Source organism: Paracoccus aeridis (genome assembly GCF_004923205.2).
GTDB lineage: Bacteria > Pseudomonadota > Alphaproteobacteria > Rhodobacterales > Rhodobacteraceae > Paracoccus > Paracoccus aeridis.
Genome location: NZ_SELD02000036.1, coordinates 1 through 44,162, shown reverse-complemented (window position 1 = coordinate 44,162; position 44,162 = coordinate 1). Strand labels below are relative to the sequence as shown.

The 44,162-nt window shown below is 68.0% G+C and carries 39 protein-coding genes and 1 pseudogene; 21 read left to right on the top strand and 19 right to left on the bottom strand.

Annotation, left to right across the window (positions count from 1 at the left end; all coding sequences use genetic code 11):
* Nucleotides 1-232: 232 nt before the first annotated feature.
* Nucleotides 233-931: a metal ABC transporter permease gene (locus ELI80_RS11315; RefSeq protein ID WP_236641464.1), complete on the top strand. Its 699-nt coding sequence runs from the start codon at nt 233-235 to the stop codon at nt 929-931.
* Between the two features lie 43 nt (nt 932-974).
* On the opposite strand, the gene ELI80_RS11310 is transcribed toward ELI80_RS11315, so the two are convergent.
* On the bottom strand, nt 975-2,189 hold the full coding sequence (locus ELI80_RS11310; RefSeq protein ID WP_136652027.1) for an IS256 family transposase: 1,215 nt from the start codon (nt 2,187-2,189) through the stop codon (nt 975-977).
* Nucleotides 2,190-2,212: 23 nt separating this feature from the next.
* Between ELI80_RS11310 and ELI80_RS11305 the strand changes: the two genes are divergently transcribed.
* The 10 genes from ELI80_RS11305 to ELI80_RS11260 all read left to right on the top strand — a co-directional run bounded on the left by ELI80_RS11305 (nt 2,213) and on the right by ELI80_RS11260 (nt 15,338).
* A complete protein-coding gene (locus ELI80_RS11305) occupies nt 2,213-2,662 on the top strand; it encodes a hypothetical protein (protein WP_136652026.1) in 450 nt (149 codons plus the stop codon).
* A gap of 346 nt (nt 2,663-3,008) precedes the next feature.
* Nucleotides 3,009-5,006, top strand: coding sequence for a TonB-dependent receptor domain-containing protein (locus tag ELI80_RS11300; RefSeq protein ID WP_236641463.1), 1,998 nt, complete (start codon nt 3,009-3,011; stop codon nt 5,004-5,006).
* Nucleotides 5,007-5,207: 201 nt separating this feature from the next.
* Nucleotides 5,208-6,833, top strand: coding sequence for an amidohydrolase (locus ELI80_RS11295; protein WP_136652024.1), 1,626 nt, complete (start codon nt 5,208-5,210; stop codon nt 6,831-6,833).
* Nucleotides 6,830-7,771, top strand: a complete 942-nt coding sequence (locus tag ELI80_RS11290) for an ABC transporter permease (RefSeq protein ID WP_136652023.1) — start codon at nt 6,830-6,832, stop codon at nt 7,769-7,771. The genes ELI80_RS11295 and ELI80_RS11290 overlap by 4 nt, the downstream gene beginning before the upstream one ends.
* Nucleotides 7,768-8,658, top strand: coding sequence for an ABC transporter permease (locus ELI80_RS11285; protein WP_136652022.1), 891 nt, complete (start codon nt 7,768-7,770; stop codon nt 8,656-8,658). The genes ELI80_RS11290 and ELI80_RS11285 overlap by 4 nt, the downstream gene beginning before the upstream one ends.
* A gap of 25 nt (nt 8,659-8,683) precedes the next feature.
* Nucleotides 8,684-10,264 (top strand): ABC transporter substrate-binding protein, encoded by a 1,581-nt coding sequence (locus tag ELI80_RS11280; RefSeq protein WP_136652021.1) that lies wholly within the window; start codon nt 8,684-8,686, stop codon nt 10,262-10,264.
* A 55-nt stretch (nt 10,265-10,319) separates the two neighbouring features.
* Nucleotides 10,320-11,762, top strand: coding sequence for an amidohydrolase family protein (locus ELI80_RS11275; RefSeq protein WP_136652020.1), 1,443 nt, complete (start codon nt 10,320-10,322; stop codon nt 11,760-11,762).
* Nucleotides 11,759-12,745 (top strand): ABC transporter ATP-binding protein, encoded by a 987-nt coding sequence (locus tag ELI80_RS11270; RefSeq protein ID WP_136652019.1) that lies wholly within the window; start codon nt 11,759-11,761, stop codon nt 12,743-12,745. Before ELI80_RS11275 ends, ELI80_RS11270 begins: the two co-directional genes overlap by 4 nt.
* Entirely contained in the window at nt 12,742-13,803 is a 1,062-nt protein-coding gene (locus ELI80_RS11265) for an ABC transporter ATP-binding protein (RefSeq protein ID WP_136652018.1), read from the top strand. The genes ELI80_RS11270 and ELI80_RS11265 overlap by 4 nt, the downstream gene beginning before the upstream one ends.
* Nucleotides 13,800-15,338, top strand: a complete 1,539-nt coding sequence (locus tag ELI80_RS11260) for an acetolactate synthase large subunit (RefSeq protein ID WP_136652017.1) — start codon at nt 13,800-13,802, stop codon at nt 15,336-15,338. Before ELI80_RS11265 ends, ELI80_RS11260 begins: the two co-directional genes overlap by 4 nt.
* Before the next feature lie 8 nt (nt 15,339-15,346).
* On the opposite strand, the gene ELI80_RS11255 is transcribed toward ELI80_RS11260, so the two are convergent.
* From ELI80_RS11255 to ELI80_RS11240, 4 genes are all read right to left on the bottom strand, one after another.
* A complete protein-coding gene (locus ELI80_RS11255; RefSeq protein WP_136652016.1) occupies nt 15,347-16,252 on the bottom strand; it encodes a LysR family transcriptional regulator in 906 nt (301 codons plus the stop codon).
* Between the two features lie 146 nt (nt 16,253-16,398).
* A complete protein-coding gene (locus tag ELI80_RS11250) occupies nt 16,399-17,895 on the bottom strand; it encodes a tripartite tricarboxylate transporter permease (RefSeq protein WP_136652015.1) in 1,497 nt (498 codons plus the stop codon).
* On the bottom strand, nt 17,895-18,341 hold the full coding sequence (locus ELI80_RS11245) for a tripartite tricarboxylate transporter TctB family protein (protein WP_136652014.1): 447 nt from the start codon (nt 18,339-18,341) through the stop codon (nt 17,895-17,897). The genes ELI80_RS11250 and ELI80_RS11245 overlap by 1 nt, the downstream gene beginning before the upstream one ends.
* A gap of 40 nt (nt 18,342-18,381) precedes the next feature.
* Complete coding sequence (locus ELI80_RS11240) at nt 18,382-19,356, bottom strand: Bug family tripartite tricarboxylate transporter substrate binding protein (RefSeq protein WP_136652013.1); 975 nt, start codon at nt 19,354-19,356, stop codon at nt 18,382-18,384.
* Nucleotides 19,357-20,163: 807 nt separating this feature from the next.
* Here ELI80_RS11240 and ELI80_RS11235 point away from each other — a divergent pair.
* On the top strand, nt 20,164-20,892 hold the full coding sequence (locus ELI80_RS11235) for a cytochrome c oxidase assembly protein (RefSeq protein ID WP_136652012.1): 729 nt from the start codon (nt 20,164-20,166) through the stop codon (nt 20,890-20,892).
* A complete protein-coding gene (locus ELI80_RS11230; protein ID WP_136652011.1) occupies nt 20,889-21,401 on the top strand; it encodes a CopD family protein in 513 nt (170 codons plus the stop codon). Before ELI80_RS11235 ends, ELI80_RS11230 begins: the two co-directional genes overlap by 4 nt.
* Here ELI80_RS11230 and ELI80_RS11225 read toward each other — a convergent pair.
* Nucleotides 21,371-21,832 (bottom strand): DUF2231 domain-containing protein, encoded by a 462-nt coding sequence (locus tag ELI80_RS11225; RefSeq protein ID WP_136652033.1) that lies wholly within the window; start codon nt 21,830-21,832, stop codon nt 21,371-21,373. The two genes, ELI80_RS11230 and ELI80_RS11225, sit on opposite strands and share 31 nt — an antisense overlap.
* A gap of 249 nt (nt 21,833-22,081) precedes the next feature.
* Between ELI80_RS11225 and ELI80_RS11220 the strand changes: the two genes are divergently transcribed.
* The 6 genes from ELI80_RS11220 (at nt 22,082) to ELI80_RS11195 (ending at nt 29,574) form a co-directional block, all read left to right on the top strand.
* Nucleotides 22,082-22,735: a cytochrome c oxidase subunit II gene (locus tag ELI80_RS11220; RefSeq protein WP_236641462.1), complete on the top strand. Its 654-nt coding sequence runs from the start codon at nt 22,082-22,084 to the stop codon at nt 22,733-22,735.
* Between the two features lie 14 nt (nt 22,736-22,749).
* A complete protein-coding gene (locus ELI80_RS11215) occupies nt 22,750-25,230 on the top strand; it encodes a cbb3-type cytochrome c oxidase subunit I (RefSeq protein WP_136652032.1) in 2,481 nt (826 codons plus the stop codon).
* Nucleotides 25,227-25,547, top strand: a complete 321-nt coding sequence (locus ELI80_RS11210) for a hypothetical protein (protein WP_136652009.1) — start codon at nt 25,227-25,229, stop codon at nt 25,545-25,547. The genes ELI80_RS11215 and ELI80_RS11210 overlap by 4 nt, the downstream gene beginning before the upstream one ends.
* 971 nt (nt 25,548-26,518) lie before the next feature.
* Entirely contained in the window at nt 26,519-27,388 is an 870-nt protein-coding gene (locus ELI80_RS11205; RefSeq protein ID WP_136652008.1) for a putative selenate ABC transporter substrate-binding protein, read from the top strand.
* 7 nt (nt 27,389-27,395) lie between these two features.
* Complete coding sequence (locus ELI80_RS11200; RefSeq protein WP_136652007.1) at nt 27,396-28,055, top strand: ATP-binding cassette domain-containing protein; 660 nt, start codon at nt 27,396-27,398, stop codon at nt 28,053-28,055.
* A complete protein-coding gene (locus ELI80_RS11195; protein ID WP_236641461.1) occupies nt 28,036-29,574 on the top strand; it encodes a PhnE/PtxC family ABC transporter permease in 1,539 nt (512 codons plus the stop codon). The genes ELI80_RS11200 and ELI80_RS11195 overlap by 20 nt, the downstream gene beginning before the upstream one ends.
* A 48-nt stretch (nt 29,575-29,622) precedes the next feature.
* Here ELI80_RS11195 and ELI80_RS11190 read toward each other — a convergent pair whose 3' ends face one another.
* The 12 genes from ELI80_RS11190 to ELI80_RS11135 all read right to left on the bottom strand — a co-directional run bounded on the left by ELI80_RS11190 (nt 29,623) and on the right by ELI80_RS11135 (nt 41,786).
* Nucleotides 29,623-30,303, bottom strand: a complete 681-nt coding sequence (locus tag ELI80_RS11190; protein WP_136652006.1) for a FadR/GntR family transcriptional regulator — start codon at nt 30,301-30,303, stop codon at nt 29,623-29,625.
* Nucleotides 30,284-31,114, bottom strand: a complete 831-nt coding sequence (locus ELI80_RS11185) for a sulfite exporter TauE/SafE family protein (protein WP_136652030.1) — start codon at nt 31,112-31,114, stop codon at nt 30,284-30,286. The genes ELI80_RS11190 and ELI80_RS11185 overlap by 20 nt, the downstream gene beginning before the upstream one ends.
* A gap of 41 nt (nt 31,115-31,155) precedes the next feature.
* A complete protein-coding gene (locus tag ELI80_RS11180; RefSeq protein WP_136652005.1) occupies nt 31,156-32,943 on the bottom strand; it encodes a gamma-glutamyltransferase family protein in 1,788 nt (595 codons plus the stop codon).
* Nucleotides 32,944-32,964: 21 nt separating this feature from the next.
* Nucleotides 32,965-33,846, bottom strand: a complete 882-nt coding sequence (locus ELI80_RS11175) for an ABC transporter permease (RefSeq protein ID WP_136652004.1) — start codon at nt 33,844-33,846, stop codon at nt 32,965-32,967.
* Nucleotides 33,846-34,790 carry an ABC transporter permease gene (locus ELI80_RS11170; RefSeq protein WP_136652003.1) on the bottom strand — a complete coding sequence of 315 codons (945 nt, stop codon included), beginning with the start codon at nt 34,788-34,790 and terminating at the stop codon, nt 33,846-33,848. Before ELI80_RS11170 ends, ELI80_RS11175 begins: the two co-directional genes overlap by 1 nt.
* Nucleotides 34,791-34,858: 68 nt before the next feature.
* A complete protein-coding gene (locus ELI80_RS11165; RefSeq protein WP_136652002.1) occupies nt 34,859-36,364 on the bottom strand; it encodes an ABC transporter substrate-binding protein in 1,506 nt (501 codons plus the stop codon).
* 4 nt (nt 36,365-36,368) lie between these two features.
* Nucleotides 36,369-37,475 (bottom strand): ABC transporter ATP-binding protein, encoded by a 1,107-nt coding sequence (locus ELI80_RS11160; RefSeq protein ID WP_136652001.1) that lies wholly within the window; start codon nt 37,473-37,475, stop codon nt 36,369-36,371.
* Entirely contained in the window at nt 37,472-38,440 is a 969-nt protein-coding gene (locus ELI80_RS11155) for an ABC transporter ATP-binding protein (protein WP_136652000.1), read from the bottom strand. Before ELI80_RS11155 ends, ELI80_RS11160 begins: the two co-directional genes overlap by 4 nt.
* A gap of 242 nt (nt 38,441-38,682) precedes the next feature.
* Nucleotides 38,683-39,573, bottom strand: coding sequence for a 2-hydroxyacid dehydrogenase (locus tag ELI80_RS11150; protein ID WP_136651999.1), 891 nt, complete (start codon nt 39,571-39,573; stop codon nt 38,683-38,685).
* A gap of 2 nt (nt 39,574-39,575) precedes the next feature.
* Nucleotides 39,576-40,310, bottom strand: a complete 735-nt coding sequence (locus ELI80_RS11145) for an amino acid ABC transporter ATP-binding protein (RefSeq protein ID WP_136651998.1) — start codon at nt 40,308-40,310, stop codon at nt 39,576-39,578.
* Nucleotides 40,307-40,957 carry an amino acid ABC transporter permease gene (locus ELI80_RS11140; protein WP_136651997.1) on the bottom strand — a complete coding sequence of 217 codons (651 nt, stop codon included), beginning with the start codon at nt 40,955-40,957 and terminating at the stop codon, nt 40,307-40,309. Before ELI80_RS11140 ends, ELI80_RS11145 begins: the two co-directional genes overlap by 4 nt.
* A 67-nt stretch (nt 40,958-41,024) precedes the next feature.
* On the bottom strand, nt 41,025-41,786 hold the full coding sequence (locus ELI80_RS11135) for an ABC transporter substrate-binding protein (RefSeq protein ID WP_136651996.1): 762 nt from the start codon (nt 41,784-41,786) through the stop codon (nt 41,025-41,027).
* A gap of 114 nt (nt 41,787-41,900) precedes the next feature.
* On the opposite strand from ELI80_RS11135, the gene ELI80_RS11130 reads away from it, so the two are divergent.
* Both ELI80_RS11130 and ELI80_RS11125 read left to right on the top strand, forming a co-directional pair.
* Nucleotides 41,901-42,488, top strand: coding sequence for a helix-turn-helix domain-containing protein (locus ELI80_RS11130; RefSeq protein ID WP_236641460.1), 588 nt, complete (start codon nt 41,901-41,903; stop codon nt 42,486-42,488).
* Nucleotides 42,489-42,502: 14 nt separating this feature from the next.
* The gene (locus ELI80_RS11125) at nt 42,503-43,795 is read left to right on the top strand and encodes an NAD(P)/FAD-dependent oxidoreductase (RefSeq protein ID WP_136651995.1); all 1,293 of its coding nucleotides are present in this window, start codon (nt 42,503-42,505) and stop codon (nt 43,793-43,795) included.
* A 127-nt stretch (nt 43,796-43,922) separates the two neighbouring features.
* On the opposite strand, the pseudogene ELI80_RS11120 reads toward ELI80_RS11125, so the two are convergent.
* Nucleotides 43,923-44,093: pseudogene (locus ELI80_RS11120) on the bottom strand (IS5/IS1182 family transposase); the annotation flags it as partial.
* Nucleotides 44,094-44,162 lie beyond the last annotated feature (69 nt).

Sequence of the window (44,162 nt, the reverse complement as noted above, 5' to 3'; positions counted from 1 at the left end):
TCATGCACTAAGATTACAAACGGACCACCTCAGGGGGGCAGGCCACCTAGTGATTGGTCGACTTTCGATCTTAGTGCATGAGGGATCGGCCTGGAGCGGCAAACCCGGCGTCTCTAAGACCTTGCGGGTGGGAGGCAATAGGCTGAACGCGGGCGCCTGGTCCTGTATGAAAAGCTGGGCCGACACTAACGATCCTTGCATCGGCGAAACTGTAGAAGTTACAGAGCAGTTCGTGCCGCAGCTTCGTGCCGAAGCTGGCGCAGTATCCGTGCGCGGCAATTCCATGCTGTCCGACGCGATCAGCCATTCGATCATCCTGGGCATCGTCGTCGTCTGGCTGCTGACGGGCGACACTGCCGGGCCGGTGCAGATCCTCGGCGCCGCGCTTACCGGCGTGCTGACGGTCTTCCTGACCGAGCTTCTGTTCAGCACCGGGCGGGTGAAATACGACGCCGCAATCGGGCTGGTCTTTCCGGTCCTGTTCTCGGTCGGCGTGCTTCTGCTGAACCTCTACGCCCGCGACGTCCATATCGACCAGCACAGCGTGCTTTTGGGCGAGATCGGCTTCGTGTGGCTGGATACGATGTCCGTCGGAGGCCAGGACGTGCCCGAGGCTCTGGTCTTCATGAGCCTTGTCACCGTGGTGAACCTTCTGTTCGTGACGCTTTTCTACAAGGAACTGAAGATCACGACCTTCGATCCCGGCCTTGCCGCCGCTCTCGGTTTCGTTCCCGGCATCATGTTCTACGCGCTCCTCCTTCTCGTCAGCGCGACCGGCGTCGCGGCCTTCGATGCCGTGGGCGCGGTGCTCTTCATTGCCTTCGTGATCGTGCCGCCCTCTGCCGCGTATCTTCTGACCGACAGGCTCTGGCTCATGCTCGTTTACGGAGCGGTGATCTCGATCGGATCGAGCGTTCTGGGGAGTGTCTGAAGCTCTGTGTATCTGACCGGGCCCATGCGGTTTACAGATACGGTCAGGCGTCGAAGCGCCCTGCGAACATTATGGCCAGCTGATTGCGGGCGGCAACCCACTCCCGGACAGCGCGGCCGCCCTTCTCGAAGTTGCGGATGGCCAGGAAGATCAGCTTGGTTGCAGCCTCCTCGGTGGGGAATGAGGCCTTGGTTTTCAGGGTTTTCCGCAGCACCCGGTTGAGCGACTCCACGGCATTTGTGGTGTAGATGATCTTCCGGATCGCGGCGCTGAAGGCAAAGAACGGGATCACCTCGGCCCAGGCCCGTCGCCAGGCTGGGGCGATGGACGGGTATTTCCCGGCCCATGTCCCCTCGAAGTCATCGAGCCGGCGGGCGGCCTCCTCGGCAGTCGGGGCCTCGTAGATCGGGCGCAGGTCGGCGGCCACAGCCTTGCGGTCTTTCCAGCTGCAGAAGTTCATGGAGTGCCGGATCAGGTGAACGATGCAGGTCTGGACCGTGGTGTCCGGGAAGGCGGCGGTGATCGCCTCGGGAAAGCCCTTCAGCCCATCCACGACCGCGATCAGGATGTCTTGGACGCCGCGGTTGCGCAGCTCGTTCATCACCGACAGCCAGAACTTGGCACCTTCGTTGTCGGCGATCCAGAGCCCAAGAACCTCGCGCTCGCCCTCCCGCGTGACGCCCAGGGCGATGTAGACCGCCTTGTTCCTGACCATCCGGCTGTCGGCATCGCGGATCTTCACTCGCAGAGCGTCAAAGATGACGATCGGATACATCCGGTCCAGCGCCCGGTGTTGCCAGTCCCGGACCTCCTCCAGCACGGCATCGGTGACGCGGCTGATCAGGTCCGGCGACACCCGTAGTCCGTAAAGCTCCTCGAGATGGGCCTGGATGTCGCGCACCGACAAGCCGGCCGCATAGAGCCCCACAATCTTGTCGTCGATCCCGTCGATCCGGGTCTGGCCCTTCCTGACCAGCTCGGGCTCGAAGCTGCCGTCCCGGTCGCGCGGCACCGCCAGCGGCACCTCGCCATCCGAGCCCTTCACCCGCTTCGTCGCGGTGCCATTGCGGCGGTTGGCCTGGTCGGGCGGCGGCTCGGCCCCGGCCTCATAGCCCAGATGCGCGGTCAGTTCGGCCCCAAGCATCCGCTCCATCAGCCGGACCTTCAGCTCCTTCATCAGCCCGGCATCGCCGAGCAAATCCTCGGGCCGCTTGCAGCCCTTCAGCAACTCGTCCAGCAGCTCGTTGGAAATCGTCATCGTCCTTGCTCCTCTCAGGAAGCATGGACCGGGTCAGTCGTACACAGAAGACCGGACACTCTCGCGTTCTGGGGTACTTCATTGCCGTGGCGCTCGACGTGTCGATCGGCGGAATGATGGCGGTCATGACCGGCGTCTTCCTGACGCTCGCCTTCCTCTTTGGGCCACGCCACGGGATCATCGCGCGGGCCTGTCGTCGCCGGGGACAGCGGCAGGAAAACCAGCTGCGCACCGTCGCCGTCCACCTCTACGCGCACGAGGACACGGCGGAACGGACCGAAGAGAACGTGGCCACGGCCTTGCGGACCCATCTTGGCTGGAGCCGGGAGACGGCGCACCGGGTCATGGCGGCAGGCATTTCCGAGGATCTGTTCGTCAGGCAGGGCGACATGCTGACGCTGACGCCCAAGGGCAGGGCAACCGCGCGGTCGATACTCGAGCCATGGCGGACCGAAGGGCTCGGCACGCCGTGAATGGGACAGCGCCGCGGGCGGAACGTATCAAAGCCAAACGAACCAGTAGAGGTTCGGGCGCAAGGCGACGACCCTGCCGTCTGTCGCTCGCAAGCCACACGCGGTCCCGCATCCGGCCCACGGCATTGCCCAAGTAAAATAATCAGAATACAACCCTGCGATCACCCAGGTCGTGGCGCTCCCTTTCGCTCTCTCAACCAAGGCAACCCATGTCGTTCATTCACGCGAGTTGCCGATGCCCTCTCTCCTGCAATCCTCCCTTGTCCGTCGTCGCGGCCGCAGTCTCCGCACCGTTCTCCTGTCGCTGACGGCGCTTTCTGCTCCCGCGCTGGCCGCAGCGCAGGAAATGGGCTCCGATACCGTCGTTCTCGATACCGTCGTCATCACCGCCTCGGGCTTCGAGCAGACACTCGCGGAAGCGCCCGCCAGCGTCTCGGTCATCACCTCCGAGGAACTGCAGAAAGGCAATTTCACCAACCTGACCGACGCGCTCAAGGAGGTGCAGGGCGTCGTCACCACCGGCATCGCCAATGAATCCGACATCTACATCCGCGGCCTGCCGGGCCAGTACACGCTGATCCTCGTGGACGGAAAGCGGCAGAACACGCGCGATTCCCGGACCAACGGCAGCGCCGGCTACGAGCAGAGCTTCATTCCCCCGATCGCGGCCATCGACCGCATCGAGGTCGTTCGCGGACCGATGTCCTCGCTGTACGGCTCGGATGCGATGGGCGGCGTGATCAACGTCATCACCAAGCCGGTGTCCGACAGCTGGACCGGATCGGTCACCGCCGAGGGCGTCTTCCAGGACGAGGGAGGGTTTGAAAACAGCCAGCAGACCTCGTTCTACGCCGCCGGCCCGCTGGTCGCCGACAGGCTGGGGCTGCAGCTCTGGGGTCGCAAGTTCGACCAGGATGCCTCCTCGATCCCGGGTGGGCTGGATGCCTCGGACGACTTCGATCTGGGCGGCCGCCTGACCTGGCGGATCGATCCCGACCAGCAGCTGCTACTGGAAGCCGGCCGCACCCGGATCACCAGCGAGGATTACAGCGACCTCAGCTACCGCGACCACGACCGCAAGCACTGGTCGCTGACCCACAAGGGTCAGTTCGGCGACATGGAGACCGAGCTCAGCTTCGCGCAGGAAACCGGCGAGCGCACCAGCTTCAGCCGCGAGGCGCTGGACACCACGTATGAGGAGAACCTGCGCTCGCCGCTGGTCCGCAACACGGTCGTGGATGCCAAGGCCGGCATGCCGCTGGACTGGAACGGCGAGCACCGGCTGACCTTCGGCGGACAGGTCCTGCGTACCCTTGTCGAGGACCAGAACCCCGGCGCGCAGGCGCATCTGCCCCCCGAGCAGCGCTATGACGAAAAGCTGTCGCTGGACGAATGGGCCGTCTTCGCCGAGGACGAATGGCGGATGCGCGAGGACTTCGCCCTGACCCTCGGCCTGCGCTTCAGCGATCACGAGATCTACGGCAGCCACGTCACCCCGCGCATCTATGGCGTCTGGAACGCGACGCCCGCGCTGACCGTCAAGGGCGGGATCTCGACCGGCTACCGCGCGCCCGACATCCGGACGATCACGCCGGGCTATGCCTACACGACGGGCGGAAGCGGCTGTTCCGGCAACACGCCTCCGTCCTGCGGGGTGATCCTGGGCAACCCCGATCTCGATCCCGAGGAGACCACCAACGTCGAACTGGGCGCGATCTACGAGGGCGGCAGCTTCACGGTCGGTGCCACCGCGTTCCATACCAGGTTCAGGAACAAGCTGCAGCAGATCCGCACCGACGAGGTGTGGACGGACGGGCCGCGCTACACCGGCGCGGACGGCGAACTCTACTACTACAGCATCTACCGCAACTTCAACGTCGACGAGGCCGAGATCACCGGGCTGGAGCTGACCGGCGACTGGGAGATCACCTCAACCCTGTCCACGCGGGCGTCCTATACCTACACGAAGTCCGAGCAGAAGACGGGCGACTTCGCCGGCTTCCCCGTGGCCCGCACGCCCGAACACATGGCCAGCCTGCGCTTCGACTGGGTTACGCCGGTCGAGGGGCTGGATAGCTGGCTTAGCGCCAACTACCACGGCTCGGAAATCGCCTCGGGGCTGCGGATCGGCACCAACGGCCGCCCCATCGAGATCAACGGACAGACCGGGCGCAAGTATGCCGCTTACACGACCGTGGATGCAGGGGCGAACTACAATCTGACCGAGACGGCGACCCTGAACGCGGCGGTCTACAACGTGCTCAACGAGGAAATCCGCGAGAGCGAGTTCAACACCGTCCTGGAGGGCCGGCGTCTCTGGCTGGGCCTGACGGCGAACTTCTGAGCGATGCCTTCCACGCAGCATCGTGGGGTGGTCCAGTCAGGGGACGGTACGGGCGGAGGGTTCTGACCATTGTCCACGGCAAAGGAAGGCGCTACTTATCGCCCCATAAGCTCCGACGATGCCAATGGCAGTCCTCTCGTGTTGACAGGTCGGGAATCGAAAACGTCCACTGACCACGCAGGAACACGAAGGGAGTGGACGGTGGAAGCAGCGGATGTGGTGCTGACCGGGGGCGTGGTCTGGTGCGGGTTGGGCTTGCCCAGGGCAGAGGCGGTGGCGATCAAGGACGGGCGCGTGGCGGCGACCGGCACGACGGCCGAGATCGACGCCATGGCCGGTCCGCAGACCCGGCGAATTGACCTCAAGGGTCGCTTCGCGATGCCCGGGATCAACGACGCGCACATGCATCTGCTGCCGCTCGGCATGGACATGAGCCGGGTCGATCTGCGGCCCCAGATCACCCCCACGCTCGAATCGCTGCTGGACGCGCTGCGGGCGCGCGCCGCCGACACGCCCGCGGGCGAGTGGGTGCTGGGGCGCGGGTTCAACCATTTCCTGCTGGACGTCGGCCGGTTCCCGCACCGGGACGAACTCGACCGCGCGTGCCCCGATCACCCCTGCTACATCGTGCGCACGGACGGGCATTCGGCCGTGGCCAACAGCCGCGCGCTGGAACTGGCTGGCATCGACGAAAGCACGCCGCAGCCCGAAGGCGGGCTGATCGAGATGCGCGACGGCCGCCTGACCGGCATGGTCGCGGAAACGGGACGCGAGCCGTTCGAGGCGGTCCTGCCCCATACCTCCGTCGACGACATGGTCGAGGCGATCGAGCGCGCCGGGCACGTCATGCTGGGCCACGGCATCACCTCGGTTATGGAGGCCGCGATCGGCCTGCATGACGGCTGGGACGAGATGGTCGCCTATCGCCGCGCGCGGGACGAAGGCCGCCTGCCCGTCCGCGTCTATGGCTGCGTGATGGCCGACAAGACGCGCTCGATCCTGCCGCAGGCGATGGCCGAGGGGCTGACGACCGGCGCAGGGGACGAGATGTTCCGCATCGGCCCGGTCAAGATATTTACCGACGGCAGCGCCGGGTCCAAGACCGCCGCGATGACGCGGGACTACATGGGCGATCCCGGCAACAAGGGGCTGCTCTGCATTCCCGACCAGGCGGAGCTGGACGCGATGGTGCGCGAGGCGCATGACGCGGGCTGGCAGACGGGCATCCACGCCATCGGCGACGCCGCCATCGAGCAGGTGCTGAACGCTATCGAGGCGGCGCAGGCCGCGAACCCGGCGCACGGCCGCCGCCACCGGATCGAGCATTGCGGCTGGCTGCGCCCCGACCAGATGGACCGGCTGGAGCGGCTGCACGTCCTGCCGGTGGCGCAGGCCTCGTTCCTCTACTGGTTCGGCGACAACTACGACACGGTGCTGGAAAAGGACCGCATCGCCGCCTCGCATCCCTTCCGGACTTGGACCCTGCGCGGGCTGAACCCATCGGCCTCGACCGACTGCCCGGTGACGGACATCGACCCGCGGGCGGTGATCTACAACATGGTCACCCGCAAGACGCGCACGGGCAAGGTCTTCGGGCCCGAACAGCGCCTGAGCATCGACGAGGCGCTGCACGCCTATACCTTCGGCTCGGCCTATGCCTCGCACGAGGAAGGGCTGAAGGGGCGGCTGGAACCGGGGCAGCTGGCCGACATTGCCGTCTTCGACCGCGACCTGACGTCCGTCGACCCCGAGGCGCTGCTGGACGCGGTCTGCGAGATGACCCTGCGGAGCGGCGAGATCGTCCATGAACGGTCCGGACCGGCATGATCAGCGCGCTGGTCAACCGCCTGCTGCTGTCGATCCCGGTGCTGATCGGCGTCGTGATCTTCGGTTTCCTGCTGATCAAGATGGCGCCGGGCGACCCCGCGCAGATCATGGCCGGCCCCACCGCCACGCCCGAGGTCGTCGCGCAGATCCGCCAGCAGATGGGGCTGGACCAGCCGCTGATCGTGCAGCTCGGCCGCTATGCGGAACGGCTGATGCAGGGCGACCTGGGCCGGTCGCTCATCTCGAACCGGCCCGTCCTCAGCGAGCTTGCCGCCGCTGTCGGACCGACGGTCGAGCTAATGATCGCCTCTCTGATCTGGGCCGTGCCGCTGGGGATCGCGATGGGCACCATCGCGGCCGTGCGGCGGGGAAGCTGGCTGGACCGGGGGATCATGGCGGTCTCGGTCGCGGGGGTGTCGCTGCCGATCTTCTTCATCGCGCTGGTGCTGATGCAGTTCCTGGGCGTGACCCTGCAGATCCTGCCCTTCATGGGGCGCGGCGGCCCCTTGTGGACCATCGAGGGGCTGCGCCATCTGGTCATCCCCGCGCTGTCGCTGGGGCTGATCTTCGTCGGCCCCGTCGCCCGGATGACGCGGTCGAGCGTCCTCGAGGTGCTGCGGCTGGACCATGTGCGGACCGCCCGCGCCAAGGGCCTGACCGAGCGCCGGGTGATCCTGCGCCACGCGCTGCGCAATGCGCTGATCCCCGTCGTCACCCTGATCGGGCTGCAGGCGGGCTATCTGCTGGGCGGCGCGGTCGTGACCGAGACGATCTTCTCCTACCCCGGCATCGGCCGGCTAGCGGTCGGCGCGATCCTGTCCTCGGATTTCCCGCTGGCGCAGGGCACGATCCTCGTCCTCGCGCTGGGATTCATCATCATCAACATGATCGTGGACATGCTTTACGCCGTCCTTGATCCGCGGGCCCAGAAGTCATGAGCGTGACCGACACCATCGCCCCCGCCGCCGACGAGGCCCCCGCCCGCCGCCACTGGCTCGCCGCCCTGATGCGCGACCCCGCCGCGGCGCTGGCGATCACGGTGTTCCTGCTGATCGCGCTTGCGGCGATCCTGGCCCCGTGGCTCGCCCCGCACGACCCGGCCGAAAGCACCCGCAACATGATGCTGCCGCCCGCCTGGGCCGAGCGCGGCAGCGCCGAGTTCCCGCTTGGGACGGACGGACAGGGCCGGGACATCCTGTCGCGCCTGCTGCACGGGACTCGGCTCACGCTGCTGATCGGGTTGGTGGCGGTCGTCCTGGGGGGCGGCATCGGATCGCTGCTGGGGCTGCTCGCGGCCTTCTACAGCCGGCTCGACCCCTGGATCATGCGGACGGCGGACGTGATGCTGTCCTTTCCCGCGATCCTGCTGGGCCTCGCGCTGGTGGCGGTGATGGGGGCCGGCGTGACGCCGGTGATCCTTGCGCTGGCGGTGGCGACCATCCCCGACAGCGCCCGGATCGCGCGGTCCGTCGCCGTCGGCGTGATGAAGCAGGAGTTCGTCGAGGCCGGGCGCGCCCTTGGCCTGCCCGACCGGATGCTGTTCACCCGCTACCTGCTGCGCAACTGCATCTCGTCCATCATGATCTTCATGTCGCTGCGGTTCGGGCAGGTAATCCTGCTGGGCTCGGCGCTGAGCTTCCTGGGCCTGGGTGCGCGGCCGCCCGCCTCGGAGCTGGGGATGATGGCATCGCAGGGGCGCGACTTCATGCTGTTCGCGCCGCATATCGCGATCATCCCGTCGCTGGCGATCTTCGTGATCGTGCTGACGGCCAACGTGGCGGGCGACGCGCTGCGCGACGTGCTCGACCCCAGGATGAGAAGCTGAACGACAACAAGCAGGGAGGAAGACCATGACGACCCGCAAGACTCTGGGCCTCGCGACGGCGGCCAGCATCCTGGCGCTGTCAGGCGCCTGGGCGAACGAGATCAACATCGCCCGCGAAATGGACGCCAACAACTACGACCCCCACAAGACCACGGCGCTGGCCGCGGCCGAGATCCTGTTCATGCTGGGCGACACGCTGGTGTCGATCGAGCCGGACATGCAGACCCTGTCCCCGGCCCTCGCCACGAGCTGGGAGGTGTCCGCGGACGGCCTGACCTACACCTTCAAGCTGCGCGACGACGTCAAGTTCTGCGACGGCCGGCCGATGACGGCCGAGGACGTGGTCTACAGCTTCAACCGCTGGCTCGACCCGGCCACCGCCTCGCCGGTGAAATGGCGCGCGGGCGAGGTGGAATCGATCACCGCCCCGGACGCGACCACGGTCGTCTACAAGCTGAAGGCGCCCTTCTCGGAACTGCTCTACCAGCTCACGCAGAGCTTCGCGACGGTCATCGACCGCAACCAGGTCGAGGCGCTGGGCCAGGACTTCGGCATCCAAGGGATGAACGGCACGGGCCCCTATTGCTGGGAAAGCTGGAACCCGCGCGACCGGCTGACGATGACGAAGCATGCGGGCTACGCCTGGGGTCCGGCCTTCTACGAAAACAAGGGCGAGGCGCAGATCGACCGGCTGGTCTGGCAGGTGGTCCCCGAGGAGAACACCCGCACCATCGCCCTGATGACCGACCAGACGCAGATCACGCAGTACATCCCCTATATCGCGCTCGAACAGATGAAGGTCGCGCCGAACCTGAACGTGGTGCAGTCCGACAGCGCGTTCTGGACCTATTTCATCGGCTTCAAGATCGACCACCCCTCGGTCGCGGACCCGGCCGTGCGGCGGGCGATCAACATGGCCATCGACCAGGACGCGCTGGCCCGCGACCAGTTCTTCGGCGGCGTGCAGGGCGCCCGCAGCTACATCAGCTTCGAGACGAAGGACTGGGACCCGAGCGTCGAGGCAGAGCTGCCCAAGTACGACCCCGCCGCGGCAAACGCGCTGCTGGACGAGGCGGGCTGGGTTGCCGGTCCCGACGGCATCCGCGTCAAGGACGGGGTGAGGCTTGCGCCGATCGGCTATTTCTTCACCGGCTCGACCTGGCAGAAGCTGTCGGAATACACCCAGGCGGAACTGCGCAAGATCGGGGTCGATCTGCAGGTCGAGATCTTCGACGCCACCGTCGCCTGGGGCAAGATGGCCACGCAGGAATTCGACGCCTTCGGGATGAGCTATCCCTATGTCTCGGCAGGCGACGCGCTGAACCTGTATTTCCCCTCGACCAACATCCCCACGCCCAACCGCATGAACTGGAAGGACCCCGAGACCGACCAGTGGCTGTCGGAAGGCAAGGCGGCGCTGGACGATGCGACCCGCGCCGGGGCCTACAGCAAGGTGCTGCACAAGGTGCATGACGCCAATGTCTGGCTGCCCCTGATCCACGAGCCGCGCACGATCGTGTCGTCCAAGCGGCTCGCGCCCATCGTGCCGCACAGCAACTATGGCGCCGCGCTCTACAAGGGGCTGGACCTCAAGCTGGTCGAGTGACCGGACGGGCGGGGCCGTCCGCGGCCCCGCCGATTTCCTTGCGGAGGGGGAGAGCATGGAACCGAAGAACGCCACCGTCATCCGCGATTGCCCGTGGATCGTCGCCTGGGACGAGACCGCAGCCGGCCACCGCTTCACCTCGGGCGATGTCGCCTTTGCGGGCGACCGGCTGGTGCATGTGGGCGGGCGCTACGACGGCCCCGCCGCGCGCAAGATCGACGGCAGCCGCAGCCTGGTATCGCCGGGGCTGGTGAACATCCATTCGCATCCGCTGTCCGAGCCGTTGAACAAGGGCTTCCTGGACGAACTCGGCAGCCCGGCGCTGTACATGAGCTCGCTCTACGAATACATGCCGCTTTTCGGCACCAGCGGAGAAGGGACGCAGGCCTGCACCCAGGTCGCCTATTCGGAACTGTTGCAATCCGGGGTGACGACGCTGGTGGACCTGTCGGTCGTCTATGACGGCTGGCTGGACCTGCTGGCGCAGTCGGGGCTGCGGGGGATCGTGGCGCCGATGTACCGCTCGGCCAGCTGGGGGACCACCGATGGCCATGTCGTCCATTACGACTGGAAGCCCCAGGACGGCGAGCGCGCCATGGCCGACGCGATGGGCTTCATCGACCGCGCCACCGCGCATGAGAGCGGCCGCATCACGGGGATGGTCGCGCCCTCGCAGATCGACACCTGCACGCCCGAGCTGATCCGCGACAGCCACGCCGAGGCGCGTCGGCGCGGCGTGCCCATGCAGATCCATGCCGCGCAGTCGGTCGTCGAATTCCACGAGATCACCCGCCGCCACGGCCGCACCCCGGTCGAGTGGCTCGACGAGCTGGGCGTGCTGGGGGCGGGCACGATCATCGGACACGGCATCTTCCTGAACGATCACCCCTGGGTGCATTGGCCGCATGACCGCGACCTGGACCGGCTGTCGGCCAGCGGCACCGCGGTCGCGCATTGCCCGACCGTGTTCCAGCGCCGCGGCATCGCGCTGCGCAGCTTCGGCCGCTATCGCCGCGCGGGCGTGGCCCTGGGGATAGGGACCGACACCTACCCCCACAACATGATCGAGGAGATGCGGCACGTCCTGATCAATTCGCGCTTGATGTCGGGGGACGTGTTCGACCTGCGGACCTCGGACGTGTTCGACGCCGCGACCGTCGGCGGGGCCACGATCCTCGGCCGGGACGACATCGGGCGGCTGGCGCCCGGGGCCAAGGCGGACCTGTTCATGGCCGATCTGGACCATCCGGCAATGCGCCCGGTGCGCGACCCGCTGCGGTCCCTGATCTATGTCGCGGGCGAGCGTCCGGTCCGGCAGGTCTTCGTCGATGGCCGGCAGGTGGTCGAGGACGGGCGCGCGCTGGCTTTCGACCTTCCCGCCGCGCTGGACCGGCTGGAGGCCGCGCAGCGGCAGGCCGAAATCGACTTCGCCGCCCGCGACTTCGCCGGGCGCAGCCACGACGAGGCCTCGCCCTTCGTCTATGGACGGATGCCATGAGCGGACCGTTGCTTTCCATCGAGAACCTGGTGATCGAGTTCGGCGCCCCCCGGCACCGCTTTCCCGCCGTCAACGGCATCGACCTGACTTTGGAGAAAGGCCGGACGCTGGGACTGGTGGGCGAATCCGGCTGCGGCAAGTCGGTGACCTCGCTGGCCGTCATGCGCCTGGTGCCCCAGCCGCCCGGGCACTACGCCGGCGGGCGGATCATGTTCGAGGGGCGCGACCTGCTGGCCCTGCCGGAATCCGAGATGCGCAAGCTGCGCGGCGGCCGCATCGGCATGGTCTTTCAGGAGCCGATGACCTCGCTCAACCCCGTCTACACGCTGGGGGTGCAGTTGCGCGAGATGCTGCAGGCCCATTCCGACCTGCCCGACCGCGCCGCCCGCGACCGGGCCGTCGAGCTTCTGGACATGGTCGGCCTGCCCTCGCCCGCCAAGCGGATCGACGACTACCCGCACCAGCTTTCGGGCGGCCAGCGCCAGCGGGTGATGATCGCGATGGCGCTGGCGAACGACCCCGTGCTGCTGATCGCCGACGAACCCACGACGGCGCTGGACGTGACGATCCAGGCGCAGATCCTGGAACTGCTGCAGAACCTGCAGGAACGCACCGGCACGGCCATCCTGCTCATCACGCACGATCTGGGCGTCGTGGCCGAGACATGCGACGAGGTGGCGGTGATGTATGGCGGGCTTGTCGTCGAACGCGCGCCGACCAGGGCGCTGTTCGCCGACCCGCAGCATCCCTATACCATCGGGCTGATGGCGGCGGTCCCGCGCCTGGACGCGCCCGCCGACCGCCTTGCCACCATCCCCGGTTCGGTCCCGCCGCCCTGGGCCAACCGGCAGGGCTGCCGCTTCGCCTCGCGCTGCCCGCTGGCGATAGACGTCTGCCGCGCCCGGCAGCCGCCGCTGGCCCCCCTCGGGCCGGACCACAGCGTCGCCTGCTGGCGCGCGCCCATCGAGGAGGCCGCGGCATGAGCGCGCCCCTTCTGTCCGTCGAGAACGTGACCAAGCACTTTCCCGTCCGCCGCGGCCTCATGCGCCGGGTGACCGGCGCGGTGCAGGCCGTCACCGACGTCAGCTTCACGCTGGGCGCGGGCGAGACGCTGGCCATCGTGGGCGAATCCGGCTGCGGAAAATCCACGGCCGGGCGCACCATCCTGCGGCTGCACGAGCCGACGTCCGGCAGGGTGCTGCTGAACGGGCGCGACGTCTTCTCGCTTTCCCCGGCCGAGCTTCGGGCCGCGCGGCGCGAGATGCAGATGATCTTCCAGGACCCCTTCGGCTCGCTCAACCCGCGCATGACCGTGCGCGAGGTCATCGCCGAGCCGCTGCGCCTGCATGGCATGGCGGGCGGGGCGGGGCTGGACCGCCGGATCGACGAGGTGCTGGGAATGGCCGGGCTGTCGTCCTGGCACGCGGGCCGCTATCCGCACGAGTTTTCCGGCGGGCAGCGCCAGCGCGTCGGCATCGCGCGGGCGCTGGCGACCAACCCCCGGCTGATCGTCTGCGACGAGCCGGTCAGCGCGCTGGACGTGTCCGTCCAGGCGCAGATCGTGAACCTGCTGCAGGATCTGCAGGCCGAGACGGGCGTGGCCTATGTCTTCATCAGCCATGACCTTGCGGTGGTGCGCCACATCGCCACCCGCGTCGCGGTCATGTATCTGGGCCGCATCGTCGAACAGGCCGATGCCGCGCGGCTGTTTGCCGATCCGCGCCACCCCTATACCCGGTCGCTGATCGCGGCGGCCCCCCGCCCGGTGCCGTCGGACCGCGTCGCGCACGTGCCGCTCAAGGGGGAAACGGCCAGCGCGATGGCGCCGCCGCCCGGCTGCGCCTTCCACCCGCGCTGCCCTTTCGCGCAGGACCGCTGCCGCGTGGACCGGCCCGAACTGCGGCCGGTCGGCGGCGATCTCGTCGCCTGCCACTTCGCCGAAACCCTGCCGCCGATGCGGAAGGAAGCCGCCGGCACCGACAGCCCGGCACTCGCAAGGCGGCTTCAGGTGCTTGCCAATGCCCGGAAGGACGCCGCATGAACGGGGCGGAAAGCGTCGTCCGCAGCCTGCACGCCGCGGGAACAGAGGTGTGCTTCGCCAATCCCGGCACGTCCGAGATGCAGTTCGTGGATGCGCTGGACCGCACCCGGCTGATGCGCTGCGTGCTGGGGCTGTTCGAGGGCGTCGTGACCGGGGCCGCCGACGGCTACGCGCGCATGGCGGGCAAGCCCGCCGCCACGCTGCTGCATCTCGCGCCCGGCTTCGCCAATGGCGCGGCAAACCTGCACAACGCCCGCAAGGGCCGGGTGCCGGTGCTGAACCTGGTGGGCGAACACGCCGTCCGGCACCTCGGCTACGACGCGCCGCTGTCCGCCGATCTGGCGGGCACGGTCGCGCCGTTCTCCGACTGGGTCAAGACCGGCACCTCGGCCGCGACGCTCGCCCGCGACGCGATGGAGGGGCTGGCGGCGGCGTCCTCTCACCCCGGCAGGGTGGCGACGCTGATCCTGCCCGCCGACCTGGGATGGGACGAGGGCGGCGTGATCGCCCCGCCCCTGCCCGTCGCCCCGCCCGCCGCAGTGCCCAACGAGGCGGTCAGCCGCGCGGCAGAGGCGCTCGGCCCCGGCGCGGTGCTGCTGATCGGCGGCACGGTGCTTGAGGACCTGGCGGCGATGGCCTTGGCCGCCGGCATCGCCGAAAAGACCGGAGCCACGCTGATGGCTCCCGGCGCGAACCGGCGGGTCGAGCTGGGCGCGGGCCGGCCGGTCATTCCGCGCATCCCCTACCCCATCGACATGGCGCTGGAAGCGCTCTCGCGGTTCGACCGCGCCGTGCTGGTCGAGACGGTCGAGCCTGTCGCCTTCTTCGCCTATCCCGACCGGCCAAGCGTCCTGCTGCCCCAAGACTGCCGCGTGGTGACGCTGGCCGACCGGGGTGAGGACGGCCGCGCCGCGCTGGCAGGGCTGGCCGCACGGGTCGGCGCCAAGCCGTGGCAGGGCACCGACGCGCCCCGCCCCGAGGCCCCGCGCGCCGGGCCGCTGAACGATCTCGCGCTGTCGCAGGCGATCGCCTCGGCCCTGCCGGACGGGGCGATCGTCATCGACGAGGGCATCACCCGCGGCCGCGACGTGGGCCGGCTGGCCGCGGGCGCGCCGCCCCTGTCCTGGCTGTCCATCACCGGCGGCTCGATCGGGATCGGCGTGCCGCTGGCCACGGGGGCCGCGGTCGCCTGCCCCGACCGGCCGGTCGTGGCGCTGCAGGCCGACGGCTCCGCCATGTACACGCTGCAGGGCCTGTGGACGCAGGCGCGCGAGGGGCTGAACGTCACCACCATCATCTTCGCCAACCGCAGCTACGAGATCCTGAAGGGAGAGCTTCTGCGCGTCGGCGCCAACCCCGGTCCCACGGCGCTGGACATGCTGGACCTGCGCCGGCCGGATCTGGATTTCTGCGCGCTGGCCCGCGGCATGGGCGTGCCGTCGCAGCGGGTCGAGGACGCGGCGGAACTGCACCGCGCCATCGCCGCCTCGGTCCGCGAACCCGGCCCGATGCTGATCGAGGCGATGCTGTGCTGACCCTGAGGTCAGCGGCGCGGGGATGAAATGAGCGGCAGCAGTTCCTCGATCACGTCGGCGAACTGCGTCTCGGCCAGGGTGCAGGCGCGGGGGTGACGGACCAGGTAGATATGCGTGCCCAGCCATTCGCCCGTGGTGCGGACCGGCCAGAGCAGCCCGGCCTCGACCTCGGCGCGGGCCGATGACCAGGGCAGCAGGCCAAGCCCCACGCCCGAGACGATCATCCGCCGCACCTCCTCGACATGCGCGCTGATGCCGCTGGTGCTTTGGCCAAGGCCCAGGCGGATGCTCAAGGGGCCCATGGGTTCCAGCCCGGCGCCGTCACGGGCGCAGGCAAAGGCCACGAACGGCTCCGTCCGCAATTCTTCCAGCGTGATCTCTTCGCGCCCGAACAGCGGATGCTCGACGCCGCAGAAGACGGACCATTCGTCCCGGAACAGGAAGCGGCAATCGAGTTCCGGCACCGGATCGCTCAGCAGGCAGATGCCGACGCCGTGCGCCTGCTCGCGCAGGCTCGCCACGATGTCGTGGCTGTTGCGGACATCGACCCGCAGCAGGGTTTCCGGGTGGCGCTGGTGGAACAGGCGGATGGCCTCGTCCAGCAGCGGAGAGATCAGGTTCGAGACGACCATCACCCGCAGTTCGGGCCGGTGCTGGCCCACGCGCAGGCCGATGCGCTCGGCCGCCGTCTGCATCGCCTGCGCGTCGGCCAGAACCGCCTCGCCCATCGGCGTCAGGCTGAAGCCGCGCCCCTCGCGCCGGACCAGCGTGCGGTCCATCGCCGTTTCCAGCCGCAGCAGGGTCTGGCTGACGGCCGACTGGCTCATTCCCAAGGCCTGCGCGGCGCGGGTGACGCCCCCGTTCTCGGCGATGGCCGCGAAGACGCGCAGGTGGTTCCAGTTCAGTGTCGCCATGACAGCCTGGGCAAAATGAGGAGGAGCCGCAATCCTTCCGCCATCCCGGCTCTCGCGCAATCGCTTTCTCGATCCCTGACCGCTGCCGAGATCGACGTCGCGCAGCCGGCTTGGCGTCGCGCAGGCGTCGCAGGACCCGCTTAGCCTTAAGCAGCCCGCCTGCCCCGGCGGCGGAAGGACTGCGCCGCCGACAGCAACAGCAGAGCCACCGAGGCGCAGACGAAGAACGCGGCGATCGGGCGTTCCAGAAACACCATCGGATCCCCGCGCGAGATCAGCAGCGCCCGCCGCAGGTTCGTCTCGATCAGCGGTCCCAGCACGAAGCCCAGAAGCAGCAGCGCCGGGCTGAACGATGCCAGGATCAGCGCATATCCCGCCGCCCCGATCACCGCCACCGCGAGAATGTCGAAGGTGCTGCCCCGAACCGAATACACGCCCAGGCAGACAAAGACGATGATCGCGGGGTAGAGCCAGCGGAACGGGATGCGCAGGATCGACACCCAGATCCCGATCAGCGGCAGGTTCAGGATCAGCAGCAGCAGGTTGCCGATGCCGAAGCTGACGACGAGCCCCCAGAACATCTCGGGCCGGGCCTCGATCATCATGGGGCCGGGCTGGACGCCGTGGATGACCAGCGCCCCCAGCATCAACGCCATGATCGGGTCGCCCGGTATCCCCAGCGTCAGCGTGGGGACAAAGGCGGTGATCGCCGCCGCGTTGTTGGCGGCCTCGGGACCGGCCACGCCCTCGATCGCACCCTTGCCGAAGCGTTCCGGGCGCCTCGCGATCCGGCGTTCCAGCGCATAGGACAGGAAGGACGAGATCGTGGACCCCGTCCCGGGCAGCGCGCCGAAGAAACTGCCCACGCCCGTGCCCCGCAGGGTCGGTCCCACCATCCGCCGGGCGTCGTCGCGGCCCGGCATCATCTGCGCGAAGGAAACCCGTTCGGGCACGCCGTGCCGCTCGGCTCCGCGGATGCCGCCGATCACCTCGGCCACGCCGAAGAGCCCCATCGCAAGCGCCACGAGATTGATCCCGTCCATCAGCTGGGTGGATCCGAAGTTCAGCCGCTGCACGCCCGAGTTCACGTCGGTGCCGACGCAACCCAGGATCAGCCCCAGCACGACCATGGCCAGCGCCTTGGCCGGCGCCGCCGCGCCGATGGTCGATGCCGCGACCAGACCCAGCACCATCATCGCCGCATAGTCGGCGGCGCCGAAGCTGGTGGCCACCGCCGACAGCCACGACGCCAGCAGCACCAGCACCACGATGCCCAGGATCGAGCCTGCGAAGGACGACACCATCGACGCGAACAGCGCCACGCCAGCGCGTCCCTGCTGGGTCATCGGATAGCCGTCCAGCGCCGTCACCACCGATTGCGGCGTGCCCGGCAGGCGCAGCAGGATCGACGCGACCGCGCCGCCGTATTGCGAGCCGTAATAGACGCCCGCGAGCATCACCAGCGCGGCCTCGGGCGGGATATAGTAGGTGATCGGCAGCAGCAACGAGATCGCTGCCATCGCCCCGATGCCCGGCAGCACGCCGATGAGCGTGCCCAGCACCACGCCGATCAGGCAGTACAGCATGATCGTGGGCTGCAGCGCCACGCCCAGGCCGAAGATCAGACCTTCCGCCGCGGACATCAGCGGCTCCAGGGCCAGACGGGGATGGTCATCTGCAGCCCGACGCTGAAGACCAGCCAGACCAGCAGCGCGAGCGCCCCCGCCAGCACCACGCGCCAGCGCCAGCCGCGCCGTTCCGAAGGCAGCGTCGCGATCATCGCCGTCAGGGCAGTCGCGGCGACCAGCCCCAGCCAGTCCAGCGTCAGCCCGAACAGCACGATCGACCCCAGGACCGCGGCCGCCTCTGGCAGGGCCACCGGCGCGGCCTGTCCCTGCCGGCGCCATGCCGGCACCGCCACGATCATGCCCAGCACGGCCAGCGTTGCCCCCAGCAGGGTCGGGAAGAACCCCGGCCCCATCTGCCGCAGCGTGCCGAAGTCGTAGGAAACGGCCGAATGGACCGCCACCGCCAGCCCCAGCAGGGCGAGAACCGCCCCGCCCCACAGGTCATGCAGATCGCGCTGCATCAGCGGCGCGGGGCCGGGCGCCGATCCCGCCGCGGGCAGGTCATTCCTGCGCCTCGATCCGGTCGATGACCGCGCCCCACAGCTCGGTGTCCGCAGCGATGCGATCGGCCAGCTCTGCCGGCGTGCCGGGCTGCGCCTGCCACCCCATCGCGAGCAGCTGCGCGGTCACCGCCGGGTCAGCGAGGATGGCGTTGATCTCGGTGTTCAGCCGCTCGATGATCGCCGGATCGGTGCCGGCGGGGGCGATGAAGGCGTTCCACAGCTCGGCCCGGAAGTCCGCGGGCAGACCGGCCTGCCCGGCCATCACGGGCAGGTCGGGCGCCAGCGCCGAGGGTTCGGCCGAGGTGATGCCCAGCACCTTCATCGTCCCAGCCTCGACATGAGGCAGCGCGGCGGAGTGGGCCATGAAGCCCGCGTCGATCTCTCCGCCCAGGATCGAGGTCGTGACCTCGGCATAGCTGGTGAACGGAATGTGCAGCATCTCGATCCCGGTCGCGCCCGAGAACAGCTCGGCGGTCAGGTGCGCGCCCGAGCCCTGCCCGACCGAGCCGTAGGTCAGGTCGCCCGGCCGCGACTTCGCCAGCTCGACGAAGCCCGCGAGGTCATCGACCTCCATCCCGGCGCCGACGCCCAGCACCAGCGGACTGGTGGCGATCAGCGCGACCGGGGCGATATCGGTGGCGGTGTCGTAGCCCAGGTCGTCGACCATGCGCTGCGACGTGGTCAGCGGGCCGTTGATGGTGACGCCGAAGGTGTGGTCGTTGCCGGCCACCAGCATCTGCTGGACCCCGATTGCCCCGCCGGCACCCGGCTTGTTGTCCACGATCACCGGCTGGCCCAGCCGCTGCGTCAGCGGCTGCGTGATCAGCCGCGCCAGCGTGTCGGGGGAAGACCCGGCGGGAAAGCCCACGACGACGCGGACCGGCCCGGTCGGCCAATCCTGCGCCGCGGCTGCTCCGGCGGACAGGGCGACGAGGGCAACGGCCATCAGGCTGCGGAAGGGGGAAACAGTCATCTCGACGTCCTTTCGGCGCGGGCTTGCTGCCGACCGTTTAGACGCGCGCGACGCGAAAGGTCAATGCGCGCGGGCTGGCGCGGCTAACGGGGTCCGGACCGGCGGGTTGCGCGGCCCGGGCAGATGGAGAAGCGGTGCGACTGACCGGGTCACGAGCGGCCATCCCCCGAGAACCACCTCCGGCCGGGTCAAGCACCGCAGGCAGGTCGCGACGCAGACCGAGCGCGCGGCCAATGCCCTGCGGCGTCCCAAGCACGCCGGCCAGCACGGGGCGCCCGGCGATCAGGTCGGATCACGAGCCGCCGGCGTGACCAGCCATATGCGGCCGCCACCACGCCAGCAGGCAGCACGACCGCCGGGCCGGATCATGACCGCCAAGGGCAGTCGGGTGGGGCCGCACATCGGCCGCTGTCGCGCGGCGGTGCGGGGAGCGGGGCCGATGCCGGATTGATCGCCGGGTCGGACGTGGGCCATGATCTCTCTCCGGTCGGGAATCAGATTCGAACCGGGCGCGAGAGATCCTTCCTCCTGCAGCTTTCTCCGGGAAGGCACAGCGGCCACGGGTAACCCGCCGCCCTGCCCGCCCGGGAACCCACCGGCTCACGCCAGGGTTGCCACTGCAGAGGGGCTTCGCGCGAGCGCGTCGGCTGACAGAGGAGGAAACAGTGTGCGAGGACGCCTCCAAGGATGTCGGGACGCCGGTTCGAGCGCCAGGGTGGTCTGCCGGACTCGTGCGCGGCAGCCCCAGGCCTGCAAGCGCGATCCAGTCGGCCTCGGCCCCGGCGCGGCTGACGCGGGGAGCGCGGCATGATTGCTGATACATTCATTGCCGGGGGCCTTGCCGGGCTCTACTGCGGGCCTGCCCCCGATCCGGCGGCGATCTGGTGGCGCTGGAACCTCGACCCGCTGCTGCTCGTGGCGCTGGTCGCGCTTGCGCTGGCGCTCGGCCGGTCGCGCACGGGACTGGCGGCGGTTGCGGTGCTGGCCGTGGCCTTCGTCTCGCCGCTCTGCGCGCTGTCGGCCGCGCTGTTTTCCGCGCGGGTGGTGCATCACGTGCTGCTGGTCGCGGTCGCGGCGCCGCTGATCGCGCTGGCCTTGCCCGCGCGCAGCCCCCGCGCGGCGTCGCCCCTGTTCCTGATTTCGACCGCAGTGCTGTGGGCCTGGCACCTGCCGCAGGCGTATGACTCGGCGATGGCGAACATGGGCCTCTACTGGGTGATGCAGGCAACGCTGCTGGGGGCGGCCGCGGCCTTCTGGCGCGCGGTGCTCGCGCCCGGCCAGCCGACCGGCCAGGCGGGACTGGCGATCCTGGGCGCCTACATGCAGATGGGGCTCCTGGGGGCGCTTCTGACCTTTGCGCCCGAGCCGCTCTATGCCATCCACCAGTGGGCGCCGCTCGAGTGGGAGCTGACGCCGCTTTCGGACCAGCAGCTCGGCGGGATCATCATGTGGGTTCCGGCGGGGATTCCCTATGCCGCCTTCGGCGCGCTGGTGGCGCTGAAGGGGTGGCGGCGGTTGAAGGCGCAGCCGACATGATCGGCTGGCTGGAACCGGTCATCCCCCATCTGAAGGCCCTGCACGTGATCGCGCTGGCGGTGTGGGTCGGCGGCCTTTTCGGCCTGCCGGTCATGCTGGCGCGCCACGACGCGGCGATCGGGCAGGCCGACTACAGCCGGATCCGGCTGGCCTCGCACATCAGCTATGTCTGGATCATCACGCCTGCGGCGGTGACGGCCATCGTCGCGGGCACCTGGCTGATCTTCCTGCGCGAGGTGTTCGTCCCGTGGATGTTCGCCAAGCTGGTCTTCGTGGCGCTGCTGATCGGCTTTCATGCCTGGATGGGCCACCACATCGTCAAGCTGGGGGAAACCGACGGCCGGCATGACCCGCCCGAGCCGGGCATCCCGCTGCTCCTTCTTCTCGTGCCCGTCCTGGTGATCCTGATGCTCGTCCTCTGGAAGCCCGACCTGGGCGACATTACCCTGCCCGGCTGGCTGACAGAGCCACACGGCCGTCAGTTGCCGGTTTCGGACGTGCCGAGATGATAGTCGAAGACGAGCTTGCCGCCATGCCACCCCGTCGCGCCGACCATGAAGACGCTGAAGGCGGAAAGCAGGATGCCATAGGGCAGCACCGCCTGTTCGTAGCCGTAGAGCCGATAGCCCCAGTTCGCGCCCAGGATCGACAGCAGCACGACCGCGATCGCGGCATGGGTCCAGGCCGCGGCGCGCGCACGGATGCCCGGCACGAACAGCAGTTCGAGCGTGCCCGTGAAGGCCGCCGCGACGCCGATCAGGAAGGCCATGCCTGCGGCCCACAGCGCGGCCCGCGCCCAGAAGCTGTCGCCCGTCCACCAGTAGAACACGTCGGCGCCGAAGGTGCAGAAGGTCAGCGCGATGGGAAAGGCCACGCTCATCGCATGCAGCGGGTGGCCCGCGATCGCGATGGCGGAGGAGGTCTGATGGAAGCCGGGCAGATTGGAAACGGGGTCGTCGTAAAGACCCTCCTCCTCCTCGCCCCCGGCTTCTCCGCCCCCGGATTCCCTGCCGCCGGATTCCTTTCCTCCGTCCTGCGCACCCTTGCGCGCGTCGCCGGTTTCGCTGCTGCGCTGCTGGCCGTCCTTGCCATCCGGCTGCGCGCCGCCCTGGCGTTCGTCGGTCGTTTCGTTCCGGTCCTCGGCCATCGGCGGCTTCCCCTCAGGATGATCATCGGGGGATCAACGCCCGTGGTGCTGGCTGGTTGCGAGGAGCGGCTGTCCACCGTCCATCCCGCCGGTCCGGCAGCCGACACCATCGCCACCCTGTGGTGGGTCATGCTGGCGGGGGCGGCGGCGATCTTCCTGCTGGTCATGGTCCTGCTGGTGCTGGCCTTCCGCAAGGGCGAGGGACCGTCGGGCGACGACGCGGACAAGCGGCGCGAGACGCTCTGGATCAAGGGCCTGGGGCTTGGCTTCACGATGACCGTACTTGCCGCCCTGACCGCCTGGGGGCTGTCGATCGGCGAAAGGCTGCTGCCGCGCCCGGGACCCGACGTGGTCGCGGTCGGGGCCGAGGGGCGGCAGTGGGCATGGCGCTTTTCCTATCCCGACCTGCCCGGCCGCACGACCGAGAACGTGCTGCACATCCCCGCCCGCCGGCCGGTCGATGTCCGGATCACCAGCGCCGACGTGATCCACAGCTTCTGGGTGCCGCGGCTCGCGGGCAAGCTCGACGCGATCCCGGGCCACGTGAATGTCCTGCGTCTCGAAGCGTGGGAGCCGGGCGAATACGCAGGCGTCAGCGCCGAGTTCAGCGGCGCCGGTTACCGAACCCACCGCTTCACCGTGGTCGCGCATGACGCCGCCGCGTGGAATGCCTTTCTGACTGGGGAGTTGCCGTGACCGACAAGCCACGCATGACCGCTCTGCGCCTGCACAAGGCGCTGTATCCGATCTGGCGGAACGATCCCGGCTGGAAGGGCGTGCTCACGACGGTCAACAACAACACCATCGGCAACATGTTCATCATCGGTGCCACCGGCATGTTCCTGGCCGGTGGCATCCTCGCCATGCTGATCAGGGCGCAGCTCGCCTCGCCCCGCTCGGCCTTCATGGGTCCCGAGATCTACAACCAGATCTTCACGATGCACGGGACCATCATGATGTTCCTGTTCGCCATCCCCTTCTTCGAGGCGCTGACCGTCTTCCTGCTGCCCGGGATGCTGGGGACGCGCGACCTGGCCTTTCCGCGGCTCAGTTCCTACGGCTTCTGGTGCTACATGATCGGCAGCACGATCATGATCGTCGCCCTGCTGGCGGGGGTCGCCCCCGACGGGGGCTGGTTCATGTATCCGCCGCTGAGCTCCACCGCCTTTTCATCCGGCATCAACGCCGACATCTGGCTGCTCGGGATCAGCTTCATCGAGATCTCGGCCATCGGCGCCGCGATTGAGGTCGTCGTCACCGTCCTGCGCTATCGCGCGGTCGGCATGTCGCTGGACAAGCTGCCGATCTTCGCGTGGTACATGCTGGTGGTGGCGGTGATGATCCTGACCGCTTTCCCGCCGATGATCCTCGGCTCGCTGATCCTGGAACTGGAGCGGGCCTTCGACATGCCCTTCTTCCAGGCCGAGCATGGCGGCGACAGCCTGCTGTGGCAGCACCTCTTCTGGCTGTTCGGCCACCCCGAGGTGTACATCATCTTCCTGCCCGCCGCGGGAGTCATCTCGATGGTCCTGCCGGTCATGGCGCGCACCACGCTCCTGGGCTACGGCTGGGTGGTGGCGGCGGCGATCTCGCTGGCGGTCCTCAGCTTCGGGCTGTGGGTTCACCACATGTTCACCACCGGCATCCCGCACATGGGGCTGGCCTTCTTCTCGGCCGTCTCGACCCTCGTGGCCGTGCCCACGGGGGTGCAGATCTTCGCCTGGATCGGCACCCTGTGGAAGGGCCGCCCCGAGATGCACCTGCCGATGCTGTGGATCCTCGGCTTCTTCGTCACCTTCGTGATGGGCGGTCTGACCGGGGTCATGGTCGCGATGGTCCCCTTCGACTGGCAGGCGCACGACAGCTACTTCATCGTGGCGCACCTGCATTACGTCCTGATCGGCGGCTACGTCTTCCCGATGATCGCGGGGATCTACTACTGGCTGCCGGTCCTGACCGGGCGCAAGCGCTTCTTCAGGATGGGCGAAGTGGCCTTCTGGCTGGTCATGGCAGGATTCCACGGCACCTTCCTGCTGCTGCACTGGGCGGGCCTGCTGGGGATGCGGCGGCGGATCGACGTCGTCGAGGCCGGCTCGGGGTGGGAACTCATCAACCTTCTCGCCTCGATCAGCGGCTTCGTCCTGGCGATCGGCTTCGGGCTGGTGATCCTCGACGTGGCGGTGAACGCCTTCGTCGCCGTGCGCGGCCGGCGCAACCCCTGGAACGCCGGGACGCTGGAATGGGCCACCCCGATCCCGGGTCCCGCCTACAACGTGGCCTCGATCCCGGTGGTGAACAGCCGGTATCCCCTGCACGACAACCCCGACCTGCCCGTCCAGATCGCGAGGGGCGAGGGGTTCCTGGGCGAGCCGGTCCGGAACCGGCGCGAAACGCTGGCCGTCAGCGTGGCGCGGGGCGAGCCCGAGTTCATCTCGGTCTTTCCGAACAACACGATCGTGCCGTTCGTGATGGCCGTCGTCACCAGCGTCATGTTCATGGCGCCGGTGTTCAAGTGGTACTCGCTCATGTTCATCGCGGCCGGGGGTGTCACCGTCCTGGCGCTGGTCTGGGCCTGGGCGAACGGCTCGCGCCGGGACGAGGGGCTGCTGGACGCTGGCCGGGGCGTGTTCCTTCCTCCCCACACCGAGGTGGCCTATCCGCCCGGCTGGTGGGGGTCGCTGTTCCTGCTGCTGGCGGATTCGGTGCTGTTCGGGTCGCTGCTGTTCGGCTATGCCTTCCTGTGGACGGTCGCCCCGAACTGGCCGCCGCCCCGGATCCTGCAGACCGGCATTCCGGGGCCGGTCCTGGCGCTTGCCGGAGCGGCGTTGGCCAGCGGCGGCATCCGGCTCGCCGACCGCGCCATCCGCGCGCAGGGCCAGCCCTGGCCGGGCCTGCTGGCCAGCCTTGCGGGGCTCGCCGCGTTGGTGGCCGCTGCCGGGACGGTGTTCGCGGGAACCACCTACAACGCCCATGCCTATGACGCGACGCTGTGGGTGATCGCGGGCTATGTCGTCTTCCATGCCGGGATCGCGGGGTTGATGGTGCTGTTCCTGCTGGGCCGCATCGGCGCGGGCTACATCTCGTCCCGGCGCTTCGGTGACGCGCGGGTCGTCCGGCTGTGGATCGACTATGCCGTGCTGGCCGCGCTGATCGGTCTCGGCGGCGCCTGGCTGCCAGGAGTGTTGTCATGACCGACATGCTGCGCATCTCGATCCCCCTCACCGTCTGGATCGCGGCCTTCAGCGCAGTCTACGGGCTCCAAGGCATCATCTGCTCGGACCTGTGGCGCACAGCCGGGCTGACGACCGGGCAAGGGCGCATCGCGCTGATCGTATTGGGGGTCGCCGCCGTTGCGCTGCAGGTCGCCATGCAGGTCCTCCTGCGCAGGCCCCGCTTCGCCTCGCCCCTGCCCTGGGTCCAGCGGGTCGCGACCATCCTGGCGTACGTGGCGCTGGTCGCAACCCTGTGGAGCTTCCTGCCGGTGGTAAGCACCTCGCTCTGCCTGTGAGGGATCGGGCGAACGGCACTCTCGGGTGAAGTCGGCTCGCCCGCGCGGGAATGAGCGCCCTCCCTTGCGGCAGGAGGTGACGAGTCCTTGCCGGCAGGCAGGACCCGCATCCGGCGTCATCCGCCCTCGCGGTGATGCTGTATGTTGCCTTCTCCAGGACTTGCTTTGACTTCCCGCGGGAAGCGTATGCTCCGGCAGGGGTCAATTGCGATGCTGGGAGCGCAAGGCCAGGCAGTAAAACGGTGACCGCGAGACCAAAAACTACACGTGGTGGAGCGGATTTTAACCCGCTTTCACGAGCGAGCAGTTAAGCTTTTCACCGGGTTGCGCGTCAGAGTGGCACAAGCCGTGCCACCTCGATCTAGCCGACTGCGTCTGCAACGCTGGGAGGGGGGCTGACTGCCGCCAGCTGCTGCTTCTCCAACCAACCGGCAGATGCGCGCCATGCGGCCGAGACCGCGGCGCTGAAGGAAAAGATCGCCCCCGCTTCGGACAGAGCGCGAGCACGTGAAGATTGAGGCAGCTTCTTCCGCACACGAGGCAAGTAGTCGCTTCATGACTGAAGCGCGAGAACGATGTCCCCGAGGAACGTACGTTTTTCAGATGCGACGAGACCAACACGAAGATGCACTTCGAGCGAATGTTTGCCGTGAACGCGACCGGCGTCCTCAACTGCCGCAATGCCGCCTTTCACGCTGTGGCGAGGGAGAACGAGTCGGTCGTCAACATCGCATCTCCAACGGAGCTTCTTCGAACTTCAGCAGGTCCGCCCGTCGTTGCTCCCACCCGAAGACCGGCAATCTTGCCACGGCAGGCGCCCGGCGTTAGCGTTCAATCAAGCTCTGGAATAGGCCCTCGATGCGCCGTGTGCGCTCACGTCTCAGGACGTATGATGGTCGAACCTGCCGACAGCCCGGTGTGGTTTTCGGCGCCGTTCAGGTGCAGGCCCAGCTTCATCACGGAGAATCGACATGCATAGCCTGATTGGCGGCGTGGCCGCAGCCCTCGGCCTTGTGCTCGGCGGCGTTGCGGCAAGCGCGCAGGCCACGACCCTCTACTTCTCGGCCATTCCCGACGACGACGAGACGCGCCTTCTGGAGCGGTTCGGCAAGGTCGCCGACTACCTGTCGGACGAACTCGGCGTCGACGTGCAGTACGTGCCCGTGAAAAGCTACGCGGCGTCCGTCACGGCCTTCCGCAACGACCAGATCCAGCTTGCCTGGTTCGGCGGCTTGTCGGGCGTTCAGGCGCGGCTGGCGGTGCCCGGCTCGCAGGCCCTCGCCCAGGGGGTCGAGGACGGGACGTTCGTGTCCTACTTCATCGCCCACGAAAGCACGGGGCTTCAGCCGTCGGACGACTTTCCTCTGGCAGCGGAGGGGATGAGCTTCACCTTCGGCGCCCAGACCTCGACCTCGGGCCGGCTGATGCCGGAGTTCCATATCCGCGAGGAAACGGGCAAGGTACCGGAGGAGTTCTTTTCTCAGGTCGGCTTCTCGGGCGATCACGGGCAGACGCTGCGGCTCGTCTCGACCGGCGCCTACCAGCTGGGCGCGCTGAACTACACGGTCTATGACACCGCCGTGGCCGAGGGCGCCCCCGAAGTCGCGACCACCCGCGTCATCTGGAAGACGCCGCCCTATCCCGACTACAACTGGACCATCCGCGGCGACGTCGACGCACGCTTCGGCGACGGGTTCACCGAACGGGTCAGGCAGGCGTTGATCGGCATGGACGACCCGGACCTGCTCGCCTCGTTCCCGCGCAAGGGCTTCGTCGAGGCCACGAACGACGACTATGCGCCGATCGAGGAAACGGCACGGGCGATCGACATCCTTGACTGACCCGGCCATGCTGACCTTCACCGGCGAGGCGCTGTCCTACGGCCGCACCACCGTTCTGTCCGACGTGGACTTCACGCTGCGGGCGGGGGAACGGGTCGTCCTGCTGGGCCGCAGCGGCGCCGGGAAAAGCACGCTGCTGAACGCCGGCTATGCGCGGCTGGCCCGCACGTTTCCCGACGTCGCGCTGGTTCCGCAGGAACACGGGCTGGTTCCGCAGCTGTCGGTCTTTCACAACGTCTACATGGGCCGGCTCGACGCGCATGGGGCGGGCTACAACCTTGCCAACCTGATCTGGCCCTTCCCGGCCGAGCGCCGCGCCATCGACCCGGTGCTGGAAACGGTCGGACTGGACGGCTTCGCCCGCCGGACGGTGGAGACTCTGTCGGGCGGTCAGAAGCAGCGCACGGCGCTGGCCCGCGCGATCCATCGGGGCGGGCGCGTGCTGATCGGGGACGAGCCGGTGTCGGCGGTGGACGAGCGGCAGGCGGGCGTGCTCATCGACGAGCTGGGGCGGCGGTTCGGGACGATCCTGCTGGCCCTCCACGACGTGGCGCTGGCGCGGCGGATCGCGACCCGCCTCGTCGGCATCCGCGCGGGCCGCATCTTCTTCGACCGCGCGACTGCCGATGTTCCGGACGACGACATCCATGACCTCTACCGAGCCTGAGCGCCCCCACCGGCTCGGGCGGTTCGGGCGGGTCGGGACGGCGCTCGTCTTCGTCGGGCTGGCGGCGATGCTTTTGCCCTTCGCCGACCTCGGCCTGGGCCGGCACGATCCCTGGGCCGAGCTGGGACGAATGGCGACGGGGTTCCTGTCGCCGGATTTCACGTCGATCGAGGCGCTGCGCTGGACGGCGGTGCTGACCGCAGCCTTCGCGATCTGCGGGGTCGCGCTCGGCGCGTCGGCAGGGTTCGTGCTGGCGCCGTTCTACCGGCACGGGATGGTCCGGAACCTCTGCATCGCGATCCGGTCGATCCACGAGCTGTTCTGGGCGATCCTGCTGGTGCAGGTCACCGGCCTGTCGGCAACCACGGGAGTTCTGGCGATCGCCATTCCCTATGCGGGCATCTTCGCCAAGGTCTTTGCCGAGTATCTGGACGAAGCCGACGCGAGGCCCGCCGCCGCCATGCCGCCACGCGCGGACCTGATCTCGGTCCACTTCTACGCCCGCCTGCCGCTCGCCTGGCGCGAGTTCCAGACCTACCTGCTGTACCGGCTCGAATGCGGGCTGCGGTCCAGCGCGGTGCTGGGCTTCGTGGGCCTGCCGACGCTGGGCTTTTCGCTCGACACCTTCTTCAGGCAGGGCATGTATGGCGCGGTCGCCGCCGTGCTCATCATCTACTACGTGCTGATCGGAACGATGCGGCTCTGGATGCACCGGCCGTTGGTGCCGTTCTATCTGCTGGCGGCAATCGCGGTCATGGCATCCATCGCCAGCCCGCCGATGGCGCCCGGTGCGCTTGCCCGTTTCCTGACCCACGACATCGTGCCCGCCCCGCTGCGAAGCGGGGATCTTGGCGATTTCGCGACATGGGCGCGCTTCGGGGACTGGCTGGCGGCGCTGCTTGCCGGGCAGGCGCTGCCGGGGCTCGCCGCGACGCTGGTCGTGGCGCAGCTTGCGCTGGTGGTCGCCGGACTTGTCGCGCTGATCGGGTTTCCGACGACCGTCCGTCCGGTCGCGGGAAGGCTCGGCGCGGCGTTCGGCCACGTGGCGCTGGTCATCACCCGCTCCACCCCCGAATACATGCTGGCCTACATCGCCCTGCAGGTCTTCGGCCCGTCGATGCTGCCCGCCGTCCTGGCGCTGGGGCTGCATAACGGCGCGATCATCGCCCATCTGCTGGGCCGGCAATCGGCCCATCTGCATGAGAGCCTGCGCCCCGACGCCCCGCGCGGCATCGTGCTATACGCCTACGAGCTGCTGCCGCGGATCTATGGCTCGTTCCTCGCGCTGTGCCTGTACCGGTGGGAGATCATCGTCCGGGAATCCGCGATCATCGGCCTTCTGGGCATCCCGACGCTGGGCTTTCATGTCGACCGCGCGATCCAGGAAATCCGGGTGGACCGCGCGATCGTGCTGCTGATCGTAACGATGCTGGCGACGATGGCGATCGACTGGGTGTCGCGCAGGACGCGCGCGTCGATCCTGCCCGGACGCCTTGGACGGAACGCTGCTGCTGAATGAGGGCGACAGCGCCGAAGTCCGCTGCGCTTCCCCCTTCGTCCATCTTCGCTAACGGCGGCGGCGCATCCCGTGGGCGATGCTCAGCAGGTGCCGCTCCATCATCTGGGCGGCGCCGGCGCTGTCGTGGGCGGATATGCGGTCCACCAGCGCCTCGTGCTGGTGGGCAAGTTCCTGGATGCGCGCCGCGTCCATGCGGTCGGCGCGCCAGGCGGCCCAGTCGGATTGCTCGCGGACCGAGCGGATCTGTTCGTAGACGCGCAGGAACAACGGATTGCGCGCGAGTTCGGCGATGCGGAAGTGAAAGATCGCGTCGGCGATCTCATAGCATTCCGGGGTCTGCGCGGTCAGGGTTCCGCCCATGAGTTCGCGAAGGGCGCGGACGTCTTCGGGGGTGGCGCGTTCGGCGGCGAGGGCGGCCAGCGCGGGCTCCACCTCCATCCGCACCTCCATCACGTCGGCCGGGGTGACGCTGCGAGCCAGGCTTTTCAGGCCGTTGCCCGGCACGGGCGGCGGCATGGTGAACGTTCCCTGCCCGTGGCGCCGGAACAGCAGCCCGTCGAGTTCCAGCGCGGCCAGAGCCCGGCGCAGCCGCGTGCGGCCGACGCCGAAGCGGGCGGCCAGTTCCCGTTCCGCCGGCAGGCGACCGTCGGGATCGGCGATGCGGGCCAGTTCGGCCCGCAGTCTGTCCTCGAGATCGAGGGTGTCGGCTTCAGGCGGTGAGAAGGTCAATCCACATCCTCAGCGAGGTGAGCATCAGGAAAATGCCGAATGCCATTCTCAGCTTGCGGCGGTCAATGCTGTGGGCCAGCCGGACGCCGTAGCCCGCCAGCCACGTGGAAAGAGGGATGATGACGGCGGCAAGGTACAGGTTGACGTAGCCCAGGGACAGCGGAGGCAGCCCTTCCCGCCCGAGGCCGGTCAGCATGTAGATGATCGCCCCCGGCAGGCCGATGACGAAGCCGATGGCGGCCGAGGTGCCGACCGCCCGGCGGATGTCATAGCCGAGAAAGTTCAGCAGCGGCACGCAGACGGTGCCGCCGCCGATCCCCATCATCGCGGACACGGCCCCGGCGAAGACGCCGAAGCCGGCCCAGGCGCCGGGCGGGAAGGACCGCGGCTCGACGCCGTCACGCGGCTTCCGGAAGATCATGTCGATCGCCACCAGCAGCGCGATGGTGGCGAAGACCGCAACCAGCACCCACCCCGAGACATAGCCGCCCACGACCGAGCCGAACACCACGCCGACAATGATCCAGGGGACCCAGCGCCGCAGCAATGCCGTGTCGATCGCGCCGCGGCGGTGGTGCCCGATGCCCGAGGACAGCGAGGTGAAGACGATGGTGGATAGCGAGGTGCCCACGGCCACCTGCATCGTCAGCGCCGGATCCATGCCCGTCAGCGACAGCGCGAAGTAGAGCGCCGGGACGATCACGATCCCGCCGCCGACGCCCAGCAGGCCTGCGATGACCCCGCCGAAGGCGCCCGCGGCAAGGGCGATCAGCGTCAGTTCGACCAGCGCCTGCGTCGTCATGCCCAGCATCATGCCCTCCACCGGCGGGAGCCGTTTGCCTTTGCCATGCCTCAGCGACCCACCGCATAGGCCTGCATGAGCCGGGGGGTCGCCGCCCCGCGCAGGAGACCGTCGGGTTCGCGCAGGGCCGCGGTCAGGCGGCCGATGGCCCACGGCTCGGTTACCTCGACGATGTGGCCGCGGCTGCGAAGGTCCTCGATCACTGCGTCGCCGAAGGCCGGCTCCGCGAGCATCCGCGCCGGTTCTGCCTTGCGCGGATAGAACGAGCCCTGGAAATGCAGCGTATGGAACAGGGGCCGGTCCATGTTGGCCTGAAGGTTCGCGGCGTGATGGACGAAGCGGAGGAACCAGATCAGCTGCCATTGGTCCTGCTGGTCACCGCCGGGCGTGCCGAAGCAGAGCCAGCGGTCGCCGTTCCGCGCCATCGACGGCGTCAGCGTCGTGCGCGGACGCGAGCCGGGGCGCAGGCTCAGGGGCACGTCCTCCTCCAGCCAGAACATCTGCGCGCGGCTGTTCAGCGGGAAGCCGAGACCGGGCACCACCGGAGAGCTTTGCAGCCACCCGCCCGACGGCGTGGCCGAAACCATGTTCCCCCAGCGGTCGATCACGTCGAGATGGACGGTGTCGCCGCGCTTTTCGGTCAGGTGCGCCATCGTCGGCTCGACGCTGACGGCGCGGCCCACGCCGAAGTCGCGCGCGGCGCGGGCGATTGCAGCGTCGGCCAGATGCTCGAAGCCGGGCACCCGCCCGGGGCGCTGCTCGGTCGAGGCTTCGCGGCCGATCAGCTTGCGGCGCCCGGCGGCGTAATCCTCGGAAAGCAGCACCTCCATGGGGATGTCCGAGAAGTCGGGATCGCCGTAATAGGCTTCGCGGTCGGCATAGGCGAGCTTCATCGCCTCGACGACGGTATGGACGAACTCGGCCCCGCTGGGGTCCATCGCGGCAAGGTCGATGCCGCGCAGGATGGCCAGCGCCTGCAGCAGCGCCGGCCCCTGTCCCCACGGCCCGGTCTTGTACACGGTCCAGCCGTGGTAGTCGATCGAGAGAGGCTGTTCGCCCTGCGCGCGCCAGCCGGCAAGATCCTCGCGCGCCAGCAATGCGCGGTTCCGGCCGCCGGTCACGTCCGCGACCTCGGCGGTTTCCACGAAGTCGGAAATGGCGTCGGCAACGAAGCCGTCCGACCAGATGGCGCGGGCCGCCTCGATCTGGCCCAGCCGGTCGTCCGAGGCGGCCTCGGCCTCGTCCACGATCCGCTGGTAGGTGGCGGCGAGATCGGGATTGCGGAACAGGCTGTCCGGCGCGGGGGCTTCGCCGTCCGGCATGAACACGGCGGCCGAGCTGGGCCATTCGTCGCGCAGGAAGCCATCGATGCCCTTGATCGTGGCCGCCACCCGCGCCAGCAGCGGATGCCCGTCGCGCGCATGGAAGATCGCGGGCTCCATGACCTCGCGCAGCGTCAGGCTGCCGCCCTCGGCCAGAAGCTTCATCCAGCCGTCGAACGCCCCCGGCACCACAGTCGCAAGCAGGCCCGATCCGGGGATCAGCGTCAAGCCCAGATCGCGCATCGCCTCGATCGTCGCGGCCTTCGGCGCCGGTCCCTGCGCGCAGATCACCTGCGGCTCGCCGCCATGCTTGCGCCAGATCAGCGGCAGGTCGCCGCCGGGGCCGTTCAGATGCGGCTCGACCACCTGCAGCACCAGGCCCGTCGTCACCGCCGCATCGAAGGCGTTGCCGCCGCGTTCGAGGACGCCCATGCCCGCGGCCGACGCGATCCAGTGCGTCGAGGCAACCATGCCGAAGGTGCCCCGGATCTCGGGCCGGGTGGTGAAATCGCTCATCGTCAGTCCCTCAGTTTGCTGTCATTCGCGGGGGTCGAGCGCGTCGCGCAGCCCGTCGCCCAGAAGGTTGAAGCCCAGCACGACCAGGAAGATCGCGAGGCCCGGCCACAACGCCAGCCAGGGCGCCTGCGACATGAAGTTCTTGGCCGTGTTCAGCATCGACCCCCACGAGGGCGCCGGCGGCTGCTGCCCCAGTCCCAGGAAGGACAGCGATGCCTCGGCGATGATCGCGGCGGCGACCGTCAACGTCGCCTGCACGAGGATCGGCGGCATCGCGTTCGGAAAGATGTAGCGGGCGAGGATGCGCGGGGTGGACAGGCCTATGGCATGGGCGCCCTCGACGAAGTCCTCGGCGCGGACGTTGATGACCTGTCCCCGCGTGAGGCGCACGAAGATCGGCATGGCCGAGATCCCGATGGCGATCATGGCGTTGGTGAGGCTGGGCCCCAGGAAGGCCGCGAGCGCGATCGCGAGGATCAGGAAGGGGACGGCCAGCAGCGCCTCGGTGCAGCGCGAGATGACGATGTCGGTCCAGCCGCCGAAGTACCCCGCGAGGATGCCCAGCGGCACGCCCAGCAGGATCGCGATCCCGACCGAGACGATGCCGGCGAGGACCGACGCCCGCGCGCCCCAGATCATCCGGGCCAGCACGTCGCGGCCGATCTCGTCCGTTCCCAGCGGATGCGCGGCACCCGGCGCCTGCCTCACGGCGGCCCAGTCGGTCGCGGCGGGGTCCGCGATCGGCAGCACCGGCGCGAGCAGCGCGACCAGCAGGAACGCCCCCACGATCAGCGCGCCGAGGATCGCGCTCCGGTGGGTGCGGAACTTGCGCCAGCTGCGCCGCGCAGGCGTGTCGATCACGGCGGGGCGGACGGTGCGCGCGGCGATTGCCTCGTTCGCCATCACGCGGACCTCAGGCGGGGGTTGAGCAGGATATAGAGCATGTCAGCCACCAGGTTCATCAGGATGAAGCCCACCGCCGTCACCATCACCACGCCCTGCACAACGGCGTAGTCGCGGGTGAAGACGGCATCGACCACCAGCTTGCCGAAGCCGGGAATGGTGAAGATCTGCTCCGTCAGGACGGCTCCGGCGATCAGTTCGCCGAAGAGGAGCGCGGTCAGGGTGACGATGGGCGTCAGGGCGTTGCGGAATGCGTGCTTCAGCACGACGCGGCGTTCCGGCACGCCCTTCGCACGGGCGGTGCGGACGTAGTCCTGCTTGAGCACCCCCAGCATGGACGAGCGCGTGTGCCGCATCAGCGCGCCGGCAAGCCCGGTCCCGAGCACGAAGGCCGGCATGATCATGGTCCGCATCGACTGCACGAAGTCCTGCGTCGGCGGCACGTATCCCGAGGCAGGCAGCAGCTGCCAGCGGACCGAGACGAGCATGATCAGCATGATGCCGAGCCAGAAGTTCGGGATCGACATCCCCGACAGCGCCACCATGTTCGCCGCGTAGTCGGTGACGGTCCCCTTGCGCACGGCCGAGATGATGCCCGCGGGGATGCCGATCACCAGCGCGATCAGCAGCGCCATGACGCCAAGCTGCAGCGTGACGGGCAGCTTCTGGACGATCAGCTGCGTCACCGGCTGACCGGTCCTGAGCGACGTCCCGAGATCTCCCTGCAGGGCCCCGGCGAGCCAGCGGAAGTACTGGACCGGCAACGGGTCGTTCAGGCCAAGCTGCTCGCGGATCGCGGCCAGGGCGACGGGATCGCGTTCCTCGCCCGCCATCGCCAGCACGGGATCGCCCGGCAGCAGCTTCTGCAGCGCGAAGACGAAGACCGAGATGAGCAGGATGGTGGGGATGGCGACGAGCACGCGCCGCAGGAAGAGGTTGAGCATGGTCGCTCCGGCAACGGGGGATGGGGAGGCGGCCCGACCGGGCCGGCCTCCGGGTCACGCGGGCGGGATCAGTCCGCGTCGGTGACGTTCTGCAGCCGGATCATCCCGTCGGGATAGGGCTTGAACCCCTCGACACCGGCATCGACGCCATAGAGCCATGCCTGGTAGTAAAGGTAGCTGATTGGCAGGTCCTGCTGCAGGATCGCCTGCGCCGCGTCATAGCGTTCCTTGCGCTGCGCCGGGTCGATGATCGTGCGCGCCTCGTTCAGCAGGCGGTCGACCTCGGGGTTGGAATAGTGGCTGTCGTTGAAGCCCGCGCCCGTCGTGACGAACTGGTGCAGGTTGCCGTCGGGGTCGATCCGGCCCGACCACCCCTGGGCGCTGGTCTGGAAGCTGCCTTCCGCCGCGTCCGACACCAGCGTCGCGTACTCCTTGGCGACGATGTTGACGTTGAAGCCCGCCTCGGCGGCCATCGCCTGAACCATCTGGGCGACCTGCTGGCTCTCGGGGCGCGTGGCGACCTGCAGATCGACGTTGACGGGGGTGGCGACGCCGGCTTCGGCCAGCAGCGCCTTGGCCTTTTCCACGTCGCGTTCGGGCGCGGCGAAGGCCTCGTTGTAGTAGTAGCTGCTTGGCGGGAACGGCTGGCCGGCAGGCGTGAAGGCGCCCTGGAAGACGACCTGGCTGATCGCGTTGCGATCGATCGCAAGGTTCAGCGCCTGCCGGACGCGGGCGTCCTGTCCCAGCGGGTTCTCGGACTGCGGGCCGTTGTCGATGTTGAAGTAGATGCCCTGGTAGCCCAGGCCCGTGACCTGCTCGACCCGCAGGTTGGCGTTGCCCTGCACGGCCGGGATGTCGGTTGCCGCCAGCTGGTTGATCATGTCGAGGTCGCCGGACTGCAGGTTCGCAAGCCGCACGGTCGTGTCGGTGATCGGCAGGTACACCACGCGGTCCAGCTTGATCGCGTCGGCGTTCCAGTAGTCGGCAAAGCGTTCCAGCGTGATCCGGTCCTGCGCCACGCGGCTGACGAACTTGAAGGGGCCGGAACAGGCCGGCGCGCTGGAAAAGTCCTTGCCCTCGGCGAAGGCCGCGGGCGACATCATCATGCCCGCCCGGTCGCTCAGCTGCGCGATCACCGTGGAATCCGGCGCGGACAGGTTCAGGCGCACCTCGGTGGGCGAGATCACGTCGACCGACTCGACCGATGCCAGTTCCGACTTGCGGACGCTGTCCTCGAGGGTCTTCGACCGCTCGATGTTGGCCTTGACGGCCTCTGCGTCGAAGGCGGTGCCGTCGTGGAACTTGACGCCCTCGCGCAGGGTGAAGGTGATCGACCGTCCGTCCTCGGCCTGTGTCCAGTCCGTGGCGAGCTGCGGGACGATCTCGAGCTTCTCGTTCACGTCCACCAGCTTGTCGCAGAGCGCGGTGAAGACGATCCGGCCCACGAACAGGCGCGAGCGGTCGGGGTCCAGCGTGTCGGGGTCGTTCTCAAGCCCGATCCGCAGTTCGGCCGCACCGGCGGCGGTGGCGGTGGACAGCAGAAGCGCGGCGATCAGCGAAAGTCTGGCGGTCATGTTCTTACTTCCCTGTTGTCGTTGTTGCGATGGGCTCCGCCCGCGCGACGGCGTGGCGGTAAAGGGCGACGCGCTCGGCAGCGGGGCCATGCCCCTGCCGCTCGACGGGCGGCGCGAAGGGGTGCCGCGCCGCGATCTCGCGCCAGAAATGGCACGCGACGGGATGGCCGTCGCCGGCGTCGTCGATAAGCTCCGGCACGTCCACCCGGCACCGCTCCTGCACGTAGGTGCAGCGGGTGTGGAACCGGCAACCCGGCGGGGGCGCCGCGGGCGACGGGATTTCGCCGCCGATCGCCTCGGCCGGGCGCGACACGCCCGGCGCGGGCTCCGGGATCGCGGCGAGCAGCGCGCGGGTGTAGGGGTGGCGCGGCTCGGCGAACAGCGTGTCTGTCTCGCCGACCTCAACCAGCGTGCCGAGATACATCACCGCCACGCGGTTCGACATGTGCCGGATCACCGCGAGGTCGTGGGCGATCACGATCATCGTCAGCCCAAGGGCCTCGCGCAGGTCCGCGAGCAGGTTCACCACCTGCGCCTGCACCGACACGTCGAGCGCGCTGACCGGCTCGTCCCCGATCACCAGCGTCGGACGCGAGGCGAGCGCCCGCGCGATGCCGATCCGCTGGCGCTGCCCGCCCGAGAACTCGTGCGGATAGCGGCCCATGTGTTCGGGACGCAGGCCGACCTGTCGCAGCAGCTCGGCCACGCGCTCGCGCCGTTCGGCAGCGGTCATCTTCGGGAAATGGGTTTCCAGCGGCTCGCCGATGAGCCTGCCCACGCTGGCGCGCGGGTTCAGCGACGAAAACGGATCCTGGAAGATGAACTGCACGTCCCGGCGCAGGTCCCTCAGCGCCGCGCCCGAGAGGTTCGCGATCTCCTTGCCCTCGAAGGTGACGCTGCCGGCCGTCGGCTCCAGCAGGCGGGCGAGAAGCCGCGCCAGCGTGGACTTGCCGGAACCGGACTCGCCCACGATGGCGAAGGTCTCGCCCCGCCGGATATCCAGCGACACGCCATCCACGGCACGGACCGGCGCAGGCTTGCGGAACAGCGCGCCAGAACCCTGGAAGTGCCGTTTCAGGCCGCGCGCCGACATGATGACGTCCGCGCTCATGCGGCGGCCCCGAAGTTCAGTTCCAGCGGCGCGAAGTGACAGGCGGCGCGGTGACCCGCCGCGATCTCTCGCAGCAGGGGCTGCTGGGCGCATTTCGGCTGGGCGAAGGGGCAGCGCGTCGAGAAGCGGCAGCCCTGCGGCATCTCGGCCGGCGACGGCACCGATCCGGGCACCGTCGTCAGCCGCGTGCGAGGCCCGGTGAGCGACGGGATCGAGCCGAGAAGCCCGATGGTATAGGGATGCTGCGGGTCGTCGAACACCTGCGCGACGGACCCGGTCTCGGCGATCCGGCCGGCATACATGACCGCAACCCTGTGCGCGACCTGGGCCACGACGCCAAGGTCGTGGGTGATGAAGACGACCGCCATCCCCCGGTCCCGCTGCAACCGCGAGATCAGGTCGAGGATCTGCGCCTGGATCGTCACGTCCAGCGCGGTGGTCGGCTCGTCCGCGATCAGGAGCTGCGGCTCGTTCACCAGTGCCATCGCGATCATGACCCGCTGGCGCATCCCGCCCGAAAGCTCGTGCGGATACTGCCGCATGCGGCGTTCCGGCGCCGAGATCCCGACCTTGCGCATGATGTCGAGCGCGCGTCCCTTCGCTTCCACCTCGGACACGCTGCGGTGGCACAGCACGGCCTCGGCGATCTGATCGCCGATGCGGAAGGCGGGGTTCAGCGACGTCATCGGCTCCTGGAAGATCATCGCGATCTGGTCGCCCCGAAGCTTGGCCGTGCCGCCGGGGCGCGTCAGGTCGAGCGGCTGTCCGTCGAACTCGGCCCTGCCCGCGATCCGCACGCCCTTCGCGCCGAGAAGGCCCATGACGGCAAGCGAGGTCACGCTTTTCCCGCTGCCGGATTCACCGACGATGGCCAGCGTCTCACCCGCGGCAACCGCAAGATCGACACCCGAGATCACCTGCGTGGCGCCGAAAGCGACCTGGAGGTCTTCCACCCTCAGAAGCATGTCGTCCCTCGTCCCCGTCGCGCTCGCCTGCTGAACCACGGCGTCAAACCAAATCAACATTGGTTCGACTATGGGAACGGTGTTTGTGTGGTGTCAACGCTTTTCTTGAGGACGTGCAGTTCGGCGAGGAGCGTCGTTAGGCACCGACCCCGCCAACACGGAGCAGGACTTCCAGACGCCCGAACCGCACATTCCGCCTCACGCTGCACGGCTTGCAGCATGGAAGCGCATGCTTGCAGCTGTCATTGCGTCCGCGCCAAGGCCTCCAGAAGCAGTCGGCGCAGAGCGGCATCTGTCTTGAACCCAGCATGTGCCGTAACGGTGACGTTGGGCAGGGACAGCAGGGGATGATCAAGCCGCAACGGCTCTTCGTCGAAGACATCCAAGGCCGCGTGGCTGAGCGGGTTTGCCTCTAGGGCTGCGACCAGCGCCTTGGTGTCGATGATCCCAGCCCTGGCAGTGTTGACAAGCACGGCAATCGACCGCATCCGGCTCAGCGCAGTGGCATCAATCATCTTTGCAGTTTCCGGGGTCAACGCCAGATGCAGGCTGATCACGTCAGCCGATTCCAGCAGAGCATCGAGCGACACAAGTGGACATGGTGCATCGCTCAAGGGCGAACGGTTCCACCCGATCACCCGGAACCCCAGGGCTGCGGCGAGCCCAGTTGTCGCACGCCCGATCCCGCCCATGCCCACGACGCCGAATGTCAGATCCTCGAACTCGCGGCCGGCGAGCGGCTCCCAATGGCCAGCGCGGACGCTGCGGTCCATCAGGGTGACCTGGCGCAGCGCACTCAGTGCCAAGGTGATGGCATGCTGACCAACGGCCTGGTCGCCATAGCCCCGGATCGTCTCGACAGTGATGCCACGTGCCTCGGCCGCGGGCATGTCGATATAAGATGAGGCGCCCGTGCCCAGGAAAACGATCCGCCGCAGCGACGGGGCGGCGTCAAGGTCGTCGGCGGTCATGTAGGTATGCCCGTTCCAGACGATCTCGGCATCGCCGATCAGGTCACGCAACTGCGCGGGATCCGGGTCGCCTTCATGGATGACCATGCCCTTTGGGTAGTCGAGATCCTGGAGCAGCCGAACGCTGTGCGGCGTCGCGTCCACATAGACGAGCCTGCCCATGATCACTCCATGGGATGAATGACGCGATGCAGGAAGTCCTGGGTGCGGGGATGCTGCGGATTGCGCAGCACCTCCTGCGGGGAACCCTGCTCGACGATCGCACCACCTTCGAGGAAGAGGACGCGGTCGGCCACTGCCCGGGCGAACTCCATCTCGTGCGTGACGACGACCATCGTCATGCCAGCGGCCGCGATGTCACGCATTACCGCGAGCACCTCGCCCACCAGCTCCGGGTCTAGCGCCGATGTGGGCTCATCGAAAAGGATCGCCTTGGGCTTCATCGCCAGTGCACGCGCAATCGCGACACGTTGCTGCTGCCCGCCCGAGAGCTTAGCCGGATAGGTGTCCAGCTTGGCTCCTAGGCCGACCTTGTCCAGCAGAGCTACCGCCTCGTCCCGCGCCGGGGCGCGATTCATCTTCTTGACGAAGACCGGGCCTTCCATGACGTTTTCCAGCGCTGTTCGATGCGGGAACAAGTTGAAGCGCTGGAACACCATCGACACCTGCGTCCGGATGTCGGTGATCGCGCGGCTGGCAGGATCGACCTTTGCGCCCTCGATCAGGATCGAGCCGCGCTGATAAGTCTCCAGCCCGTTGATGCACCGTAGGATCGTCGACTTGCCCGAGCCGGAAGGGCCGATAATGCAGACCACCTCACCCTTCTTGACGTCAAACGATACGCCCTTGATGACCTGCAGCGTGCCGAATGATTTATGGATATCCTGAACCTGGATCATGCCTGCGAATACCTCTTTTCCAGGTGCCGGGTGAGGAAGGTCAGTGGCAGGCTGAGTGCGAGATAGATCAGCGCCACCAGCGTGAAGACCGTCATGTTGTCGAAGGTCGAGGCCGCGATGAGCTGTCCCTGCCGCGTCAGTTCGGCCACGGTAATGGTCGAGACGAGCGACGAGTCTTTCAGGATCATGATGATCGTGTTGCCAAAGGGCGGCAGCACGATGCGGATCGCCTGCGGCAGGATCACGCGCCGCATGACGAGCTGGTCGGTCATGCCGATCGAATGGGCGGCCTCGATCTGGCCCTTGTCGATGGCCTCGATCCCGGCGCGGAAGTTTTCAGCCTGATAGGCCGAGTAGGCGATGCCCAGACCGATGATCCCGGCCTGCATGGCAGTCAGGTTGATCCCGATTTCGGGCATCACGAAGTAGATGTAGAAGAGCTGCACGATGATCGGAATACCGCGGATGATCGTGACGAACCCGCGGCTCAGCGCGACCAGCACAGGGATGCGCGTCCAGGCCATTACCGCCCAGACAAAGCCCAGAAACGTGCTGAGGATGACAGAGAAGAAGGTGACGACCAGCGTCAGCCACACCCCCTCCATCAGCAGCGGCAAATAGTCGGTCGCCCGTTCCCAGAAACTCATCAGCGAATGTCCCGTTCTATGCGCGGTCAGACGGGACGGCGGCAATCAACCGCCGCCCCGGCAGGTCTTACTCGATGCCCCACTCGGCGATGATCTCGTCCAGCTTGCCGGACTCCTTGATCTTTGCGAGGCCCGAGTTCATCCGGGTCAGCAACTCGGGTTCGTTCTGGCGCACGGCAATCGCCACGTCGCCGACAATCGTGCTTTCATATTCTGGCACGAGCCGCACGTCGGAGGCACCCTGCGACAGCTGATAGGCGACGATCGGGCGGTCACCAAAGCCCGCATCGATCCGGCCTAACGACACGTCGCGCATGATGTCGGCGATGGTGTCATAGACCCTCACCTCCTTCAGCTTGTCGTTGGCCTGCAGCGGCGCGACATAGGCGGTGCCCACCTGGGCACCGACCACCTTGCCTTCTAGGTCGTCGAGCGAGGCGTAGGGCGTGGTGTCATCCTTGGCGACGAACAGCCCCTCGCCATAGGAATAAACCGGCTCAGTGAAGGCGACGACCTTGGCGCGCTCCTCGGTCGCATACATTGCAGCGGCGATCACGTCGATCTTTCCCGAGGTCAGCGACGGGATCAGCGCGCTCCACTGCGTGGCCTCGACATCCGGCGTGAAGCCTTCAGCTTCTCCGATGGCGTTGACGATATCGACCATCACGCCGTCGATCTTATTGGTCGTCACGTCGAGGAAGGTGAACGGAACGCCGGACGGCGTTGAGCCGACCTTGAGGGTATCCTGCGCCAGGACTTGCCCTGACAGCGCGACACTGGCCGTGAGCGCCAGCATCGCACCACGCATCACCTTGGTCACCTTGTTCATGCTTAGCCTCCCGTACCCCTGATGGATTCACCGGCATTGAAACTTCTGCCGGATTGTTACAGTTTGGCGAAACGAACATCGGGTTGTCAACGCATGTCCTCGCCTCCGAACTCCTTGGTCATCGAGCCGTCTGCTGATGCGGCAGAGCGGGACAGCCTCGGCGCGCGACTGCGGCGCAGGCGCAAGGTCCGTGGCCTTTCGCTGAAGGAGGTTGCGCGGCGCGCTGAAGTTTCGACAGGGCTGATCAGCCAGGTCGAGCGGGGCCTGACCATGCCCTCCGTCCGGTCGCTGGGAGCGATCTGCGGCGCGTTGGAAATGCCCGTGGGTTGGCTGTTCGACACGTCCGATGCGGATGACACCGACGGTCTGGTGGTGCGGCGGCCTCAGCGGCGGGTACTGGACCTTGGCGCCAAGGGAATGATCAAGGAACTGATGACGCCCGACAGCTGCACCGGCATCCAGATGATGCGGCTGGTGATCCGTCCGGGCGGCTCGTCCGGCGAGACACCCTACAACCATCCGAGCGGCGCGAAATGCGGCACCGTGCTGTGCGGTCAGCTGATGCTTGAGGTCGATGGCGACACGCGCCGGCTGAACACCGGAGACAGCTTTGCCTTTGAAGCGACACGCATGATCCGCTTCTGGTGCGAGGACAGCGAGGCGGCCGAGGTTCTGTGGATCGTGACGCCGGCCGTCTATTGAAAGGAGCGCAAGGTATGATCGAGAACGAAGAAGACGTGATCGCCAACTCGCTGTGGACCGCGACTGCAAACCCCGCCCCGAACTGCCCTCCACTGCGCGGGAAAGCGGAATGCGACGTGGCGGTGATCGGAGCGGGCTTCACCGGGCTTTCCGCTGCCCTCCACCTGGCTGAGCGGGGAAAACGCGTCATCGTGCTGGAAACCCACGCTCCTGGCTGGGGCGCCTCGGGGCGCAATGGCGGCCAGGTCAATCCCGGGCTGAAGGAAGACCCTGACACGATCGAGGCGCAATTCGGACCCAAGGTGGGCGGCCGCATGGTCGCCACGTCGGGCGGAGCAGGGCAGTTCGTGTTTGATCTTGTTGCACGCCTCGGAATCAACTGCGACGCGCGGCAGACGGGCTGGATCCAGCCGGTCCACAACGACACTGCGGATGCGGTGGTCCGGAGGCGGGTCGAGCAATGGACCCGTCGCGGCGCCCCGCTGCGGATGCTGGACCGGGATACGACCGTGGCCCTGTTGGGCACCGAGCTTTATCGCGGGGCGATGATTGATGAACGCGGCGGCAACCTGCATCCCCTGAACTATGCGTTGGGCCTAGCCGATGCAGCAATCCGGGCCGGTGCGGTCATCCACGGAGGAAGCCGCGTCACGGCGCACGAAACGCGTGGTTCTGATCACCTGCTGCGCACCGAGGGCGGCGAGGTCCTGGCCCGCAAGGTGCTGGTCTGCACGAACGGCTACACGTCCTCCGTCGTGCCTCCGATGGACCGAGCCGTGGTGCCGATCCGTTCGGTCCAGGTCGCCACCGATATCCTGCCGCCGGAGATCGCCGGGCGGATCCTCCCCCAGGGTCACTCGGCCTCGGACAGCCGCCGGCTGCTGGTCTATTTCCGCAAGGACCCAGCGGGACGGTTCATCATGGGCGGGCGCGGCAACTACTCGGCCGGGGCCACCCGCCGCCAGATGCAGGTGCTGCGCGAAGCGTCGGTCAAGCTCTACCCCGAACTTCGAGAGATCCCGTGGTGTTATGCTTGGGGCGGCTTCGTCGCCATGACGGCGGACCATTATCCTCACCTGAGCCTTGTTGCGCCTGGCGTGATCGCCGCAATGGGTTACAATGGGCGTGGCGTCGCACTCGCCTCGGCCATGGGAAAGGTTCTTGCGGACTGGGCGACCGGCACACCGGAAGACGAGCTGGACTATCCCGTGACCCCGCCGCGCCCCATTCCCTTCCACTTCATGCGGAAGCCTGCCGTGATTGCCACCGTGGCGTGGTCGCGACTGCAGGATCGCCTCGGGCGATAGGTGGTGCTGGCACACCGCCCCGACCAACTTTTGCTGAAACATGCGTCACTGTCCGCCACCGTCAGGGGTCGAGTCTGCAGCAAACGGTGTTGGACCTGAGTGAGTAGGTAATTCAGCTTGTAGAAGAGCGCTCGACGAGGTTACGAAGTTGGTAGAGGGCGCGACCCACCGCCACGCGCAGCTTGCGGGATTTCCGCATAGGGATCACCCGCAGCACATCACGCGCTTCCTTGGTTTCGCGAACATCATCAGAATCGTAGCCGTCACTGGCCAGCAGGATGGAAGGCTCCGGCAGGTTGCCGTGAGCGCCGACTGAAACTTAGTAAGCGTCCGGCCTGACTGCCCTGCCGGGTTCAGGGAGTGATCG

Coding starts and splice junctions, on each gene's coding strand:
- ELI80_RS11235 (WP_136652012.1), top strand. CDS start 20,164: ATGATTGCTGATACATTCATTGCCGGGGGCCTTGCCGGGCTCTACTGC.
- ELI80_RS11150 (WP_136651999.1), bottom strand. CDS start 39,573: ATGGGCAGGCTCGTCTATGTGGACGCGACGCCGCACAGCGTTCGGCTG.
- ELI80_RS11265 (WP_136652018.1), top strand. CDS start 12,742: ATGAGCGCGCCCCTTCTGTCCGTCGAGAACGTGACCAAGCACTTTCCC.
- ELI80_RS11195 (WP_236641461.1), top strand. CDS start 28,036: ATGACCTCTACCGAGCCTGAGCGCCCCCACCGGCTCGGGCGGTTCGGG.
- ELI80_RS11165 (WP_136652002.1), bottom strand. CDS start 36,364: ATGACCGCCAGACTTTCGCTGATCGCCGCGCTTCTGCTGTCCACCGCC.
- ELI80_RS11270 (WP_136652019.1), top strand. CDS start 11,759: ATGAGCGGACCGTTGCTTTCCATCGAGAACCTGGTGATCGAGTTCGGC.
- ELI80_RS11135 (WP_136651996.1), bottom strand. CDS start 41,786: ATGAACAAGGTGACCAAGGTGATGCGTGGTGCGATGCTGGCGCTCACG.
- ELI80_RS11255 (WP_136652016.1), bottom strand. CDS start 16,252: ATGGCGACACTGAACTGGAACCACCTGCGCGTCTTCGCGGCCATCGCC.
- ELI80_RS11160 (WP_136652001.1), bottom strand. CDS start 37,475: ATGAGCGCGGACGTCATCATGTCGGCGCGCGGCCTGAAACGGCACTTC.
- ELI80_RS11200 (WP_136652007.1), top strand. CDS start 27,396: ATGCTGACCTTCACCGGCGAGGCGCTGTCCTACGGCCGCACCACCGTT.
- ELI80_RS11285 (WP_136652022.1), top strand. CDS start 7,768: ATGAGCGTGACCGACACCATCGCCCCCGCCGCCGACGAGGCCCCCGCC.
- ELI80_RS11260 (WP_136652017.1), top strand. CDS start 13,800: ATGAACGGGGCGGAAAGCGTCGTCCGCAGCCTGCACGCCGCGGGAACA.
- ELI80_RS11280 (WP_136652021.1), top strand. CDS start 8,684: ATGACGACCCGCAAGACTCTGGGCCTCGCGACGGCGGCCAGCATCCTG.
- ELI80_RS11175 (WP_136652004.1), bottom strand. CDS start 33,846: ATGGCGAACGAGGCAATCGCCGCGCGCACCGTCCGCCCCGCCGTGATC.
- ELI80_RS11215 (WP_136652032.1), top strand. CDS start 22,750: ATGACCGCTCTGCGCCTGCACAAGGCGCTGTATCCGATCTGGCGGAAC.
- ELI80_RS11245 (WP_136652014.1), bottom strand. CDS start 18,341: ATGCAGCGCGATCTGCATGACCTGTGGGGCGGGGCGGTTCTCGCCCTG.
- ELI80_RS11300 (WP_236641463.1), top strand. CDS start 3,009: ATGGGCTCCGATACCGTCGTTCTCGATACCGTCGTCATCACCGCCTCG.
- ELI80_RS11310 (WP_136652027.1), bottom strand. CDS start 2,189: ATGACGATTTCCAACGAGCTGCTGGACGAGTTGCTGAAGGGCTGCAAG.
- ELI80_RS11240 (WP_136652013.1), bottom strand. CDS start 19,356: ATGACTGTTTCCCCCTTCCGCAGCCTGATGGCCGTTGCCCTCGTCGCC.
- ELI80_RS11180 (WP_136652005.1), bottom strand. CDS start 32,943: ATGAGCGATTTCACCACCCGGCCCGAGATCCGGGGCACCTTCGGCATG.
- ELI80_RS11170 (WP_136652003.1), bottom strand. CDS start 34,790: ATGCTCAACCTCTTCCTGCGGCGCGTGCTCGTCGCCATCCCCACCATC.
- ELI80_RS11185 (WP_136652030.1), bottom strand. CDS start 31,114: ATGCTGGGCATGACGACGCAGGCGCTGGTCGAACTGACGCTGATCGCC.
- ELI80_RS11290 (WP_136652023.1), top strand. CDS start 6,830: ATGATCAGCGCGCTGGTCAACCGCCTGCTGCTGTCGATCCCGGTGCTG.
- ELI80_RS11125 (WP_136651995.1), top strand. CDS start 42,503: ATGATCGAGAACGAAGAAGACGTGATCGCCAACTCGCTGTGGACCGCG.
- ELI80_RS11305 (WP_136652026.1), top strand. CDS start 2,213: ATGGACCGGGTCAGTCGTACACAGAAGACCGGACACTCTCGCGTTCTG.
- ELI80_RS11210 (WP_136652009.1), top strand. CDS start 25,227: ATGACCGACATGCTGCGCATCTCGATCCCCCTCACCGTCTGGATCGCG.
- ELI80_RS11140 (WP_136651997.1), bottom strand. CDS start 40,957: ATGAGTTTCTGGGAACGGGCGACCGACTATTTGCCGCTGCTGATGGAG.
- ELI80_RS11155 (WP_136652000.1), bottom strand. CDS start 38,440: ATGCTTCTGAGGGTGGAAGACCTCCAGGTCGCTTTCGGCGCCACGCAG.
- ELI80_RS11230 (WP_136652011.1), top strand. CDS start 20,889: ATGATCGGCTGGCTGGAACCGGTCATCCCCCATCTGAAGGCCCTGCAC.
- ELI80_RS11250 (WP_136652015.1), bottom strand. CDS start 17,895: ATGTCCGCGGCGGAAGGTCTGATCTTCGGCCTGGGCGTGGCGCTGCAG.
- ELI80_RS11145 (WP_136651998.1), bottom strand. CDS start 40,310: ATGATCCAGGTTCAGGATATCCATAAATCATTCGGCACGCTGCAGGTC.
- ELI80_RS11205 (WP_136652008.1), top strand. CDS start 26,519: ATGCATAGCCTGATTGGCGGCGTGGCCGCAGCCCTCGGCCTTGTGCTC.
- ELI80_RS11275 (WP_136652020.1), top strand. CDS start 10,320: ATGGAACCGAAGAACGCCACCGTCATCCGCGATTGCCCGTGGATCGTC.